The following is a 56,365-nucleotide window of genomic DNA, read 5'->3' on the forward strand; positions in this document are numbered from 1 at the left end:
GCAGTCGCCGGGCAGCTCAACCAGGCCTTTGGCGAGATCCAGGACGCCTTCATTGCCATGTTCCCGCCGCCGCCAGTCGCAGGCCTGGGCACCACGGGGGGCTTCAAGCTGCAGATCGAAGACCGTGGCTCGCTGGGCTACGCAGGCATGGATGCCGCCGTGAAGGCTTTCATGGCCAAGGCATACCAGACGCCGGAGCTGGCGGGCCTTTTCACCAGCTGGCAGGTCAATGTGCCGCAGCTCTATGCCGATATCGACCGAACCAAGGCCCGCCAGTTGGGCGTGCCGGTGACGGATATCTTCGAGACGCTGCAGATCTACCTGGGCAGCCTGTATGCGAACGATTTCAACGAGTTTGGCCGCACCTACAGCGTGCGCGTGCAGGCCGATGCGGCATTCCGTGCGCGACCCGAGGATGTGGGCCAGCTCAAGGTGCGTTCGATGACGGGCGAGATGGTGCCGCTGTCGGCGCTGATGAAGCTGGACGCCAGCTTTGGCCCCGAGCGCACCATGCGCTACAACGGGTTTCTGGCCGCCGATGTGAATGGCGGGCCTGCGCCGGGCTTCTCGTCGGGGCAGGCGCGCGCGGCGGTCGAGCGGGTGGCGGCCGAGACGCTGCCGCCAGGCATCGGCTTTGAGTGGACGGAGCTGACGTACCAGGAAATCCTGGCGGGCAATTCGGCGGTGCTGGTGTTCCCGATTGCCATTTTGCTGGTGTTCCTGGTGCTGGCTGCGCAATACGAAAGCCTGACGCTGCCGATTGCCATCATCCTCATCGTGCCCATGGGCCTGCTGGCGGCGATGACTGGCGTATGGCTCTCGCATGGTGACAACAACGTGTTCACGCAGATCGGGCTCATCGTGCTGGTGGGGCTGTCTGCCAAGAACGCGATCCTGATCGTCGAGTTCGCCCGGGAGCTGGAGTTTTCAGGGCGCACGCCGGTGCAGGCCGCCATTGAGGCGAGCCGCCTGCGTCTGCGGCCGATTCTGATGACGTCGATGGCTTTCATCATGGGCGTGTTGCCTCTGGTGCTGTCCACCGGCGCAGGTTCTGAAATGCGCAGCGCCATGGGCATTGCCGTGTTCAGCGGAATGATCGGTGTGACCGCGTTCGGCCTGTTTCTGACTCCCGTGTTCTACGTGGTGCTGCGTCGCCTGGCGGGCAACCGGCCGTTGCAGCAGCACGGCAGCCATGTGGCGCCGATCAGCGAGCCCGGCCACGGTGGATCGGCGATGCCCGTGCTTGCCGCAGCGCGTGGTCATGACGAATGAACGCAATTGACGAATGGATAACGATATGAAATCAATGCAACGCATCCGATTCCTGGCTGCGCCCCTGAGCGCGTTGATGGCGGCCTTGGTGCTGGCGGGTTGTGCAAGCGCGCCACCCACCGTGGCAGAGCACGCAGGCGTGGCTGTGCCCGCCAGTTTCAGTGAGCAGAAAAGCGCTGCAGCAGCAGGCTGGACGACGGCGGCGCCAGCAGAAGCACAGCCGCGCGGCGCATGGTGGCTGGCGTTTGCCGACCCCGCACTCAGCGCCCTGGTGGAGCGCGCAGGCGAGGCCAACACCGATGTGCAGACTGCTGCAGCGCGTCTTGCGGAGGCCCGTGCACTGCTGCGCTCGGCTGATGCGCAGCGCCAGCCCCAGGTGGGCGCGTCGGGTGGCGCAGTGCGTCAGGCGGGTGCCAACACCGCTAACGGCATGCAGCCTGCCACACTGGTCACTGCCGGGTTGAACTTCTCGTACGAGGCGGATCTGTTTGGCCGCCTCTCGGGGGCGAGCGATGCTGCGCGTGCAGATGCCACCGCGCGCGAGGCGCTGCTGCAGAGCACCCGCCTCATGGTGCAGGCCGATGTGGCGCAGACCTATCTGCAACTGCGTTCGCTGCAGACCGAGCGCCAACTGGTCGAACAGAGCCTGACGGCCTACCGTGAGACGCTGAACCTGATCGAGCGACGCTTTCGGGCAGGCGATGCGGCCGAGCTGGATGTGGCGCGCATGAAGACCGAAGTTTCTGCCACCGAGGCCGAAACGTTGGCCCTGGAGCGCCAGCAGGCCACACTTACGCATGCGCTGGCAGTGCTGGTAGGCGATGTGGCCACGGGCTTCACGCTGGCATCGCAGCAGGGTGAAGCGACGCTTCCGGTGATTCCGGCGGGTGTGCCCGCCACGGTGCTGGCACGCCGCCCTGACGTATCGGCTGCCCAGGCCTCGGTTCTGGCGGCACAGGCGCGGGTGGGGGTGGCGCAGGCAGCATGGTTCCCGGCCATCACGCTCACGGGCAATGGCGGTTACGCATCGCCAGAACTGGGCGATCTGTTCAAGTGGTCGGCACGGTCATGGGGCATTGGCGCCTTGCTTTCGCTGCCCATTTTTGATGGTGGCCAGCGCGCCGCGCAGGAAGAGGGTGCCCGTGCGCGGCTGGAGGCGGCGGTGGCTGCCCAGCGCGGACAGGTGCTTGCCGCTTTCCGGGAGGTGGAGGACCAGCTCAGTGCGTTGCGCCTGCTCGCTGGCCAGTCGCAGGTGCTAGGGCAGGCCGTGCAGTCGTCCGAGCGGGCCACGCATCTGTCGGATGTGCGCTACCGCAATGGCTTGGTGAGCCAGCTGGAGCTGCTGGATGCGCGCCGCAACGAGTTGCGCAACCGGCGCCAGGCGCTGCAGGTGCGCACCGCCCAGTACACCGCCACGGTGGCACTCATCCGCGCGCTGGGCGGGGGGTGGGAGAGCGGCGCGCAGCTTGCTGCCCGCAGCTGACCGCCCGTAGCTAACCGCCCATAGTTCGCCGCCAATTGCTGGCCGCGGAATGTAAAAGCCTGGGAGCGCTCCGCTCCCAGGCTTTGTTTTTTCTTTCTCCAGGCCGGTCGTTAGAGCGCAGTCACGGCAGCCCGCTCGCGCATCACCCGAAACTGGGGTGCGGCTACCGGTGCCGTCCATCGCAGGGGCAGGGCATGCGGGCGCCACAGCCCCTCCAACACCTTGAAGCGGAGCACCCGCAGGGCGCCAGGCCAGGGCGCACAGGCGGCAGCATCCCACAGCAGCTCTGTCTCGGCCGCCACATGCAGCAGGCCACCGCTGTCATAGTCTACAAACAGCAGGCCCGCCAGCGGGTGCTGTGCGAGGTTGCCCAGGGTATTGAAGAACTGGTTGCCGGGGTAGTCCGGCATGCTGAGTGTGATGCCCTGTTCGGTTTGCGCTACCTGCACAAAGCCGGGCTCGCCCCCGCGGTGCGAGATGTCTACGCCGTCGGATCGCGCGAGGCCGGGCCGGGCGGCCGAGGCGCTGGCGATGAACAAGGTGTCGCTGCGTGCCAGCAGTGCCAGGGTGGCAGCGTCAAGCGCGGGGCCCAGGGGCTGTGGTGCGGAAGGGTGCGGTGGCAGTGCTTGCGATGGCGCAAGCGCAAGCGGCTCGCGGGCCTGGATGTACTTGGGGCAGTTGCCAAAGCTTTGCACCACGTCGATGGCGAGCCCTTCGTTGTTGAACGCCGCAACCCGGCCATTCATCCGATTGCGTCTGCGTGTGTGCGGCTCCAGTCCCAGCACGCCCACCGGGCTGCCCGAGGACAGAAGGGCGAGCACCGGATCGGCAGCGCCTGGCTGAACGTTTATCTGCATGCGGCGCATGTCAGGGGTGTGCACAAAGCCGGGCGCACCGGCCACCATCGTGGCCCAGGGCTGGCCTGCAGCGTCGAGCGCAGCCAGCAGCAGCGTGGGCAATCTCTCGAACAGCTCGCGGTGCTGGTCGGGCATGTGGTCGCGCAGTAGCATGGGGCCAGCAGCCGCCATGCGCTCGCGCACGCCCACACGGGCCTGCAAGGCCTGCTCGCCCGCATGAAAGGCATCCGGGGCCATGTCCAGGGGCTGCGTGGCTGCAGTCATGCGGCCTCCACAAGTCGGTCGGACAGCGGCACATAGCCGCGCAAGGCCTGCACGCGGGCCACCCAGGCGGTAATGCGCGGGTAGGTGGCGAGCGGCAGCCCGCCGATCCCGGCCTGCGAGGTGTAACCCACCAGGGCCAGGTCTGCAAGGCTGGGCTCGGCGCCGCCCAGCAGCCAGTCGCGGCCCTGCAATTCGCCTTCCATGAAATCCAGCAGCCGCCGTCCGGTGGCCTGCGCTGCTTCGCTCACCGGCTTGCCGGTGATGGCCGCAAAGCGTGGCCCGGCAATGCCTGGGCCGAGCATGCCCGCTGCCAGACTGAACCAGCGCTGCAACCTGGCCTGGCCTACAGGGTCTTGCGGCATCCAGTGGCTGCCCGGGGCATAGCGCTGCGCCAGGTAAACCAGGATGGCATTGCTGTCGGACAGCACAAGGTCGCCATCCACCAGCACGGGCACCTGTCCGAGTGGATTGAGTGCCAGAAAACCGGCGCTCCGGTTCTCGCGCTGAAGCAGATTCACATCCAGCGTTTCATAGGGCAGGCCCAGCATGGACAGCAGCAGCTCCACGCGGTGGCAATGGCCCGACAAGGCGAGGCGATAGAGTTTGAGGGGCTGTGTGGGTGCCATGGCGAAGCTTCTTTCCTAGGGGATGGACAAGGTCTTCACCTTAGCTATTGCATGAATTGGGGTAAATAGAGATATTGAGAACTTCAAAATTGCAAATGGCGAAATAATGGATCACCTCGATACCCTGCGTTGCTTCGTGGCCGTTGCCGAGGCCGGGGGCTTTGCGCCTGCTGCGCGCAGCCTGGGGCGCTCGCCTGCGGCTATCACGCGGGCCATTGCCGCGCTGGAGGCCCGGCTGGGCGTATTGCTGCTGCGGCGCAGCACGCGGGTGGTACGGCTGACCGAGGCGGGTGAGCGTTTCCTGGGCGATTGCCGCCCGGTTCTGGCCGATCTGCACGAAGCCGAGCAGGCAGCGCGCGGTGCGCAGGCCCAGGTGCAGGGGCAACTGTCCATCACCGCGCCGCAGATGTTTGGTATCTGCCATGTGGCACCCATCGTGCAGGATTTTCTGGCAGCGCATCCGCGTATTCAGGCGCGCACGCTGTTCGTCAACTGGCTGGTGAATCTGCTTGATGAAGGCATGGATGTGGCCGTGCGCATTGCCCATCTGCCCGATTCCGGGCTCACGGCGTTACCCGTCGGGGCGCTGCGCAAGCTGGTGGTGGCGTCGCCCGCCTATCTGGCGCGATACGGGGAGCCACGCGATCCGGGTGAGCTGTCCAGCCACCGGGCCATCGGCATTTCGCGCGATGCGCGGGCCGTGGCGCCGTGGGCGTTCAAGGATGGCGTGAGCGCCCAGCCGCAGATCTGCTGGATCAGCAACAGCAACGAGGTGGACATTGCAGCGGCCGAGGCGGGCCTGGGCCTCACGCGCTGCCTGGCCTACCAGGCGGCGGCCGGTCTGCAGGCGGGCCGCCTGCGCATTGTGCTGGCTGCGCATGAGCCGCCGCCGGTGCCGGTACACATCGTCTACCCCGCCGGGCGCCGGGCCCCGGCCAAGGTGCGGGCCTTCGTGGAGTTTGCGCGCGAGCGGCTGGCCCAGGTGCCCGTGTTGCAGGGCAGGGGGCTGGAGCCGGGATGGGAAAGCCGGAAAACGGACTGATTTTGGTCGCCCGGGGTCATGCCACCATGGATCAGCGCAGGCGCTCTACCACTTCGTCCACGGTGAGCACATCGCCAAAGAAAAGCATCCAGTTGTTGAGCGAGTGCTCGTGCTCATACGGGGTGACGGCGGCCAGCGCATCGTCGACCATGATGGTGGCGTAGTCGAGCATCATGGCATCGCGGGCGGTGGATTCGCAGCACACGTTGGTGACGGTGCCACCGATCAGCACGGTGCGGATGCCATGGGCCTTGAGCACCGCGTCCAGCTCAGAGGCCCCCGGTGCCAGTGCGCTGTAGCAGCGCTTGACGACCGTGAGGTCGTTTTCCTGTACATCCAGCGTGTCGGGCATCTCGAAGCCTTCGTGGCTGGCACTCAGCTCCAGCAGGCGGCGGGCACTGCGCTCGGGGGTGAGCATGTGCCTGTGGTGGTGCGACCAGAACTGGTCGGCGCCATCTGCGTTGGTCTTGATCCATACCACTTTGCCGCCGCGTGCGCGCATGGCTGCGGCCAGTTTGTTGACGTTGTCAAAAATACCGCGTGCCGGCGCGCATTCGCCCTGAAAGCCGGGCTGTGTGTAGTATTTCTGCAGATCGACCACGACAAAGGCGGTGGTGGTGACATCGAGCGTGTCGTAGGGGTGGAGTACGCCCTGGCGTGCCTTTACGCGCTCCACGATCCATGGTTCAAATTGCATAGGTCCTCGCGGTTTCTGTTTCTTTATGCGTAGCGGTGCTGCACGGCCTTTTCCAGGCGGGTGACGGCCAGGTACATGACGGCGGACAGCATGGCCAGCACCACGATGGCGGCCATCACGATGTTGAGCTTGAAGACCTGGCTGCCATTGACGATGAGAAAGCCCAGGCCGGCGCTGGAGGACTGGAATTCGCCCACGATCACACCGATCAGCGACAGGCCGATGTTCATCTTGATCGCCGCAATCACGGCAGGCACGCTGCCGGGGAAGACGACATAGCGCATCACCTGCATCTTGCTGGCGCCCAGGGTGGTGGCCAGTTTGATCTTGTTGGGGTCGATGGCCTGAAAGCCTTCGTACACCACCATGATGGTGATGAAGAGCGAGATGGCGACGGCCATGCCGTACACCGAATACTCGGAGCCCAGCCAGATGTAGAAGATGGGCACGAAGGCGATCTTGGGCATGGCATTGGCAATCACGAGGAAAGGGTCGAGCACCTTTTTCAGAAAGCCGCTCCACCACAGCAGGGCCGCGATCAGAACGCCCAGCACCATGCTGACGGCAAAGCCGATGATGGTGGCCTTGAAGGTGATCCAGGTGTGCCCTGTCAGATCGCCGGTCTTGAACAGTTCGACCAGTGTGGGAAGCACGGCCGAGGGGTAGCTGGTCAGCATGGGGTTGATGACCTGGGTGCGCGCCAGAATCTCCCAGACAGCCAGAAAGACAGCCAGCACGCCGATGCGGCTGGCCGTGATCAGCAGCTTGCGGCGCTGGATCTGTGCGAGCCATTGCACATATTCGGGGCTGCGGGCATCGGGCGGGCTGGTGGCCTGTGTGTTGGTGGTGTTCATCACGGTGCTCATGTTCAGCCTTCCACGTGGGCGTCGATTTCATCCCACAGCACGTTGAAATAGTCGTTGAACTCGGGGCAGCCGCGTGCCTCGAATGGGGTCGGGCGCTTGCCGCCGGTCGATGGAAAATCCATGTGGTGCACCGATTTGATGCGGCCGGGGCGGCGCGAGAGCACGATGACGCGGTCGGTCATCGCAATGGCCTCGCCAATGTCGTGGGTGACCAGAATCACGGACTTGCCCTCGTCGCGCAGCACATCCACCACCTCGTCGGCAATCGACAGGCGGGTCTGAGAGTCGAGTGCGGAAAACGGCTCGTCCAGCAGCACTACATCCGGGTTGGTGACCAGGGTGCGCGCCAGGGCCACGCGCTGGCGCATGCCGCCCGAGAGCTGGCGCGGGTAGTGGTGCAGGTAGTCGCCCATGCCGCACTTTTGCAGCAGGCCGATGGCGCGTTTTTCTGCAGCAGCCATGTCCTTGTTCTGGATCTGCGCGCCCAGCAAGGTGTTTTCCAGGATGGTGCGCCATTCGAACAGGTAATCCTGCTGCAGCATGTAGCCGATGCGCGGGTTGGGGCCGACGATGGCGCTGCCATCGACGAACACGTTGCCGCTGGATGGGGGCAGAATTCCCGCCAGAATGGACAGCAGCGTGCTCTTGCCGCAGCCCGATTGGCCGATCAGGCTGATGAATTCCCCCGGTTTGACCGAGAGGTTGATGTTCTGCAGCGCCTGCGTCTCGCCCTGTTGGGTGAAATAGCGCAGCGACACATTGTCGACATGGATGCGGTAGGGGCTGTTCATGGCACCGTCCTCACTTCTGCACCAGGCTCATGTCCACGAACCGGGCGTAATCGACTTTCTTCGATGCCTCCAGCACGCCGCCCTGCACCAGCATGTCCTGCAGCTTGTCCATGGCTTCCTTTTCAACGAGAGGCGTCTTCTTCCAGAGGTTCAGCGTCTGGTAGCGCTCGATGGCGCTGGTCAGCTCGGGCTTGCTCACGCCGGTGAAGTACTCGCCCACCAGGTCGGCCAGTTCAGCAGCGGGTGCGGCAGCGGTAAATTTCTGCGCCTTGGCCACGGCCTGGGTCCAGGCCTGAACGGCGGCGCGGTTCTTCTTCAGGTAGGCATCGGTGGTGGTGAAGACCGTGTAGTCGACCATGCCGGCTTCCTTGCCGACCGAGCCAAGCGGGAAGGCCTTGCCTTCTTTCTCCAGCGTGCTGGCCTCGGGCTCCAGGAAGGTGGCGTAGTCGTTCTGCCCAGCGAGCCAGGCGCCGGTGCGGGCAGCGGGGCCGATGTTGTTGACGAGCTTCACGTCCTTTTTCGGATCGAGCCCTTTCTTGCGCAGCGCGGCTTCCAGGAATATGTCGGGGTTGGAGCCGGGGCGGAAGGACATGATCTTGCTGCCCTTGAGCTTGTTCCAGTCAAAGGCTGGATCGGGCTTGCGGCCCATCAGCAGGAAGCCGTCGGTGGCTGTGAGCCCCGCAAACACCACAGGCTTGACCGGCGATTCGCTGTTGGCGACATAGATGGAGGCCTCGGGCCCGATCAGCACGATATCGGCGCTGCCCGAGAGCAGGGCCGCCATGCCCTTGTCCGTGCCCTGCGAGGTCTTCATCGTCAGCTCGATCCCCTCGTCCTTGAACATGCCTTTCTTGAGGCCTGCATACATGGGAACATACAGAACGGATCGCACCACTTCCTCGTAGCGCACCTTGTGCACGGTTTGCGCCTGTGCCGCGCTCAGTTGGAGCAGACTGCAGGTGGCCAGCGTGGCCCCAAGCAGGTTTTTGTGAAAGCGGCGGCGTGGGGAACTCAAGCTCATGTCACACTCCTTGTATACAAATATCGGGATGCGGAAGGAATAACTGGCCAGTAATACGCAAATATCGTGCCTGAATCGCTGATGTGTAAACAGATGTTTTGCTATTTATGTATTCAGTATCCAATTTATTGCGACAAACGAAATCGGTGTTAACCAGCAAGAACATGCACCAGGGCAGAGCGATGAAGTGCCGCCGTGCACCATGAAGCCGCGCAGTGCATGCGCTGCGACGGCCGATAGGGTAGGAACGCGGTCTGTATCGGCGCTGCAGAAGGGATTGCAAGGCCGCTGGCGATGCCACAATCACCAGCGTGAAGATGACATCTCTCGTGGCGGGCTGCCGCCAGGCACTGTTCTGGTCGCGCCCCTTGTGCGCGGCGGAATGGGCTTTGCTCGCGCAATATTTTGGCGAGCCGGCTGATCCCCGCTGGCGCCGCATGCGCGTGCATTTGCGGCGGCTGGGCGATACGCGGCGCGCCCTGTCCTTCAATGGCGGCTTTCTGTCGTTTCCGAGGTATTGCTTTGCGGGCGACGATCCACGCCAGCCCTTGCGGCTGAGCCATCCGATGATCACCGGCTGGTTGATGCACGAGGCCTTCCACCATTGGCAGCGGCTGCAGGGTAGGGCGGTGACGCGCGATGCGTTGCGGCTGCAATGGCGCTTTTGGCGCCATGGAAGCAACCCTTACCACTACACCCTGTGCGAATCACCCGGTAGTTTGCTGGTGCAGTTTCAGCAAGCACAGGTAGAGCAGCAGGCGCAGATGTGGCAGGACGCGGTCATGGCAGACCGGGCATACCGCGAGGCGGGCGACAGCCATCCACAATTTGCTGCATTGCAATGTGCGGCGCGCCAATGGCAGGCCGTGCTGCACTGGGTGCGCGCGCAGGCCGGGGCTATCGGGCTCTAGCCCGCTAAAGGCGGCACTCAGTCGTCCCGCACGTGACCCCTGCCGGGCAGGGCGGTTGGCGATACTGGCGCAGATATTGATTGCACCGGATCGCGCCATGACTGTTTCCTTCGCTGCCCTGTCCCCTGCGCATGCTTCGCCGCCGCCCGCGCCTACGCGCTACTGGCCGGGGCGCGTGCCCACGCGGCTGACGGTGCCGCAGACTTCGGTATGGGACAACCTGGCGGTCAATGCGCGGCGCTACCCCGATCATGCGGCCCTGGTGTTCTTCGAGCAGGTCATTACCTACCGGCAGATGGAGCAGATCACCGAGCGGCTGGCGGCGCACCTGCATGCACAGGGCGTGCAGCGGGGCGACCGCGTGATCCTGCTGATGCAGAACTGCCCGCAACTGGTGCTGGCGCACTATGCCATTCTGCGTGCCAATGCGGTGGTGGTGCCCGTCAACCCCATGAACACGGCCGATGAGCTGGCGCACTACATCACCGATGCGGCTGCGCGTGTGGCCATCACCACCACCGATCTGGCTGGCGCATTGGTACAGGCCAATCACCAGGTAAGCCAGATGCCCGGCGCGGAGCCGCTGCGCCACCTGCTCATCACCCGCTTTGCGGATGCCATGCCGCCCCAGGTGCAGCAGCAGGCCGATTTTCCGCAGGCCTGGGCGGCCTGGCTGCTGGGCGAGCATGCATTGCCGGATGCCAGCCTGCTGCCCGGAGCCTCGGTGGCATCGTGGCAGCAGGCGCTGCAGTGCACCAATGCCCCGCCGCCCCTCAGCGTGGGCGCCGCCGACATGGCGATCCTGCCCTATACCAGCGGAACCACGGGCAAGCCCAAGGGGTGCATCCATGCGCACAGCCACATCCAGCACGCGGTGCAGGCGGGCCTGCTGTGGGGACGCCAAAGCACTGAAAGCGTCAATCTGGTGGTGGCGCCCATGTTCCATATCACCGGCATGGTCTCGATCATGCATGTGCTGATTGGCGCGGGGGCAACCCTGGTCATCATGCCGCGCTGGGATCGCAACTTGGCTGCGGGCCTGATGCTGCGCTGGCGTGTGACGCACTGGGCCAATATTCCGACCATGGTGGTGGATCTGCTGGCCAGCCCCCAACTGGCGCAGGTGGATATGCGCAGCCTCGTCTACATTGGTGGCGGGGGCGCCGCCATGCCGCAGCCCGTGGCCCAGCGCATCAAGGATCTGTGGGGACTCGATTACATCGAAGGCTACGGCATGACCGAGACCTGTGGGGCCTCGCATGCCAATCCGTATGAGCATCCCAAGCAGCAATGCCTGGGCGTGCCGCATATCGGCATGCAGTCCAAGGTGATCGACCCTGACACCCTGCAGGAGTTGCCTCCTGGCGAGGTGGGCGAGATTGTGGTGCGTGGCCCGCAGGTGCTGCAAGGCTACTGGAAGCAGCCCGGCGCGACGGAAACCAGCTTTGTGCAGGTGGGCGGTGAGCGCTTTTTTCGCACCGGAGACCTGGGGTACCGCGATGAGGACGGCTACTTCTTCCTGACCGATCGCTTGAAGCGCATGATCAACGCCAGCGGTTACAAGGTATGGCCTGCCGAGGTGGAGAGTCTGATGTACCGCCACCCCGCCATTCTGGAAGCCTGTGTGATCTCTGCCAGAGACCCCTACCGGGGCGAGACGGTGAAGGCCGTGGTGGTGCTGCGCCCTTCACACCAGGGGCAGGTGAGCGAGCAGGACATCATCGCCTGGTGCCACGAGCATATGGCGGTGTACAAGGCGCCGCGCATCGTGCAACTGGTTGATCACCTGCCCAAGAGTGGCAGCGGCAAGGTGATGTGGCGTTTGCTGCAGGAAAAGGAGTAACTGGCGCGCTCTTGGCGCGCTCCAGGGGGAGACGCAAGCGCTACCACCAGCGCAACAGTTCAAGCGCTTTGTACCAGAAGCCATCACCAAAGCGTACGGCAAGCCAGGCACAGATGATGACGCAGACGATGCAAAGCAGGGCCCATGCCGCCCAGCTGGGATAAGTCTGGAAGCCAATCAAGCCCGCGACAAACAGGCCCAGCAAGGTACCGCAACCCATGCGAACATTGCGCTCTTCTGTGTCGCGGGGTGGGTCTTCGTGCATGGCAACTTCATTGCAGTGGGGAAGCCCAGTGTAGTGTGGCGTGGCCAAAGCTGCGTATGTCCGGCGCTACACACTGCCCGCCTTTTCGATCACCAGAATTCGCGCCGCGCCCTGCGGATGCGCCACATGCTCGCAGCCGATGCCGGCATGGAAGATGTCGCCACCGTGCAAGGTGGTGCGTTTTTCAACACCAGCCTCGCGGTAGTGCATGACCACCGTGCCGTCCATGACCGCGAAGACTTCCTCGCCATCGTTGACGTGCCAGATGTAGGGCTGGTCCGTCCAGTGCAGGCGTACGCTGGTGCCGCCCAGGTGGGCGATGTCCAGCGCTCCCCAGGCGCGCTCGGCGGTGAATTCCTTGCTGCGAATCGTGCGTTGCATGCGGTGGTCCTGGGGGCGGGTTGACGCTTGGGGTGGTCGTGCTGTAAATCAGGCCGTCGCGCCCAGCTCCTGGGCAATCGCTTCGATCTGCTCGGACAGCTCCAGCCAGCGCTCTTCCAGTTGCTCGATGCTGTTGTTGACTGTGGCGAGTTGCTTGCCGGCTTCCACCACGTCGGGGCCGGACAGGCCGGGCGTGGCCAGCTTTTCTTCCAGCGCGCTGCGCTCAGTGGCAAGCTGCGGGAGCTTTTTGTCGATCTGTTCCAGCTCTTTCTTGAAGGGCTTGGTCTTGTCGGCCAGTTGCTGGCGCGCGGCTGCGGCCTGGCGACGGGCTTCCTTGGGATCGAATGCTGCTTCTGTTTTAGGCGCGGTAGGTTTGGATGCTATTAATTTTATAGCGTCCGGCGCTTGCTGAGTGGATGCAGAAGGCTGATTTTTCTCCGTATTCTGGCCGCGAGCGTCCTGCTCCGCCTGCCGGGCTTCTTCGCGCAGGCGCTTGGATTCGTCGAGCAGGTAACGCTGGTAGTCGTCCAGGTCGCCATCAAACGGGCCGACCTTGCCGCGGCCCACCAGCCAGAAGTCTTCGCAGACGGCGCGCAGCAGGTGCCGGTCGTGCGAGACGAGCATGACGGTGCCGTCGAAATCGTTGATGGCCATGGCCAGGGCTTCGCGGGTTGCCAGATCCAGGTGGTTGGTCGGCTCGTCGAGCAGCAGCAGGTTGGGGCGTTGCCACACGATCATGGCCAGCACGAGGCGAGCCTTTTCTCCGCCGCTCATGCTGCCCACAGCCTGCTTGACCATGTCGCCGCTGAAATTGAAGGTGCCCAGATAGCTGCGCAGATCCTGCTCGCGCGCACTGTTGCCTTCTGCGCCGATTTCCTTGGCCAGACGGATCATGTGCTCCAGCGGATTTTCCTCGGGGCGCAGCACGTCCAGCTCCTGTTGGGCAAAGTAGCCGATGTTCAGGCCCTTGCCCTCGGTCACCTTGCCGGCGAGCGCCTTCATTTCGCGGGCGATGGTCTTGACCAGTGTGGATTTACCCTGGCCGTTCGCGCCCAGGATGCCAATGCGCTGGCCTGCAAGCACGGAGCGGCTCACGTCCCGCAGAATCACGGTTTCCTGATCCTGCTCGTCGGTATAGCCGAAAGCAGCATCGGTGATGGCCAGCATGGGGTTGGGCAGGTTCGCGGGCTCCTTGAATTCGAAGGTGAACTCTGCGGCGGCCAGCACCGGAGCCACTTTTTCCATGCGCTCGATCTGCTTCATGCGGCTTTGCGCCTGCTTGGCCTTGCTGGCCTTGGCCTTGAAGCGGTCGATGAACTTCTGCAGGTGGGCAATCTTGTCCTGCTGGCGCTCGAACGATGATTGCTGCAGCTCCAGTTGCTGGGCCTGCAGTTCTTCAAACTTGCTGTAGTTGCCGCCGTAACGGGTCAGCCGCGCATTTTCGATATGCAGGGTGACATTGGTGATGGCGTCGAGGAACTCGCGGTCATGGCTAATGGTAATCAGCGTGCCGGGATAGCGCTTGAGCCAGGCCTCCAGCCAGACCAGGGCGTCCAGGTCCAGGTGGTTGGTGGGTTCGTCGAGCAGCAGCAGGTCGCTGGGACACATCAGCGCGCGGGCCAGCTGCAGGCGCATGCGCCATCCGCCCGAGAAGCTGTTGACGGGCTGGTCCAGCTCCGACACCTTGAAGCCCAGGCCCAGGATCAGGGCCTGCGCGCGCGCCGTGGCGTCATGCGCACCGGCATCGTGCAGATCGGCATGGGCCTGGGCGATGGCCATGCCGTCGCCGGTCTCTTCGGCGGCCAGCAGCTGCGCGTTCACCTCTGCCAGGCGCGTATCACCGTCCAGCACGAACTGCGTGGCCGATTCGGTGGTCTCGGGCATGTGCTGGGCCACCTGGGCCATGCGCCATTGCGCAGGAATGTAGAAATCGCCTCCGTCTTCGGACAGCGAGCCGTTCAGCAGCGCAAACAGGGTGGATTTGCCCGCTCCGTTGCGACCCACAAGGCCAACGGACTCTCCGGGGTTGATGGTGGCGTTCACCTGGTCGAGCAGAACCTTGGTGCCGCGGCGCAGCGTAATGTTTTTCAGCGTAATCATGACTGGGGTGAATTATCGCCGCGCGGCCCCTCTCTAGCAGGTTGCGGGGCCTCTATGCGGGCGGCGCCCCATTTGTGGCAAATCGCTACGGCTGCAAGTGCATGTTTGGCTGACTGGGTTTGCGGGCGGCATGCAGGCTGCTGAATTTGTAGGCCATTGCCGCCATCGAGCGGCAGATGGATTGTTGCGTGGAGATGCAATCGTTAAGATGATTCACAGCATTGCCGTCATTCAATGGACACGCACTGGTCATACTGCAGTCACACACGGGCTGTGGCTTGACAGACAGGGACTGCAGCCCTGGGTCAAGACAAGGAAAGCGCCATGACAGCGACAACATCGCAAAACCGGGTTCCGCAAGGCAACACCGGGCACGACACTGCGCAGCCGCGCGGTCACTGGAAGATCGACGACATTCCCTATCACCGCATAGACCGCGCCGCCATCGAAGGCGACGAGGATCTGTTCTATCTGCTGATGAGTGCCTCATTCGTGGAGACGGGCTCGGACACTTATGCCGCCAACCTGGGCGAGCACTACGCACAGTATCCGCAGATCAGCGACTGGCTGGTGCAGGAGTGGGAGCATGAAGAGCTGCAGCATGGCGCATCGCTGCGCCGCTATGTGGAAACCGTGTGGCCCGGCTTTCCGTGGCAGCAGGCCTACGACAGCTTTTTTGCCGAGTATTCGCAGTTGTGCACCGTGGAGGAGCTGTTCAGCGACCGGCGGCTGGAGATGGTGGCGCGCTGCGTGGTGGAAACAGGCACCACAGCCTACTACCATACCCTGCGCGAGCTCAGCCACGAGCCGGTGCTGACGCAGCTGCTGGGCCACATCCGCAACGATGAGGTGGGGCACTTCAAGCACTTTCTGGCCTATTTCAAGACCTTGCAGAAGGAGGCGCCGATTGGCCGCACGCGCATTGCGGGGGCCCTGTACAGCCGCTTGAAGGAATTGCGCGAGAGTGACTCGGATGTGGCGCTGCGCCATGTGTTTGCGCACAAGGGGTCGCTTTTCTGCACGCCGGAACGCAAGTTCGAGGACGTGGCCCAGCGCATCTACCACCTGGTGAGCACCGGCCTGCCAGCCGACATGGCCGTGCGCATGCTGCTCAAGCCCCTGCTGCTGCCGCCCAGGCTGGAAGGCTATCTGCACGGGCCCATCAGCAAGCTGGCCTGCAAGGTGATGGCGTACTAGCCGCCCATCCGTTGCGCCGGATCTGCTGGTGAATTTGGATGAAAAGAACCATTGGCGCTTGATGGATAAGCGCTATATGCTATTTAATATATAGCAAATTGACGGGGCGGCATCCTCAGAACTGTTTCAGAACTGTGTTGGCTGCTCATGCATCCAGTGCACAAGCGCATCGCGCGTCAGCAGCAGCACCTGGTCGTCGCCGGCGCTGGTGTTCATCCAGAACACGGGCAGGCCGCGAAAGGCGGCTTCAAAGTGTTCGCGTTCATTGCCGATCTCCAGCACCAGCACGCCGTCTTCGGTCAGGCGCTGAGGCAGGTCGCGCACCAGCAGGCGCACAAAATCCATGCCGTCCTTGCCGCCAGCCAATGCCATCACGGGCTCGGCGCGGTATTCCAGGGGCAGGCGCGCCATGCTGTCGGCGTTCACGTAGGGTGGATTGCACAGAATCAGGTCCCAGGGGCCGCGCGCCTGTGCCATGCCGTTGGACTGCACGAGCGTGACACGGTCCTGCAGGCCGTGCTTTTCTACATTGATGCGGGCAACTGCCAAGGCATCGGGCGAGAGGTCGGCGCCGGTCACTGCCACATCGGGATAGGCCATGGCCGCCAGGCAGGCCAGGCTGCCATTGCCGGTGCACAGATCGAGCACCTGGTGGGTGGTGGTGCTCAGCCATTCGTCAATGCTGCCGTCGGCCAGCAGCTCGGCAATCAGGCTGCGCGGCACGATGGAGCGCTCGTCAATATAGAAGGGCACGCCTTGCAGCCATGCCTGCTGCGTCAGGTAGGCGGCGGGTTTGCGCGTCGTAATGCGCTGTTCCACCAGGGCTTGCACCTTGGCGCGGTCGGCATCGCTGACGGGCCGTGCGCCCACGGCATCTTCGCCTTCGGTACTGCTGTCCACATCCATCGGCAGGCCCAGAGCCCACAGCACCAGCCAGGCGGCTTCATCCTGCGCATTGGTGGTTCCATGGCCAAAGTGCACCACGGCGGCGGTGAGTGCAGCTGCGCTGTCGTCGATCAGGGAGCGGATGGTGGTCATGGCAGAAACGGGGTGAACAAATGTAAAGGCGATTGTAGGCGCGGCAAGGCCCGCCGACGGCAAGCTGCAGCTATCGGCCGCGACCTGTTCATGCGGCAAAACGATTTACTTGCCCAGATTTTCCAGAATGCGGCGGTAGATGTTCTTGAGGGGCTCGATGTCTGCCAGCGCTACATGCTCATCAATTTTGTGGATGGATGCGTTGGGCGGGCCGATTTCGATGATCTCGGGGCAGATTTCGGCGATGAAGCGGCCATCACTGGTACCGCCGGTGGTCGACAGCTCGGTCTCAATGCCCACTTCGTCACGCACTGCCTGCTGCACGGCTGCCACCAAGGTGCCGGGAGTGGTCAGGAAAGGTTTGCCACCCAGCGTCCACTTCAGGTCGTATTCGAGGGCATGGCGCTCCAGGGTGGATTTGACACGGGCCTTGAGGCTCTCAGCCGTGGATTCGGTGCAGAAGCGGAAATTGAAATCCACCACCATCTGGCCAGGAATGACGTTGCCCGCGCCGGTGCCGGCGTGGATATTGCTCATCTGAAAGCTCGTGGGCGGGAAGAAGGTGTTGCCCTCGTCCCATACCGTTTTGGCCAGCTCGTCGAGCGCGGCCAGTGCCTGGTGGATGGGGTTGCGTGCCAGTTGCGGATAGGCGATATGGCCCTGAACGCCATGCACGGTGAGCTTGCCGGTCAGGCTGCCGCGGCGGCCGTTCTTGATCATGTCGCCCAGCCTGCTGACTGCCGTGGGCTCGCCCACCACACAGTAGTCGAGCTTTTGACCACGTTTCTTGAGCGCTTCCACCACGATGGCGGTGCCGTCCACGCTGGGGCCTTCTTCATCGCTGGTGAGCAAAATGGCAATGTTCAGCGGGGCATCGGGGTATTGTGCGACGAACTCCTCGGCAGCCACCACGAAGGCAGCAACGGAGGTTTTCATGTCGCTGGCGCCTCGGCCATACAGCTTGCCGTCGCGGTGCGAGGGGGTGAAGGGGTGAGAGTTCCACTGCTCCATCGGGCCTGTTGGCACCACATCGGTGTGTCCCACCAATACCACGGTCTTGGCGCCGGCCACGCTGCTGTTGCGCAAGGCCCAGAGGTTGCTCACGCGGAAGTCGGCAGGGCCGCTGTCCAGACGCTCGCACACAAAGCCAAGCGGCGAGAGCAGGTCGGCGATCATTTCCAGGCAGCCTTCGTCTTGGGGCGTCACCGAGGGGCGGGCGATCAGTTGCTCGGTCAATTGCAGGGTACGGGACATATCGGAAAGTGCAATGCAGCAGGGCAGAGAAGGATAAAACAATGCGGCCCGCAGGCCGCATGGTCAGAGATGGGGAGCGGCGCCGGCACGCCCAGGGCTGCCAGCGGTCGCTATCTTACTCTTGGTTCACATCCAGCACGATTTCGGTGAACGAGGCAGAGTCATCCAGCTCCTGCTGCGCCGCTACCTGTGCCTTGGCTGCATTGGCGGCCATCTGGAAGTCGTTTTGCAGGCGCCACATCAGGTTGGTGGGCGAGTCGGAGTTGGCCAGGCCCTCTTCGCGGCTGATCTTGCCGCTGTTGATGAGGGCTGCCAGTGCGCCTTCGAATGTGACCGAGCCTTCGGCCATCGATTTCTCCATGGCTTCGCGCACGCCGGAGAAATCACCTTGCTCGATCATCTCGCTCACCAGCTTGGTGTTGAGCATCACCTCGATGGCTGCAGTGCGCTTGCCAGAGACAGTCTTGACGAGGCGCTGCGAAATGACGGCGCGCAGGGCCGAAGCCAGATCGCCCAGCATGGTGGGGCGCACTTCCACAGGGTAGAAGCTCAGAATCCGGTTGAGTGCATGGTAGCTGTTGTTGCCGTGCAGGGTGGCCAGGCACAGGTGGCCCGACTGTGCGTAGGCAATGGCGGCCGACATGGTTTCACGGTCACGGATTTCGCCAATCATGATCACATCGGGCGCCTGGCGCAGCGCATTCTTGAGCGCGGTCTGCAGCGACGCGGTGTCGCTGCCGACTTCACGCTGGTTGATGATGGAGCGCTGGTTAGTGAACAGGTATTCGACCGGGTCTTCCACGGTCAGGATATGGCCGGTCTGCTTGGCATTGCGATGGTCGATCATGGAGGCGAGCGACGTACTCTTGCCTGAGCCCGTGGCACCTACGAACAGCACCAGGCCGCGCTTGGCCATGATCAGGTCCTGAAAGATGTCCGGCAGCTCCAGCTCTTCGAGCGTGGGAATGTCCTTGGGCACATAGCGGATCACGACGGCACAGGTGCCGCGCTGGTGCATGGCGCTGATACGGAAGCGCCCCACGTCTTCGAGCGGCACACCCATGTTCAGCTCGCCCGTCTCGTCCAGTTCCTCGATGCGCTCGGGCGGCACGATCTCGGCCAGCAGGGTGCGCGGCGCATCAGGCGTGAGGATCTGGTTGTTGAGGGGAATGCAGTCACCCTGGATCTTGACCAGCGCTGGCGCATTGGCAGACAGGTAGACGTCCGATGCCTTGTTTTCGGCCATCAGACGCAAGATTCGCTCCATGGTTCCCATATCTGTTCCCTCCGGTGTTTATCGGCCCGATTGTAGGCGTTGCAGCGGTAACGGCTTGTTCCAAGATGACGCAATGTGGCGCGCATGCCGCATCCCGCCCCTGACTGCGTCTGCGGGGCGGCCCGTGCGCTGGCTGCCGCCATGAAAAAAGCCCTGCAGGGCAGGGCTTTGGATACGGGGGCAGGGGGGCGGTCAGTCGCGCAGCAGGTCGTTGATGCTGGTCTTGGCGCGGGTCTCGGCCGTCACCTGCTTGACGATCACTGCGCAGTACAGGCTGTGGCTGCCGTCCTTCGATGGCATGGAGCCGCTCACCACCACCGAGCCTGAAGGGATGCGGCCGTAGGTGACTTCGCCAGTCATGCGGTTGTAGATCTTGGTGGATTGGCTGATGTACACGCCCATCGACACCACGGAGTTCTCCTCGACGATCACGCCTTCCACGATTTCGGAGCGGGCACCGATGAAGCAGTTGTCTTCAATGATCGTGGGGTTGGCTTGCAGGGGTTCGAGCACGCCGCCCAGGCCTACGCCGCCGGAGAGGTGAACGTTCTTGCCCACTTGTGCGCAGGAGCCCACGGTCGCCCAGGTGTCCACCATGGTGCCTTCGCCCACGTAGGCGCCAATGTTCACATACGAAGGCATCAGGATGGCGCCCTTGGCCACGAAGCTGCCGCGACGCGCCACTGCTGGTGGCACCACGCGCACGCCGGTGGCGGCGATGTCCATGTCGTTCATGTTGGCGAACTTGGTGGGCACCTTGTCGTAGAAGTTCAGGGCGCCTGCCTGCATCAGCACGTTGTCGTTCAGGCGGAAGGACAGCAGCACGGCCTTCTTGATCCACTGGTGCACGGTCCACTGGCCTACGCCTTCGCGGGTGGCCACGCGCAACTCACCCTTGTCGAGGGCGTTGATGACGTACTCGACGGCGTCCACGATTTCCTTGGGGGCCGAGGCGGACGACAAGGTGGTACGGTTTTCCCAGGCGGATTCGATGATGGTTTGCAGTTGTTGCGTCATGGTTTAACGTTGTTTCCAGGATTGAATGAATTGCACGATGCGCTGGGCTGCCTGCAGGCATTCGGCGGTTTCTGCCACCAATGCCATGCGCACACGCCCTGCACCAGGGTTGGTACCGTTGAAGTCGCGGGCCAGATAGCTGCCCGGCAGAACCGTCACATTGTATTGAGCATACAGCTCGCGGGCGAACTCGGTATCCGACAGGCCCATGTGCGCGGGCACGCCAGCCCACAGGTAAAAGCTGGCGTCGGGCAACTGCACATCCATCACGCTGGACAGGAGCGGCGTCACCTCTGCAAACTTTTTGCGGTATTGCTCGCGGTTGTCTCGTACATGGGATTCATCGCCCCAGGCCGCAATGCTGGCTGCCTGCACCGAAGGGCACATGGCGCCGCCCTGGTAGGTGCGGTACAGCGCAAAGGACTTGATCAGATCAGCGTCGCCTGCGACAAAGCCGCTGCGCAGGCCAGGCACATTGCTGCGCTTGGAGAGGCTGGTGAACGACATCAGCCGCTTGAAATCCGTGCGGCCCAGCTTGGCTGCCGCCTCCATGCCGCCCAGCGGTGGTTCGTCACGGAAGTAGATTTCGCTGTAGCACTCGTCCGACGCAATCACGAAACCGTAGCGGTCCGACAGCGCGAACAGCTTCTTCCATTCCTCCAGTGGCATCACCGCACCGGTGGGGTTGCCCGGAGAGCAGACAAAGATCAGCTGCGTGCGCTGCCAGACGGCCTCGGGCACGCTGTCCCAATCCACCGCAAAGTTCCTGGCGGCAATGCTGGGCACATAGTAGGGCGTGGCACCTGCAAGCAGGGTGGCGCCCTCATAGATCTGGTAGAACGGATTGGGGCACAGCACGATGGGGTTGGGCTGGCTTGCGTCCACCACCGTCTGCGTGAACGCAAACAGGGCCTCGCGGCTGCCATTGACCGGCAGGGTGTGCTTCTGGCCATCCACTTGCAGGCCATAGCGGGTGTTCAGCCAGGCCGCGAATGCGTCGCGCAGCGCAGGGGTGCCAGCGGTGGCGGGGTAGCTCGCCAGCCCGGCCAGATTGTCGGCCAGGGCCTGCTTGATAAAGGCTGGCGTGGGATGGCGCGGCTCGCCGATACCCAGGCTGATGGGGGGAATGTCAGCCGGCGGAGTGACACTGGCAAACAGCTGACGCAGCCGCTCAAACGGGTAGGGCTGCAGTTTCTGGAGCAAGGGGTTCATAAGCGAACCATTATCACGCAGCTGCAACGGCTTTGGCGCAGGACGCGGGCAAGCCAGTGTCGCTTTGTGTGCCGTCTGTGCGACGTTCGGCCGGTATGCCTAGTTCGGGCTGCCGCGCTGTTGTCTGGCCTTGGCCAGAATGGCAGCAATCATCGCCTTTTTGTCGGCAGGTGCAGTCGGCGTTGCTGGTGTTGTGTCGCCATTCGTAACCTTGCTCGGCATAGGGGTTGGAGCGGATGGGCTGTCTGCCGTACTGGTGTTGTTCAAGGCCGCGGACGGACTGCTGACGGCCAAGCGGTCTTCGTCTCCAGCAGGTGTGGTTTGAAGGCCTTTTGCGGGTTTGCGCATGCCGGATGTGCGCCGATTACTATGTTTTTGATAGCGATTGCGTGCTTGTTCAGCCTGTTCGTGGCTCCATGCCTCCCAGCCGGTGGCCTCTCCGCTGGCATTGTCCAGTTCGATGCAGTCCACCGGGCACACAGGCAGGCACAACTCGCAGCCCGTACAGGCCTCGGCAATGATGGTGTGCATGCGCTTGTTGGCACCCAGAATGGCATCCGTGGGGCAGACCTTGATGCAGAGGGTGCAGCCGATGCACCAGTTTTCATCGATGCGGGCGAGCACGCGTGGAGCTTCTACGCCATGGTCCGGATTCAATGGCAGCGTGGCGCGGCCTGTGATGGCCGCCAGGCGCGCAATGCCTTCCTCGCCGCCAGGAGGGCATTGGTTGATGGCCGCTGCGCCCGTGGCCACGGCTTCGGCGTAGCCTCGGCAGTCAGGGTAGCCGCAGCGCGTGCACTGGGTCTGAGGCAGGGCCTCATCAATGGCATCAATGAAAACAGCCAGCGCTGAGGCTGGCTGCTGGTCGGGGGGAAGGGGATGGATCACACCGTTTGCAAGTTGCTCTGCTTGGAAACCGTGGATTTTACCGTGCTGGCCTTGGCGGGGAGCTCGCTGTGGGCCAGGATGAAGTCCTTGAGCACGGGGTAGACCATGTTGCGCCAACGCTTGCCGCTGAAGATGCCATAGTGCCCGGCACCCTTGACTTCGAAGTGGCGGTTTCCCGATCCCTTGAGGCCGGTACACAGATCGTGCGCAGCCTGGGTCTGGCCGGAGCCGGAGATATCGTCCAGTTCACCTTCCACCGTCAGCAAGGCGGTGTGCTGGATATCCTGGGGGCGCACCAGTTCCGCCACGCCTTCGGGCGAGCGCACCTGCCAGGTGCCTTTGACGAGGGCAAAGTCCTGGAACACCGTCTTGAGCGTCTCCAAGTAGTAGGCGGCGTCCATGTCCAGCACGGCGTTGTACTCGTCATAGAACTGGCGGTGGTGTTCTGCGCTTTCCTCATCGCCCTTGAGCAGGTCCTTGAAGTAGTCGTAGTGGCTCGTCGCATGGCGGTCCGGGTTCATGCTGACAAAACCCATGTGCTGCAGAAAGCCCGGGTAGACCTTGCGACCGGCGCCAGGGAAGTTGGCCGGCACCGGGTAGATCACATTGTTTTCGAACCACTGGATATCGTGCGTGGTCGCCAGATTGTTGACTGCGGTGGGCGAGCGGCGTGCATCGATCGGGCCGCCCATCATCGTCATCGACAGCGGCGTCTGCTCTCCACGGCTGGCCATCAGAGATACGGCAGCCAGCACCGGTACGGTGGGCTGGCAGACGCTCACCACGTGGCAGGCACCATAGATTTCCTGAATATGGCGAATGAAATCCTGCACATAGTTCACATAGTCATCCAGATGGAAATCTCCGGACGACTGGGGCACCAAGCGGGCATTGGTCCAGTCGGTGATGTAGACCTTGTGGCCTTCGAGCATGGTGCGCACGGTCTCGCGCAGCAGGGTGGCGTAGTGGCCGGACAGCGGTGCCACGATCAGCACGGCGGGTTGCCCCTTCATGGCAGTGAGGGTGGCTGGATCGTCTGAAAAGCGCTTGAAACGGCGCAGCTCGCAAAATGGCTTGGTCAACTCCACACGCTCGTGCACGGCAATGTCGTGGTCGCCAGCGGTGATGGTGTTGATGTTGAATGCGGGTTTCTCGTAATCCTTGCCCAGGCGGTAGAGCAGGTCAAAGCCGGCCGAAGCACGCTGGACAGCGGTGGTCTGACTGACAGGCCACAGGGGATTGCTCAACATCTTGGATGTGGCGTGCGCGTATTCGGCAAATGGCTCCATCAGGGCGCGCTGGGTTTCGTAGAGTTGGTACAGCATCAAAACTCCGTTAATGTTGCATTGCAATATAACAGCACCGTGTTACGCCGAGAATCAAAATTTCTCAGCGTAAACACGGGTGGGGTGGCGCTTCTTGTGTAAACAAATGTTGTTGCCAGCTATGGATTGGCACGAGAGTAGGTACCAACCCTGGGTGCGAGGGAGGCGTTCGACCCCGTGCTTTCAGGCAGCAGTGCGCCGCGTGGGCTGGTGGTTCTCAAGCCATTCCTCAAACGCTTCCCGGGCGGAGTTGCGCAGGCTGCGGCGGAAGCGCTGCCTGTCCTCCAGGTAGAGGCAATGGCGCATCACCGTGAATGGATTGAAGCTGCTGCTGGGGTAGCGGTGCTGAAAATCGGCCTTGTAGTGGCGCGCCGTGGAAATGTGCTTCTGCACCACGGCAAACAGCCAGGACGCCTGGCGCACGCCAAAATCGTTGACCAGTTCGTCAATGAAGAACTCCACCTTTTGCGGATCGAAATCGTAGCCAGGGAAGTGGCGTTGCCCAAAGGCCACAAATCCAAAGGCGTCCAGTGGCTCGCTGTCATCCGCATAGGGCTGAGGGACAGCATCTGCCTCATCGTCCGTGTCGACGCGCGACAGGGCCAGCGCCTGGTTGGTCTCGTTGCGGATCTGCAAAAACTCCCGATCGGCCAGCTCGAACAGGGCCGACAGGATGTTGATGCGCCGCTTGAGGTTGGTGGGGATCGACTTCTTGTATTTGATCTTGTGGTCCAACTCGCTCCATGAATCCTGGATGATGGTGCGAATCTGCAACTCGAATGCCTGCTGGGCATACGCCATGTGCTCTGAGAGCTGCGCCTGCTCCTTGTTGAAGCGCAGATCCATGTGGATGCCCTTGTAGCCGAAGTCGGACTCGGAATCCTCCATGGGGGCCGTCTTGTCGGTGATCTCGATCACATCGAAATACTCGCGCACCTTGGCCATGATGGCCGGTGGCTCGTCCTCGTACAGGCACACCACGCGCACACCGATCAGGTCGGTGATGTAGTCGCCGATGGCATAGCTTTCGGTGCGGTCTTCCAGCGCATTGCGGTATTTGCGCTTGAACTTGCGCACCGCTTCTTCAGGGTTCTTGACGCGGCACTCGATCTTGGCGATGTTGACACCGGGCAGGCCCTGAAGAATCGCCTCGATCAGGGCGTTGAAGGAGGCTGCTGCGGCCTTGAGGGTGGGCAGGCGCTGGGCGTATTCCGCCAGGAACTCTTGTTTGCGAAGTTCAAAATCGTGGAATGGCATGCCAGGCTTTCAGGCGGCGTATCAGTTCTGGTTGTCAGGGGGCAGGCTGTCTGCGGGCACGCCAATCTGTGCCTGTGGCGCAAACAAATCCCATACTGCGATGAACAGGGCTGCAATCAGCGGGCCGATGACAAATCCGGTCAGACCAAAGAGGGACAGGCCTCCCAGCGTCGAGATCAGAATCAGGTAATCGGGCATCTTGGTGTCCTTGCCCACCAGCAGGGGGCGCAGGATATTGTCCACCATGCCCATGACTCCGGCGCCATAGGCGGTCAGCACGATACCTTGCCAGGTGGCACCTGTTGCCAGAAAGTAAATGGCGACCGGTGCCCATACGATGGCCGCACCGACTGCAGGAAGCAGCGACAGGAAGGCCATCACCACACCCCATAGCAGGGCACCGTCAATGCCGAGAATCCAGAAAATGATGCCGCCCAGAGCGCCCTGGGTTGCTGCCACGGCCAGATTGCCTTTGACGGTGGCGCGCACCACGGTGATGAACTTTGCGCCCAGCTTCTGCTTGTGCGAGTCGTCCAGCGGTACAGCAGCATAGATCTTGCGCACCAGCACCTTGCCATCTCGCAGGAAGAAGAACAGCAGATACAACATGATGCAGAAGCTCACCAGGAAACCCATGGTGTTCTGGCCGATGGCTAGCACCTTGGTGGCCACGTACTGGCTGGCCTGCACCGAAATACCCGAAATCTTTTCCTGGATGACCTTGGGGTCATTGAGGTTGAAGCGGGCCAGCAGATCGATCAGCCACTGGGGCAGGGCGCTGTAGATCTGCTGGAAATACTGGCCAAAATTCATCTGGCCGGTGTGCACACGCTCATAGATCGCGGCGGACTCCTTGGCCAGCGAGATGGACAGCAAAATCAATGGCAGGATCACCAGTACCAGACACAGGGACAGCGTAATCAGGGCCGCAACAGTCGGGTATTTGGGGAATTTGCTACCGATCTTTTTGTGTAAAGGTGTAAACACCACGGCAAAGATCACACCCCAGAATACGGCTCCCTGAAACGGGAACAACACTGCAAAAAACGCAATGGTGACGGCAATTAACAGCAAGATAAATGCTTTGTCGTGAAGAGATCGGGTGTTGAGCATTGCCATTCAGCCAAAATTAGATAGCGCAAATGTATCTGACTTGGCGGGTCTGTAGCGTCATCCAAAACAGACGTTTGGCGCGGCAGACCCCTGGCCGGACGATATGAGCCGAAAGTGGCACAATAGCCCCCGTTCGGCCCTTCCCAGCCACAGTCGCATCCGCCAACCGGTTCAGCCGTGTCGCGGAAGGTTGTTTATATGCACCAGCTAATGCTTTCCAGAGGAAAGCGGAGGTCAGCGGAGAAAATGAGCGATACAAATTCTGTGTATCAAGCCTACCAAGGCAATACCTATCTTTTCGGTGGCAATGCCCCCTACGTAGAAGAGATGTACGAAAACTACCTGGCTAATCCAGGCAGCGTACCCGATACGTGGCGTGCATACTTTGATGCACTGCAAAATGTCCCCGCAACGGACGGCAGCAACCACAAAGACGTTCCTCATCTCCCTGTCATCAACGCCTTTGCCGAACGTGCCAAACAAGGCGGCACCAAGGTAGTCGTTGCCTCCGGTGCCGATTCGGAGCTGGGCCGCAAGCGCACTGCCGTGCAGCAGCTGATTGCTGCCTATCGCAATGTGGGCACCCGCTGGGCCGACCTGGATCCGCTCAAGCGCCAGGAGCGCCCGGAGATCCCCGAGCTCGATCCAGCGTTCTATGGCTTCACCGACGCCGACCAGGAAACCGTGTTCAATACGAGCAACACGTTCTTCGGCAAAGAGTCGATGACCCTGCGCGATCTGCTCAATGCACTGCGCGAAACCTATTGCGGCACCCTGGGCGCCGAATACATGTATGCCACCGACCAGAACCAGAAACGCTGGTGGCAGCAACGTCTGGAAGCCATTCGCAGCAAGCCTGCATTCAATGCCGACCAGAAAAAGCGCATTCTTGACCGCCTGACGGCAGCCGAAGGTCTGGAGCGTTTCTTGCACACCAAGTATGTGGGCCAGAAGCGCTTCTCGCTGGAAGGCGGCGAATCCTTCATCGTGGCGATGGATCAGCTGATCAACGCCGCTGGTGTCAAGGGCGTGCAGGAAATCGTGATCGGCATGGCTCACCGTGGCCGCCTGAACGTGCTGGTGAACACCCTGGGCAAGATGCCCAAGGACCTGTTTGCCGAGTTCGACCACACCGCGCCTGAAGATCTGCCTGCCGGCGACGTGAAGTACCACCAGGGTTTCAGCTCGGACGTGACCACCGCAGGCGGCCCCGTGCACCTGTCGCTGGCCTTCAACCCATCGCACCTGGAAATCGTGAACCCCGTGGTCGAAGGCTCGGTGCGCTCGCGCATGGACCGTCGCAACGACCCTCAGGGCAAGCAAGTGCTGCCCGTGCTGGTGCACGGTGATGCGGCCTTTGCCGGCCAGGGCGTGAACCAGGAAACCCTGGCACTGTCTGAAACCCGTGGCTACACCACGGGCGGCACGGTGCACATCATCATCAACAACCAGATCGGTTTCACCACCTCCGATCCGCGCGACCTGCGTTCGACCACGTATTGCACCGACATCGTCAAGATGATCGAGTCGCCTGTGCTGCACGTCAACGGTGATGATCCGGAAGAAGTAGCGCTGGCCATGCAGATGGCTTTGGATTTCCGCATGGAGTTCTCCAAGGACGTCGTGGTGGACATCATCTGCTACCGCAAACTGGGCCACAACGAGCAGGACACGCCAGCGCTGACCCAGCCGCTGATGTACAAGAAGATTGCCCAGCACCCTGGCACGCGCAAGCTGTACGCCGACAAGCTGGGCACGCAAGGCCTGGGCGAGACCCTGGGCGACGACATGGTCAAGGCCTACCGCGCTGCCATGGACGCGGGCAAGCACACGGTCGATCCGGTGCTGACCAACTTCAAGAGCCAGTACGCCGTGGATTGGAGCCCCTTCCTGCACAAGAAGTGGACCGACGCTGCAGACACCGCTATTCCTCTGGCTGAGTGGAAGCGCCTGGCCGAGCGCGTGACGACTCTGCCTGAGTCGGTCAACCCGCACCAACTGGTCAAGAAGGTGTATGACGACCGAGCCGCCATGGGCCGTGGCGACATCAATGTGGACTGGGGCATGGGTGAAACCATGGCCTACGCTTCGCTGGTGGCCTCTGGTTATCCGATCCGCCTGTCCGGTGAGGACAGCGGCCGTGGCACCTTCACCCATCGCCACTCGGTCGTGCACGACCAAAAGCGCGAGAAGTGGGACGAAGGCACCTACATCCCTCTGCAGAACGTGGCCGACAGCCAGGCTCCGTTCACGGTCATCGACTCCATCCTGTCGGAAGAGGCAGTGCTGGGCTTCGAATACGGCTACGCTTCGAACGACCCCAACACCCTGGTGATCTGGGAAGCGCAGTTCGGCGACTTTGCCAACGGCGCTCAAGTGGTGATCGACCAGTTCATCGCCTCTGGTGAAGTGAAGTGGGGCCGCGTCAACGGCATCACGCTGATGCTGCCACACGGCTACGAAGGCCAGGGCCCCGAGCACAGCTCGGCCCGCCTGGAGCGCTTCATGCAGCTGGCGGCAGATCAGAACATGCAGATCACGCAGCCCACCACGGCCAGCCAGATCTTCCACCTGCTGCGTCGCCAGATGGTGCGTCCGCTGCGCAAGCCGCTGATCATCATGACGCCCAAGTCGCTGCTGCGTAACAAGGATGCGACTTCGCCCGTGTCCGAGTTCACCTCCGGTGGCTTCCAGACCGTCATCGGTGAGCGCGACGAGGCCATCGTTGCCAAGGCCGACAAGGTCAAGCGCGTGATCGCCTGCTCGGGCAAGGTGTACTATGACCTGGTCAAGAAGCGTGCCGAAGACGGTACGACTGACGTGGCCATCATCCGCGTGGAGCAGCTGTATCCATTCCCGCACAAGGCCTTCGCTGCGGAACTCAAGAAGTTCGGCAACGCCAAGGAAATCGTGTGGTGCCAGGACGAGCCGCAAAACCAGGGCGCATGGTTCTTCGTGCAGCACTACATCCACGAAAACATGCTCGACGGCCAGAAGCTGGGCTACTCCGGCCGTGCCGCTTCGGCATCGCCTGCCGTCGGTTATTCGCACCTGCACCAGGAGCAGCAAAAGGCTCTGGTGGAAGGCGCATTTGCCAAACTCAAGGGTTTCGTGCTGACCAAGTAAGCACTCAGACAGCTCTTATCAACGAACACAGAAAGAATTCTTATGGCAATCGTAGAAGTCAAAGTTCCTCAGCTGTCCGAGTCGGTCGCTGAAGCCACCATGTTGAACTGGAAGAAGAAGGCTGGCGAAGCTGTTGCAGTCGACGAAATCCTGATCGAGATCGAGACCGACAAGGTCGTTCTGGAAGTGCCTGCCCCGGCTGCTGGCGTTCTGACCGAGATCGTGCAAGGTGATGGCGCCACCGTGGTGGCCGACCAGCTGATCGCCAAGATCGACACCGAAGCCGTGGCCGGTGCTGCAGCGGCTCCTGCTGCCGCGCCTGCACAGGCCGCTGCCGCGCCGGCGCCGGCTGCAGCAGCTTCGGCTGCCGCAGCTCCTGCTGCCACGGGTGGCAGCAAGGGTGATGTGGCCATGCCTGCAGCTGCCAAGCTGCTGGCCGACAACAATCTGCCCGTGGGCGCCGTTGCTGGTTCCGGCAAGGACGGCCGCGTCACCAAGGGTGATGTGCTGGCCGCCGTGGCCGGTGGCGTCAAGTCCACCGCCGCCGTGATTCCTACCGGCGTGCCTGCCAAGTCGCTGCCCCAGGTGGCATCGCCTGCAGGTTCTCAGGACCTGGGCGAGCGCCCAGAGCAGCGCGTGCCGATGAGCCGCCTGCGTGCCCGTATTGCCGAGCGTCTGCTGCAATCGCAGTCGACCAACGCGATCCTGACCACGTTCAACGAAGTGAACATGGCGCCCGTGATGGCGCTGCGCAAGAAGTTCCAGGACGACTTCACCAAGGAACATGGCGTCAAGCTGGGCTTCATGTCCTTCTTCGTGAAGGCTGCAGTGCATGCGCTCAAGAAGTACCCTGTGCTGAATGCATCGGTCGATGGCACCGACATCATTTACCACGGCTACTTCGACATCGGTATCGCCGTGGGCTCGCCACGCGGCCTGGTGGTGCCCATCCTGCGCAATGCCGACCAGATGAGCTTTGCCGACATCGAAAAGAAGATTGCCGAATTCGGCAAGAAGGCGCAAGACGGCAAGCTGGGCATTGAAGACATGACCGGCGGTACCTTCTCCATCTCCAACGGTGGCACCTTCGGCTCGATGATGTCTACCCCCATCATCAACCCGCCTCAATCGGCCATCCTGGGCGTGCACGCCACCAAGGACCGCGCCGTGGTGGAAAACGGCCAGGTCGTGGTTCGTCCGATGAACTACTTCGCCATGTCGTATGACCACCGCATCATCGACGGCCGTGAAGCCGTGCTGGGCCTGGTGGCAATGAAGGATGCGCTGGAAGATCCATCGCGTCTGCTGTTCGACCTGTAATCAGGTCGTCGGGTCGTCATGGCACGTATCTTGGTGATAGCGGCCTCTGCGCTGGTGCTTGCTGCATGCGGCACCACACGTCCTGCCAAGGACGTGACTGCGCAGAGCTGGAGTGGGGATTACCGCTTCCAGTGGCAGGCCAATACCCAGGCCATGCGCCGTGGCGTGCCCGTGCCCGAGAAGGTAGAGATACGCCCGGTGACCACCGTGTCCGTCAAGGATGTGCCGGGCGCCAGGCTGGACAATGGCCCGCAATGGGCCATTTCGTTTGTGGGCGAAGCGGGCAGGCCGCTGCCGCTCAGGCCTTTCAAGGCAGACGGCTACCGGGATTTCGGCTGGGAGCAGCAACGTGCCAGCGGGCAGATCGCCTGCCTCGAATCGGGCGCGTTCATGTTTCTGTGCCGCGTGCCTGCAGGGGCCACGATTTCATTCGGCCGTTCGGGCGATGAGCAACTGACAAGCAAGACGGGCCTGTTTGGTGTGATCCTGCACCAGGGCAGTTTTGAACTAACACCATTGGAATAATCATGAGCAAGCAATTTGATGTCGTCGTGATCGGCGGTGGCCCTGGCGGCTACGTAGCAGCCATCCGTGCAGCGCAACTGGGCATGGCTGTGGCCTGTATCGACGAGTGGAAGAACGCCGCAGGCGGCCCCGCTCTGGGCGGCACCTGCACCAACGTGGGCTGCATTCCTTCGAAGGCGCTGCTGCAGTCGTCCGAGTACTTCGAGCACGCGACGCACAGCTTTGCCGACCACGGCATCTCCACCGGCAAGGTGGCGATGGACGTGGCCAAGATGATCGCCCGCAAGGACGGCGTGGTCAAGCAGAACAACGATGGCATCCTGTACCTGTTCAAGAAGAACAAGGTCACCTTCTTCCACGGCCGTGGCTCCTTTGTGAAGGCGGTCGATGGTGGCTACGAGATCAAGGTGGCTGGCAAGGAAGAAGAATCCATCACTGGCAAGCAGATCATCGTGGCCACGGGCTCCAATGCCCGCGCGCTGCCCGGCGTGCCATTTGACGAAGACAAGATCCTGTCGAACGACGGCGCGCTGCGCCTGGGCGCCACGCCCAAGAAGCTGGGCCTGATCGGCGCTGGCGTGATCGGTCTGGAAATGGGCTCGGTCTGGCGCCGCCTGGGCACCGAAGTGACGGTACTCGAAGGCATGGACAAGTTCCTGCCTGTGGTGGACGAGCAGATCGCCAAGGAAGCAAAGAAGGCGTTCGACAAGCAGGGCCTCAAGATCGAGCTGGGCGTGAAGGTTGGCGAGATCAAGACCGACAAGAAGGGCGTGCACATCAGCTACACCAACGCCAAGGGCGAGGCCCAGCAGCTGGAAGTGGACAAGCTGATCGTGTCGATCGGCCGTGTGGCCAACACCATTGGCCTCAACCCCGAAGCCGTGGGCCTCAAGCTCGACGAGCGCGGTGCGATTGTGGTTGACGACGACTGCAAGACCAACCTGCCAGGCGTGTGGGCGGTGGGCGACGTGGTGCGCGGCCCGATGCTGGCGCACAAGGCCGAGGAAGAGGGCGTTGCCGTGGCCGAGCGTATCGCCGGCCAGCACGGGCACGTGAACTTCGCCACCCTGCCTTCGGTGATCTACACCAGCCCCGAAGTGGCTTGGGTGGGCCGCACCGAGCAGCAGCTCAAGGCCGACGGCGTGGCATATAAGGCAGGCACCTTCCCATTCCTGGCCAATGGCCGCGCCCGCGCTCTGGGCGACACGACTGGTATGGTCAAGTTCCTGGCCGATGCCACGACGGACGAAATCCTGGGCGTGCATATGGTGGGCCCGATGGTGTCGGAGCTGATCTCCGAAGCCGTGGTAGCGATGGAGTTCAAGGCATCGAGCGAAGACATCGCCCGCATCTGCCACGCTCACCCATCGCTGTCGGAGTCGACCAAGGAAGCGGCTCTGGCTGTGGACAAGCGCACCTTGAACTTCTGATCCAGACTTTCGACTTGGCGATGGCTTTTCGAGCATCGCCCGGCGAAAGTATGGAAACACCAGAAGTTTGAAGAAAAATAGCCTCTACCGCTTGCTCAATGCGCGGTAGGGGCTATGTAATTTATAGCAATAGAGACTGAGACACCCATGGGCACCGCGGTAAGAGATGCATACGAGGCCGAGATTGCGGCCAAAGGTTTTCACAGCGATCCGGCGCAGTTGCGCGCGGTCGATGCCTTGCAGCGCTGTGCCGACGAGTGGGAGCAGTACAAGGGCAAGCGCTCCAACGCACTCAAGAAGCTGATCAACCACCCCGATATTCCCAAGGGCGTCTATATGTACGGCGGCGTGGGTCGGGGCAAGAGCTTTCTGATGGATTGCTTCTTCAACGCCGTGCCCATCCGGCGCAAGGTGCGGCTGCACTTTCATGAGTTCATGCGCGAAGTGCAGCGTGAACTCACCCTGCTCAAGGGCACGCAGGACCCGCTGGATGTTCTGGGCGCGCAGATTGCCAAGAAATACAAGCTGATCTGCTTCGACGAGTTTCATGTGGCGGACATCACCGATGCGATGATCCTCTATCGCCTGCTGCTGGCCCTGTTCGACAATGGCGTGGGCTTTGTCACCACCTCCAATTTCAAGCCTGACGAGCTGTATCCCGACGGCCTGCACCGAGATCGTATCCTTCCCGCCATCGATCTGCTCAACGCACGCATGGAAGTCGTCAACGTGGACAACGGCACCGACTACCGTCGTCGTACCCTGGAGAAGGTCACCCTCTACCACTGCCCGCTGGGCCCGGAGGCTGACCAGGCCATGCAGGAGGCCTTCAACCAGCTGGCCGAAGTGCCGGACGAGAAGCCGGTGTTCAAGATCGAATCCCGCGAGCTGCGCCCGCTCCGCCGTGCCGGGGGGGTGATCTGGTTCGATTTTCATGAGCTGTGCGTGAACCCGCGCTCGCAAAACGACTATCTGGAGCTGGCAAGCCAGTTCCACACGGTTTTGCTGTCCAATGTGCCCTATATGCCAGTCAACATGGCTTCGCCTGCGCGGCGCTTTACCTGGCTGGTGGATGTGCTGTATGACCGCCGCGTCAAGCTCATCCTGTCGGCTGCGGTGCCGCCCGAACAGTTGTATACCGAAGGGCCGCTGGTGCATGAGTTTCCGCGCACGGTCTCGCGCCTCAATGAAATGCAGTCGCAGGAGTACCTGTCGCTGGAGCGGCGCGTGGTGGACACGGCCCTGACCTGAAAGTGCAAACGATGAACGCAAGCTCGAAACTGCTCGGTGCTGTATTGCTGGTTGCCTGCTCTGTGGGGCATGCCCAGGCCGCAGAAATGGATGCGGCCGAGCGCCAGGCGGCGCGTGCGGAAATATCCAGGGAGCGCGCAGCCAACGACAAACAGCTCGCAGACAACGAAAAGATCTGCTACCAGCACTTTGCAGTCACCGATTGCCTGAAAAAGGTGCGGGCCGAGGCCAATCACCGCGACCGCGAACTGCGCCAGCGTGAGCTGGCCATCAACGCCGATGAGCGGGCCGAGCGCACCGCCAAACAGCGCGGAGCCCGTGAAAAGAAGCAGGCTGAGTTCGATGCCAAGCACCGCAACGACGGTGCCGACAGCGGCGCCTTGAACAAGGAAGACCTGGAGCAACGCCAGCGCGAACATGAAGCCCAGGCGGCGGGCCGCAGCAAGAAGCCGGCACGCAGTCCGCAGGAAATTGAAGCGGAGCAGCAACGCCGCCAGCATGATGCCGCACAGCGCGCCACGCAGCATGAGCAAAAGCTTGGCAGCAAGCAGCGGACCCAGCAGCGCCGGGCCGCTGAGGAGGGCGACAATGTGGAACAGGCCCGCGAAGACTACGACGCCAAGCAGCAGGACGCTGCCAAGCGCCAGGCAGAGCATGCCCGGCGCATGCAGGAACAAGGCAAATCGCGCAAAGCGGCTCCGCTGCCAGTACCGGAGTGATCCGCTTTGGGGCCCCGGTAATGTTGGCCCCACGCTGAAGGCGTGCTTGCACCGTGAGGCCGCTTGCGGCAAAAAACACCGCTGTTTCCGCTCTGCCGGGCTCCATGATGTGGAATAGCCCCAAACCCTATAATGAAAGATTCGCGCCCGCAGCGCGGCCAGTGTGGCTGCAAGGCGGGTGCCACCACCGCTGCAAAACATGAGTACACCCACTTTTTCCGTCGCGGAAATCCGCAAGACCTTCCTGGACTTCTTCGCATCCAAGGGGCACACCATTGTTCCGTCGAGCCCGCTGGTGCCGGGCAACGATCCCACGCTGATGTTCACCAACTCCGGCATGGTGCAGTTCAAGGATGTGTTTCTGGGCACGGACAAGCGCCCCTACAACCGCGCCACCAGCGTGCAGACCTGCCTGCGTGCAGGCGGCAAGCACAATGACCTGGAAAACGTGGGCTACACCGCGCGCCACCATACCTTCTTCGAGATGCTGGGCAACTGGTCGTTTGGTGACTACTTCAAGCGCGAATCGCTCAAATGGGCGTGGGAATTGCTGACCACCGTTTACAAGCTGCCTCCGGAAAAATTGCTGGCCACCGTCTACGAAGAAGACGATGAGGCCTACGACATCTGGACCAAGGAAATTGGCCTGCCGCCTGAGCGCGTGATCCGCATTGGCGACAACAAGGGTGGCCGCTACAAGAGCGACAACTTCTGGATGATGGCCGACACCGGCCCGTGCGGCCCTTGCTCTGAAATCTTCTATGACCATGGCCCGCACATTGCAGGCGGCCCTCCAGGCTCGCCCGATGAAGACGGCGACCGCTTCATCGAGATCTGGAACAACGTGTTCATGCAGTTCGACATGGCAGAAGACGGCTCGGTCAAACCGCTGCCTGCGCCTTGCGTCGACACCGGCATGGGCCTGGAGCGTCTGGCGGCCATCCTGCAGCATGTGCACAGCAACTATGAGATCGACCTGTTCCAGGCGCTCATCAAGGCTGCTGCCCGCGAAACGCACACTGCCGATCTGGACAATCCTTCGCTGAAGGTGATTGCCGACCACATCCGCGCCACGGCGTTCCTGGTGGCCGATGGCGTGATTCCGTCGAATGAAGGCCGCGGCTATGTGCAGCGTCGCATCGTGCGCCGCGCCATCCGCCATGGCTACAAGCTGGGCCAGAAGACGCCGTTCTTCCACAAGCTGGTCAAGGATCTGGTGGCCGTGATGGGCGATGCCTATCCCAAGATCCGCGAGCAGGAAGCGCGTATCACCGATGTTCTGAAGGTGGAAGAAGAGCGCTTTTTCGAGACGCTCGCCAACGGCATGGAGATCCTGGACAGCGCGCTGGCCGGTGGCGCCAAGGTGCTGCCCGGTGATGTGGCCTTCAAGCTGCACGACACCTATGGCTTCCCGCTGGACCTGTCCAACGACGTGGCGCGCGAGCGCGGTGTGACAGTGGACGAAGCGGGTTTCAACGCCGCCATGGAGCAGCAGAAGAACCAGGCCCGCGCTGCGGGCAAGTTCAAGATGGACCGCGCGCTGGAGTACACCGGTGCAGCCAACACCTTCACCGGCTACGACAAGCTCGCAGAAGCTGCAAAAATCGTAGCACTGTACGTAGACGGTACGAGCGTTGATGAGTTGAAGGCGGGCCAGAGTGGCGTGGTGGTTCTGGACACGACGCCGTTCTATGCCGAATCCGGTGGCCAGGTCGGAGACCAGGGCGTGATCGCCGCAGGTGGCAACCGTTTTGCCGTGGAAGACACGCTCAAGATCAAGGCCGATGTATTCGGCCACCATGGCGTGCTCGAATCCGGCAGCCTCAAGGTGGGCGATGCGGTCGAGGCGCAGGTGAATACCGCCGTGCGCGCTGCCACCATGCGCAACCACTCGGTCACCCACATCATGCACAAGGCCTTGCGCGAAGTGCTGGGCGACCACGTGCAGCAAAAGGGCAGCCTGGTGAATGCCGAGCGTACCCGCTTTGACTTTGCCCACAACAGCCCGGTGACCGATGCTCAGAAGCGCGAGATCGAAAAGCGCGTGAATGCCGAAATCCTGGCCAACACGGCTACCGATGCGCGTGTGATGGACATCGAGAGTGCGCAGAAGACCGGCGCCATGATGCTGTTTGGTGAAAAGTATGGCGAAACCGTGCGCGTGCTCGACATCGGAACCAGCCGTGAACTGTGCGGCGGCACTCACGTGCACCGCACCGGCGATATCGGCCTCTTCAAGGTCGTGGCCGAAGGCGGTGTGGCTGCCGGCGTGCGTCGTATCGAAGCCGTGACCGGCGAGAACGCACTGGCCTATCTGCAGTCGCTCGAATCGACTGTGGACGAAGCGGCCGCGACCCTGAAGGCGCCTGTGGCGGAACTGAACCACCGCATTGGCGGCGCGCTTGACCAGATCAAGGCGCTGGAGAAGGAACTGGCCCAGCTCAAGGGCAAGCTCGCTTCCAGCCAGGGCGATGAACTTGCTGGCCAGGCGGTGGACGTCAAGGGCATCAAGGTGCTCGCTGCCACGCTGGAAGGCGCGGATGCCAAGACCCTGCGCGACACCATGGACAAGCTCAAGGACAAGCTGGGCACCGCTGCCATCGTGCTGGCCGCCGTGGACGGTGACAAGGTGCAGTTGGCTGCGGGTGTGACCAAGGACAGCATCGGCAAGATCAAGGCTGGCGAACTGGTGAACTTTGTGGCCCAGCAAGTGGGTGGCAAGGGTGGCGGTAAGCCCGACATGGCGATGGCCGGGGGCACCGATGCATCGGCCTTGCCCAAGGCGCTGGCTGGCGTGCAAGCCTGGGTGGCAGAACGCGCCTGAGTCTGCGGTTTTTCCGCCTGAAAACCTCCTGCCTTGCAGGAGGTTTTTTTATGCCTGAGAAGAGGGCGGGCCCCCCAGGCATGGGCTCTGCACGCGTTCTGGATGGCATGGCGGCCATCGCGGAACCCGCCAAGGATAGGGCTGAACGTCCTCACCCAAGCAATCCTCTCCAGCTGCGGGCAAGCGATGTGGATGGAGCCTGCCTCGACCTGTACCGGCGCATGGCTGAAGGTTTTGGGTCTAAAGAGAAGACGCAGATTTCAAATTGGTAATACCAATATAAACGCAAATCAAAGGGTAAACCCCTGTTAATTTGCATTTTGTGGGTTCATATAATCCATTTCTCTCTCAATTCATTTAAATTGGTAATACCAATTTGACAGCATACCTGAGGCCCGGCAGTGGCTGGCCGCAGGGCTTGCTGCATACAAAACCTTTAGAAAATTGCGCGGGCTCCTGCTTAGTGAAGGAGATGGCAGCGCACATCAGGAGATCGAGCAATGCAGGAAATCTGGTCGCAGAACTACGACCCGGCGGGCAATATCTGGGTGTCTGCGCTGGTGGCGTTGATACCCATCATCTTTTTCTTCATCGCGCTGACGAAGCTGCGCCTCAAGGGCTATGTGGCGGGGACTGTCACGGTGGTGCTGGCGCTCGCGGTGGCCCTGCTGTTCTACAGGATGCCTGTGGCCAACGCCCTGGCGTCGGGGGTCTATGGCTTCTTCTACGGCCTGTGGCCCATTGCCTGGATCATTGTGGCAGCCGTGTTTCTCTACAAGGTGTCGGTCAAGACCGGGCAGTTCGACATCATCCGTGCCTCGATCCTGTCGGTGACCGAAGACCAGCGCCTGCAGCTCATTCTGGTGGGTTTCTGCTTTGGGGCCTTTCTGGAGGGCGCTGCGGGCTTTGGCGCTCCTGTGGCGATCACGGCGGCGCTGTTGGTGGGCCTGGGCTTCAAGCCGCTGTATGCCGCTGGCCTGTGCCTGATCGGCAATACCGCTCCGGTTGCCTTTGGCGCCATGGGCATTCCCATCATCGTGGCCGGGCAGGTGTCGGGTGTGGACGCCATGGCCATCAGCCAGATGGCCGGGCGCCAGTTGCCATTCATGACCATCATCGTGCTGTTCTGGCTGATGGCCATCATGGACGGCTGGCGCGGCATCAAGGAAACCTGGCCCGCCGTGCTGGTTGGGGGTGGCAGCTTCGCACTGGGTCAGTTTCTCACCGCCAACTACATCGGGCCGGAACTGCCGGACATCACCTCGGCCATTCTGGCGCTGGTGGTGCTCACCGCCTTCCTCCGGTTCTGGCAACCCAAGCGCATCTTCCGCTTTGCGCCGGAACCAGGCGCAGCCGCCGAGGCTGGCGTGAAGCCGGCAGTATCCGTACCGGCCACGTTGACTGCAGGTGTGGTGCTCAAGGCCTGGTCGCCTTTCATCATCCTCACGGCAATGGTGACCGTCTGGAGCATCAAGCCCTTCAAGGCCTTGTTTGCCCAAGGCGCCGCATTGGCAGGCACGGTGCTGAACGTACCTGTGCCGCTCCTGCACAACGTCGTGCAGAAGGTGCCGCCCGTGGTTGCTGCATCCAGCCCCTATGGCGCGGTGTATTCCTTCAACTGGCTGTCGGCCACCGGTACGGCCATTCTGATTGCAGCCGTACTGAGCATTCTGTTCCTGCGCCTCAAGCCCTCCGTAGCCGCCAAAACCCTGGCAGAGACCTTCAAGGAACTGGCCCTGCCCATCTACTCCATCGGCATGGTGTTGGCCTTTGCTTTCATCGCCAACTATTCGGGCCTGTCCACCACCCTGGCCCTGGCGCTGGCGCATACCGGCAAGGCCTTTGCGTTCTTCTCGCCCTTCCTGGGGTGGCTGGGTGTTTTCCTCACTGGATCGGACACCTCAGCCAATGCCTTGTTCGGCGCGCTGCAGGCCACCACGGCTGCGCAGCTGGGTTTGCCGGAGGTACTGGCGGTCACTGCCAATACCACCGGCGGCGTGACAGGCAAGATGATCTCGCCCCAGTCCATCGCCATTGCCTGCGCTGCGGTGGGTCTGGCGGGCAGGGAATCGGATCTGTTTCGCTTCACGGTCAAGCACAGCCTGGCGTTTCTGGTCATCATCGGAATCATCTGCACGTTGCAGGCATATGTATTCCCTGGGATGATTCCCCACCCTTAACTTTTCCGAAAGCCGATGCCAGCCTTGCGCCTGTCCGACCGTGTTGCCCAGCAGGTGCTGGATCTGATCCAGTCCACCTCGCTGCAGCCGGGCTCCAAGCTGCCGACTGAACGTGTGCTGGCCGAGCAGCTGGGTGTTTCGCGCACGGCGCTGCGCGAGGCGATCCAGAAGCTCGGCAGCCGGGGCGTGCTGGAGAGCCGGGTGGGGGCGGGCACCTTTGTCTGCGCACCAGTGCAGCAATGGCACGAGCAGGCGATTGCACCGCTGGTGCCATTGCTGCGCGATGACCCGCAGTACCGCTACGACGTGCTCGAAGCGCGGCAGATGATTGAAATCGGCAGCGCATGGCACGCCGCGCAGCGCGCGACGGAGAAGGACAAGGACCACATCCGCCGCTGTTTTGACGAGATGCTGCGCCACCAGCAAAGCCAGGATGCCGCCAACTCGGCACGGGCCGATGCACAGTTCCATCTGGCGATTGCAGAGGCTTCGCACAATGTGGTGGTGGTGCAGGTGATGCGCAGCCTGTTCGAGATGGTGCTGGGCACCGTGGCCCAGAACCGCCGCGTGATGTTCGTGCACGACGACCCCAAGGTGCTGGAGCGCCTGACCCTGCAGCACCACGATCTGATGCAGGCGGTGATCAGCGGAGAGCCCGAGCAGGCCAGAGCCATCATCGGTGAGCACCTCGCCTACGTTCACGAAAAACTAACCCAGGCCGATGCCGATGCCGCGCGCGTGCAGCGGCAAGGCCGGCTCACCACGACAGGATTGACATTCTCATGATCATCTCCTCCACCACGGATTACCGCGCAGCGGCGCAAAAGCGCCTGCCACCCTTTCTGTTCCATTACCTCGACGGCGGCGCCTATGCCGAGAAGACGCTCGCCCGCAACGTCAGCGATCTGGCCGATGTGGCGCTGCGCCAGCGTGTGCTCAAGGACATGAGCCAGCTCGACACCAGCATCGAGCTGTTTGGCGAGAAATTCTCCATCCCGGTGGCGCTGGCGCCCGTGGGCCTGACCGGCATGTTTGCCCGGCGCGGTGAGGTGCAGGCCGCCCAGGCTGCCGACAAGAAGGGAATTCCCTTCACCATGTCGAGCGTCTCCGTCTGCCCGATCGAGGAGGTGGCCCCGAAGCTGGGCCGTCCGATGTGGTTTCAGCTCTATGTGCTCAAGGACCGGGGCTTCATGAAGAACGCCCTGGAGCGCGCGCAGGCGGCTGGCGTCTCCACCTTGGTGTTCACGGTGGACATGCCGGTGCCCGGCGCGCGTTACCGCGATGCGCATTCGGGCATGAGCGGCCCCAACGCCGCCATGCGACGCTACCTGCAGGCGGTCACGCACCCGCAGTGGGCGCTGGATGTGGGCCTGCTGGGTCGCCCGCATACGCTGGGAAATATCTCCACGTACAAGGGCCAGAACGTCAGCCTGGAAGACTACATGGGCTACCTGGGGGCGAATTTCGACCCCTCGATTTCCTGGAGTGACCTGGAGTGGATCCGCAATTTCTGGAAAGGACCGATGCTCATCAAAGGCATCCTCGACCCTGAGGACGCCAAGGATGCAGTGCGTTTTGGGGCCGACGGCATCATTGTCTCCAACCATGGGGGCCGCCAGCTCGATGGGGTGCTCTCGTCGGCCCGCGCGCTGCCAGCCATTGCTGACGCCGTCAAAGGGCAGATCAAGATCCTGGCCGATTCGGGAATCCGCAACGGGCTCGATATCGTGCGTCTGCTGGCCTTGGGTGCCGACTGCACCATGATCGGCCGCGCCTTCGTTTATGCACTGGCTGCCGACGGCGAGGCAGGTGTGACCCATTTGCTCAATCTGCTCGAGAAGGAAATGCGCGTGGCCATGACGCTCACCAGCGTCAAGAATGTGGCCGAGATCACCGGCGATCTGCTGGTGCGCGACGCTTGAACACAGCCTGCGGCGCAATACTGCGGCAGTCGTTGAAGTGCCAAATCATGGGTGAAGGCTCTTGTAACAAGCGCTAACAGCTCCTGAAAAAGGAGTGAGTTTGCTTGATTACACTGGCGACGTCTGAAAGCCGAGCGAGGTACTATCGGTCCGTTCTGACAAAACCGGTGCTGTGCCTGCGCTAGCCTGTACATCGCCGGGATACACGGTACATACAAAGAGAGGAGAGTCCATGATTCATCAACGCATTCTGGCGGGCATTGCCCTGGCGCTGCTGGCGCTGGCGCCTGCCGCACAAGCCCAATACGGACGCAATGACGAGGTGACCTGCGAAAGCCAGGATGGTCGCACCCGTGAGTGTCGCACGCCATTTCGCAATCCGGTGGTGAGCGAGACCATTTCGAGCGCGCCTTGCATCGAAGGACGTACCTGGGGCAATGCAGGCGGGGGCAGGATCTGGGTGACCGATGGCTGCCGTGCACGCTTTGTTGACGGGCGCGGCGGCTGGCAGCCTCAGCCGCCCATGGGGGGCCAGGGAACGGTGCGGTGCGAAAGCCAGGATGGCCGCACGCGTGAATGCGCGGTACCCCGTGGCGCGCGCATGGAAATTGCCCGCCAGCTGTCAGACACGCGCTGCGTCGAGGGTCGCAATTGGGGCGTGCGCGGTGGCAGCCTGTGGGTGACGGATGGCTGTCGAGCGGAATTCGTCGTGGCTGGCGGCTATGGACAGGGCGGTTACGGGCAGGGCGGCGGCTACGGCTCTGGCCGCGATATCACCTGTGAAAGCAATGACCGCCGCGACAACAGCTGTAGCTGGAATGCCCGCTGGGGCCGCCCGCAGCTGCTGGAGCAGCTCTCCGACGATTCCTGCCGCGAAGGCTATACCTGGGGCTACGACAGCCGTGCCGGCCGTATCTGGGTGACGCGCGGCTGTCGGGGGCGCTTCGGCAGTTGAGCGCGACAACATGAAGGGCGGCTTTCGGGCCGCCTTTTTTGTGGCCATTTGCTACAAAATAAGGAGTTGTTGCGCATATTGGGAGCGCGCTACTGGCTGATTTTTACCAATTCCGCATCTCTCTCTGTCCTTACCAGAGCGCAAGGTGGTGAAGGCTGCGAGGTGCAGGCGCACTCGACAGCAAAAAATCCGATGAGTGACCAGAAGCGGCTTGTCCCCTTCCTGTGCCCCGGCATCGCGGCTGCAGGGATAATGGCGGCCTATGTCATCCCCCAAAGTCTTGTTCGGCTTCCATGCCGTGGGCGTGCGCATGAAGACGGCGCCCAAATCCATCATTGAAGTCTATTTCGAGTCCACGCGCCGCGATGCACGCATGCGCCAGTTCATCGAACGCGCCAAGGAGGCGGGGGTGCGCCTGATCGAGGCCGATGCCACGCGCATCGCCAAGCTGGCGGGCAGCCACGGGCACCAGGGGGTGGCCGCGCGGGTGGAGGAAATCAAGGACACCCGCTCGCTCGACGAGCTGCTGGACGATCTGGAAGAGGCTGGCGTGGCATCGCCCCTGCTGCTGGTGCTCGATGGCGTGACCGATCCGCACAACCTGGGCGCCTGCCTGCGTGTGGCGGACGGCGCTGGCGCGCACGCCGTGATCGCCCCCAAGGACCATGCGGTCGGCATCAACGCCACCGTGGCCAAGGTGGCCAGCGGAGCGGCAGAGACGGTGCCATATTTCATGGTGACCAACCTGGCGCGCACCCTCAAGGAGCTGAAGGAGCGCAACGTCTGGATCATCGGCACCAGCGACGATGCACCCAAGACCCTGTACCAGGTCGATCTGAAGGGCCCTGTGGCCCTGGTGCTGGGCGCCGAGGGCGATGGCATGCGCCAGTTGACGCGCAAGACCTGCGACGAACTGATCGGCATCCCGATGATGGGCGCAGTATCGAGCCTGAACGTATCGGTGGCCAGCGGCGTGTGTCTGTATGAAGCGCTGCGCCAGCGTGGCGGCCAGTAACTCCAGCCGCTTGCCCGCCAGCCCGCTTTTCAGCGAGGTGCATCCATTTGCACGATGGGTGCAAAACCGCCAAAGAACATGCGCTTGGCATCAAACGGCATGTTCTCGGGCGTCACCTCGGCCAGCCGCGGATCGGCCATCACGGCGGCGTTGATCCGGTCGCGTTCTGCACGCGATGTGTAGACAATCCACGAGAAGCAGGCCACTTCGTCGTCCTTGAGCAGAACAGCTTTGGCAAACGAAGTGATTTCGCCGGGCGGCACATCGTCGCCCACGCATTCCCAGTATTGCAGCGCACCATGCTCCAGCCAGACGTGGCCTGCCTTTTCGGCAAGGGCCCGGTAAGCATCCAGGTTGGCGCGGGGCACGGGCAGAACAAATCCATCAACGTAGGGCATGGCGGTCTCCTATCTGTTTGCTGCGCTTGAAACTACAGCGTGGCAGCCAGTGCGGCCAGCTGGTCGGCGCAGATGCCCCAGCCGGTGTGAAAGCCCATGGCTTCGTGCTGCTTGCGGGTCTCTTCGGTCCAGTGGCGGGCAATGGCGGTATAGCGGGTCTGGCGCCCGCCTTCGCCCTCGGGCTCGAAGGTGACGATGGCGGTCATGAATGGCTTTTCGGTGGGCACCCAGCCGGTGGTGTAGGCATCGGTGAACACCAGCTTGCGCTCGGGAACGACTTCCAGATACACCCCGGCGTTGGGGTATTCCTTGCCTTCCGGGTCGCGCATGACCACCAGGCTGCCGCCGCCCGGGCGCAGGTCAAGCTCGACCCGTGCAATGGTCCAGGGTTTGGGGACAAACCACTGTTTCATCAATTCCGGGTCGGTCCAGCAGCGGTAGAGCGTGGCAGCAGGGGCGTCGATCAGACGCGTCAGCACCAGGTCCTGGGCATGTGTGGTGTTGGTAGACATCAGAGATTTCCTTGTTGCAGAGTGATGGAGTGATGGGGGTGTCATTCAATGGTGGGCGATGGCCGGGGCATCGGCGTCGGCGTGCAGATCTGCACGCAGCATAGCGCCGCCCAGCACCGCCGCCAACAGGGCAAAAAAGGCACCAACCGCAAACGCGAGCTGGTAGCCGCCATTCAACGCAGCGATGGCATCGTGCCCGGTGGTGAGCAGCGACTGGCTGTGCGCCGCAGCAATACTGGCCAGCACTGCCAGGCCCAGTGCCCCGCCCAGCATGAAGGCTGTATTGACGAGGCCCGAGGCGAGGCCTGCGTCGTCCGGCTCGACATCGTGCATGGCCGCCATCAGCATGGGGTTGAACGCAATGCCTGCACCCACGCCCAGCAGCACCATGCCGGGAAACACATGCACCCAGAAGTTGCCCGCCACGGGCGCGCGGACAAACAGCAGCAGACCCAGAGCCGCCAGTGCAAGGCCTGCCACCAGAGGCATGCGGATGCCAAAGCGCATCACCAGCTTGGCCGACCAGCCCAGTGACAGCACCGCCATCACCAGATTGGCGGGCAGAAAGGCCAGGCCCACCTGCATGGGGGTGTAGCCCAGCACCTGCTGCAGATACAGCGCCGACATGAAGAACCAGGCAAACATGCCTGCCGACCAGAGAACGGCGCAGACATTGGAGACCACGATATTGCGCCGTCTGAACAAGCTCAGCGGCACCAGCGGGTGCGCCGTGCGCGATTCAATGGCCAAAAACGCAAGCATCAGCACGACCGACAGACCCAGGGTGACCAAGGTCTGCGGCGACGACCAGCCAGCCTCGTTGCCACCGACCACGCCGTAGACGGCCAGCATGAGGGAGAGCGTGACGGTCACCGCCCCCGCCACATCGAGCCGCTGGCGGGTGGTCGAGGCGGGTGATGGTGCCAGCAGGCGCAGGCTGGCCACATACACGGCTACGCCAATGGGGAGGTTGACCAGAAAGATCCAGTGCCAGCTCACGCTGGTCAGCAGGCCGCCCAGCAGCACGCCAATGCTGCCGCCGCCCGCACAGACAAAGCCATACACCCCCATGGCGCGGGCGCGCTCATTGGTTTCGCTGAACAGGTTCATGATGAGCGACAGCGCCACGGCAGAAACCACGGCGCCGCCCAGCCCCTGGATGGCGCGGGCTGCTACCAGCACGCCTTTGCTCTGCGCGAGGCCACATACCAGCGAGGCCAGGGTGAAAAAGGCCAAACCGGCCAGAAAAACGCGCCGGTGGCCGTACAGATCGCCCAGGCGCCCGCCCAGCAGCAGGCAACCGCCGAAAGTGAGCATGTAGGCGTTGACCACCCAGACCAGTTCGGTCTCGCCAAAGCCCAGGTCGGTGCGGATGGAGGGCAGGGCCACATTCACGATGGTGGAGTCCAGCACGATCATCAGCTCGCCCAGGCACAGTACGACGAGGGCCAGCCAACGGTGGCGTGAGGAGGGAGGGTGGGCGTCAGTCATGGGTCGGGTTCAGATGCGCCATCAGAGCGCCATGACTTCGGCCGTCAGGCGATCCAGGTTTTGTTCATTGGCTGGTTCTACGATAGGCGCCAACTGCTGCGCCATTTCGGCGCTGTCCAACACCTGCACGAAATCCACCTGGGTGCCAGCACCGTCGGCCTGCACCCGCAGCGTCAGTCGAAACAGGGGTTGCGCGATATGGCGCAGCACAAAGAGCCCGGGTTGACTGCCTTGAGGCGGATCAATGGTCTCGAAGATGTTTTCGTTCGGATAGGTCTTGCCATCCGGGCTGTGCATGTCAAACACCCAGTGCCCACCGGGCCGCATGTCGCAGCGCTGCACGGTGTTGGTAAAGCCCGCAGGGCCCCACCACCGTGCCAGCCGCTCGGGCGACTGGATGGCGGCGAACACCTTCTCCGGCGTGGCTGCGATGTGGCGTGTACTGATGAAGGTATTGCCGTTGCGCTGAGTCATGGTTGTTTCCTGGTAGTTACATGGCCCGGCCATCGTGGTGGTGCACGGGAATGGCGTTCAGATCGATGTTCTCGACACAGCGCAGATTGATGGCGGCCATGGCCGTGCCATCGGGCGCTGTGCCTTCGCCAAAGGTGTGGATCCCGCAGGTCGGGCAGAAATGGTGCGTGATTTTGTGCTTGTGGAACTGGTAGGTGGCATCCTGCAAGGGCTTGAGCAAGCGCAGAGATGTGCGAGGCGTGAACCACAGCAGCGAGCCGCGCCGCTGGCAGATGGAGCAATTGCAGGCCAGGGCCTGCTGGATGTCACCCTCGAATTCAAACGCGGTCTGGCCGCAGTGGCAACTGGCGGTATAGGGCATGGGAGAGCCGATACAAAGGGGTTGAAGAGGGGCGAGGCGTAATCGGAAGGCCGCCTGTGGTCGTGATGGCCATGAGGCAGCCAAGCGATCGTCTACTTCATGGAATGCAGGCCAATCATGTTGCCCTCGGTATCGAGGATGATGGCGCAGTGGCCGTATTCGCCAATCGCAAACTTGCCCTGGTGCACCTTTCCGCCAGCCTTCTCGACCCGGGCTTGCTCCACGGCGCAATCGTCACACCCAAAGTACACCATGGTGCCGCCGCCTCCGGGTGAAACGCCATCCATCTTGACCAGCGTTCCACCAGCGCCGCCGGTGTTCATGTCATTGGGAAACGCCAGCATCTGCATGCCACTGGCGCCACCCGAGGGGGCTGGCAGCGGCTCCAGCCGGGTCTGGAATACTGCTTCGTAGAAGGTCTTGGCACGCGCCATGTCACTGACGTATATCTCGAACCAGACAACGGGATTGGGTTTCATCGTGAACTCCTGAATCAATGAAGGAACTGGCACGGTAAAGCAGTACTAACGCTGTATGAAGGCCGTACCGTGCCGTCTGAATGAGAGCCTCAGCCTTTCGCGCAGGAGCAGCATGCTGCAGCCGGCTGGGCGTCATAGTCGTCATGGCGGCGCCACCAGTATTCCTGCTCGTTGCGCCCCAGGGGGGCGCGGTCGAGCCAGGTGTAGACGCTCCAGAGCGCATCCAGCCCCCGGGAATAGGCCGAATAGGTGTGGAACACCTCGCCATCCTGCATGGCAAAGGCGCTCATGCCCGGGCGCTCGCGCGCATAGGAGGCAACGTCCGTGCTGGCCGATGAGGCACCGCGAGAGGCGCCATCGGGCGTGGCGCGGCTGGGAATGGATGCATCGTCAATCGCTGCACGCGGCACCGGTGGCTCAGCCTGGTAGTTGTAGACGATGCCCGACTCCTGCTGCTCGGGCGTGAACGAAGCGCCAAAGTCGAAATTGAAATCGCTGCCCGACGACGAAGCCCACGGAAAATGCCAGCCCATGCGCTCACGGTAGCCCAGCAAAGCAGCCAGCGGCGCGCGCGACACAGCCCAGAACGCCACATCATGGTTCTGCAGATGCGTCTGGGTGCCGTTGAAGCCATCGGCAATGGCCGAGCAGGAGGGGCACCCGGCCTGGTAGCTGGGTCCGAACATGAAGTGGTAGACCAGAAGCTGCGAGCGTCCGCCAAACAGATCGATCAGCGATGCAGAACCTTGCTCGGTGTCAAAGCGGTAGTCCTTGTCGATGCGAACCCAGGGCAGCGCAGCGCGCTTGCGGGCCAGTTCATCCGATTGGCGTGTCAGTGCCTTTTCTTCTGCGAGCAAGGCCAGTCTTTCGCTCAGCCATTGCTCACGCGATGCAGTGCGGTGCGGGGTCATGTCGGGCCTCCAGGCGGAAAGGGCAGTGCCGCTCAGGCCGCCACGTTCACCATCCAGGGGGTGCCGAAGCGATCGGTCACCATGCCAAAGCCGGGCGACCAGAAGGTCGCTTCAAAAGGCATGGCGACCTGGCCGCCCTGGGTCAGGCCATCGAACACGCGCTTGCCTTCGGCCACCGACTCGACGCTGATCGAAACCCAAAGGCCCTGGGGCTTCTGGTAGCCGCCGCCACAGCCTTCGGCACCTTGGCCGGGCATGGCCGGCATGGTGTCCGAAGCCATGATGGACTGCGCGCCCACCTGCAGCATGGCATGCATCACGCGGTTCTTGGCAGACTCGGGCAGTGGGGGCATGCCTTCATGGGCCGGCATTTCGCCAAAGGTGGACTGGTGCACGATCTGGCCGCCAAACAGCTTGGCGTAGAAGGCCATGGCTTCTGCACAGTTACCATCGAAATTGAGATAGGGAATGAATTGCACGGTCTCTCTCCTGGGTGGAAATTTTGCTCGCAAAGACTGCAAACAAAGGTTGATGTGGACGCTGTACACACATTTTGCAGCTTAAAATGAACAGTGTCCACATTTATTTCCAAACAGGCGGTTTCGGGGTGTAAGCAGTCGTTTTTTCGACATTCCCCGTTGTACAACCGCTTGATGACCGATTGACTGCGAATGAGTCCGAGAGAGAGATACCACCACGGAGATTTACGCCAGGCGATGGTGGCGGCGGGGTTGGCGCTGGCGCGCGAAGGCGGCCCCCAGGCCGTTGTCTTGCGTGAAGTCAGCAGGCTGACGGGCGTGGCGCCCAATGCGGCCTACCGTCACTTTGCCAACCACCTGGCCTTGTTTGAGGCGGTGCGCGCCGCTGCCCTGGGGGCGCTGGCCCAGGCGATAGAGCAGGAGATGAAGGTTGCCGAGCAGATGCCTGACGCGGTTGTGCGTGCGCGCGGTCTGCTGGCAGCCGTAGGGCGGGGCTATCTGCGCTTTGCAGAAGCCGAGACAGGCTGGTTCCGTACCGCGTTTGCCGCCGGTGCCTTTGATGTGGAAGTACCGCCAGACCCTAGCCGCACGGCAGACAAGGGCCTCAACCCGTATGAGTTGCTGAGCTATGCACTCGATGCCATGGCAGCCGCTGGCGTACTGCCGCCAGAGCGCAGGCCGGGGGCAGAGTTTCTCGCCTGGTCCACGGTGCACGGCATGGCGATGCTCAGCATCGATGGGCCATTGCGCGGTGCCACGCCAGAGCAGCGCAAGGCTTTGGGGATCCGGCTTCTGGCCATGGTGGAAAAGGGCATCTAAGAACGTGTTTATGATCTCTATGCAGCCGCGTTGGAGTGCAATCCTCGATGCCGCAGCGTCGCCGTCGTGCATTGCACATGCCGTATGCTGGCTCCCCGTTTTTCACGCTTTCCAGCATGCCAGCTGCTCCTAGCCATACCTCCTTGCCACCTGCCGCCACCGACATCGCTCAGGTGGCCCAATGGATTGCGGATGCACGCCACCTGCTGGTACTGACGGGCGCGGGCGTGAGCGCCGAGTCGGGGGTACCCACTTTTCGCGATGCGCAGACGGGTTTCTGGGCACAGTTCAGCCCCGAAGAGATGGCGAGTGAAGCGGGCTATCTGGCCCATCCGCAACGGGTGTGGGATTGGTACCAGTACCGCCGCCGGCTGGTGGCCGAAGTGGCGCCCAATGCGGGCCACTTCGCACTGGCGCAGTGGCAGGCGCAGCACTCCGAGCGCATCACCCTGGTGACGCAGAATGTAGACGGCCTGCACCAGCGCGCGGGCAGCAGTGCGGTTCTGTGCCTGCACGGCAACCTGATGGACAGCCGCTGGCTGCTTCCAGCCCGGCCCTGCTGCGACATGCGCTTTACCGAAGATGACGGCCCGCCCCAATGCCCTGGCTGCGGCAACTACCTGCGTCCTGCCGTGGTTTGGTTTGGCGAGAGCCTGCCGCATGCCGAACTGCAGCAGGCGCAGGATGCCGCCAAGGGCTGTGATGTGATGCTGGTGGTCGGCACCTCCGGCAATGTGTACCCAGCCGCCGGGCTGGCGCATATCGCCGCGCGCGGCGGTGCCCGTGTGGTCATCATCAACCCTCAGGCTACCGGGCTGGATCAGGTGGCCGATGTGCGGTTGCAAGGCACATCGGCGGAGCTACTGCCGCAACTGCTGAAGATTTAGAGAAAACCGGTCGCCAGCGCACAGCTGGTGCGCGCTATCAATCCTTTTTTGATAGCAATCAGGCTTCGGCGCTGGCGGCGTCCAGGCGGGCCATGGCGTCATTGTCGAGCTGCAGCTGGCTTGCCTTGATGAGCGATTGCATCTGCTGCATGTTGGAGGCACTGGCAATGGGCGATGCAATGCCGGGCTGGCGCATCACCCAGGCGACTGCAATTTCTCCAAGTTCGGCTCCCGTGCGTGCGCCCACCTCTTCCATGGCAGCCAGAATGCGCAGGCCGCGTTCATTGAGGTACAGGCTGGTGGTCTTGGCGCCGCGGGGGCTCTTGCTGGCATCTGCTGCCGTGCGGTACTTGCCTGTCAGAAAGCCCGCAGCCAGAGAATAGAAATTGATCACGCCCACGCCGTTTTGCACACACAGCGGCTGCAACTCTTTCTCGAACACGGCGCGGTCATACAGGTTGAAGAGGGGCTGCAGGCTTTCGTAGCGCGGCAGGCGATGCTTCTCGCTGGTCTGCAAGGCGTGGGCCAGGCGTGCGGCGCTGTAGTTGCTGGCACCGATTGCGCGAATCTTGCCTTGCTGAATGAGCTCGCAAAAGGTTCCCATCACATCTTCGATCGGCACATTGGGGTCATCGTCATGCGTCTGGTATAGATCGATGTAATCGGTCTGCAGGCGCTTGAGCGAAGCATCAACGGCCTGGCGGATGTAGTCGGGGTGCAGACCAACCTTGCCTTCGCCCATTTCCTTGCCTACCTTGGTGGCCAGCACGAGCTGGTGGCGCTTGCCCGATTTGCGCAGCCATTTGCCAATGACCGTCTCGGACTCACCGCCCTGGTGGCCAGGGGCCCAGCGCGAATACACATCGGCGGTATCGACAAAGTTCATGCCCGCGTCGAGCCAGGCATCCAGCAGGCTGAAGCTGGTGGATTCATCGGCTGTCCAGCCAAACACATTGCCGCCAAAACACAGGGGCGAAACTTGAAGGGGAGAGCGGCCCAGGGGGCGCAGGGTGGTGGACATGAACGGCCTTTTTGTATGAAGGAGGGGTGGGTGCCATTGCAGCATCGGAACCCGGTGTGCTGACATTATGGAGAGGCGCCTTGCATTGGCAATCAAGTGCATGACAGCGAGCACGCCAGGACTGTCGAGCGCCACGATGTTCTACATCGCTGCACCGTGAGTGCGCGCGATGGGCAGGCTTCGGTCATTGTGAATCGCTTACTTTTGACGCAGCGCAGACAGCTGCAATCACCGTACGTCCGTCCATTGTTTCCTGCGTTCCAAGTTTGCCCTGCCCTCTGAATTGCGGTACAACCGATAACAAGCGCAACAACTAGAAGGAGTAGATGCCATGTTCAAACACATTCTGGTTCCGGTCGATGGCTCACCCACATCGATGCTGGCAGTCAACAAGGCTGCAGGGCTTGCCAAGGTGTTCGGCAGCCAGGTCACTGCTGTCTATGTGATCGACCCCTACCCATTCACCGGCGTGGGCGCCGATTTCGCCTATGGCCAGGCGCAATATCTGTCCGCTGCAACGGCCGATGCGCATGCAGCGCTCGACAGCGTCAAATCTGCCATGGAGCAAGCGGGTATCCCGGTCGATACCGTCATGGGCGAAGGCCACTCGGTGCATGACGGCATCATGGAAGCCGCCAAGACAACCGGTGCCGATCTGATCGTGATGGGCTCCCACGGCCGCCGGGGTCTGGAAAAGCTGGTGCTGGGCAGCGTGACGCAACGTGTGCTCGGTGACAGTCTTATCCCGGTGCTGGTGGTGCGCCAGTAAGCGCTTGCGGCGCATCGCCCTGCGCATGGATGCTGCGGCGAGGCTAGCGCGCTCTATACCAGAAAGGCCCCCTTGAGGGGCCTTTTTTACGTCCAAGCCGTTGCATTATTGATTTCAGTTAATAAAAAACCGTGTCAATTATTAATAATTGTTAACCCATCCCTTGAATTTCCATAAAATCAATACCGTTGGGGGCAAAGAGGCAGAAGCGCATGGATCTTGGGCTTCTGCAAGCCTGTATTCGAAGCAGCAGGGTCTGCAAAGATGAAATGCAAGCAGGGTGTCTTGCCGGGCTGCCAAACACTTCAGCGGAGGGAGGGCTCCGCGTGGGGCTGCGTGTGTGCGCAGCCCCACATTTTTATGTGAAGGCCGGAAAACACCATCGTGGTGCAATGCCATTGTGTGAAGCCTAAGCTCCTCGCATTCTGAAGAAGAACCAACATGCAAGCCTTTCCTCCTCCTTATTGCGACGCGCAAAGCGTAGACAGCACCTTGCGTGCATACGGTTATGCAGTGCTCAGCCCTGCCACCGTTGCGCAATGGGCGCAGTGTGATGGCGAGTTGCTGCCCCAGCTGGCTGACAGCTGGAATGGCATGCCGGACGACGCCTACCTGAAGGATGGTGGGCGCTATCGCAAGCGCCGCCATTCCTGCTATGTGGTGCAATCGGGCGCCGTGCACACCGTGGCGCACCGGGCGCACTGGCAGCCAGTGCAGTACAACGCCTTGCATGGCGGCATGCAGCGCTGGTTCGAGCCGGTGTTGCCTGCCACCAATGACAACCCCGCCTGGACACAGTTGCTGCTGGCGCTGGGACGCACTTCCAATGCACTGTTTGGTACCGGGGCAGAGGAAGCCTGGTACACCGAGGCGCACCAGTTCCGCATTGACACCACTGACGGCATTGGCCGTCCGACGCCGGAGGGTGCGCATCGCGATGGCGTCGATCTGGTGGCAGTGTTCCTGGTGGGGCGCACCAATATCAAGGGCGGCGAAACCCGTGTGTTCGATGCCACCGGCCCGCAAGGCCTGCGCTTTACCCTGACCGAGCCCTGGTCGCTGATGCTGCTCGATGACGCCCGCATGATCCACGAGAGCACGCCCATTCAGCCGTTGGATGAATCGGGAGGCCACCGCGACACGCTGGTGGTGACCTTGCGGCGCCGGGCCTTTCAGGGCGATGACGCCTGAGCCTGCCTGCGCTTTTTTTGCAATCTAGAAAAAAGGCTGCCCGCGCTTGTGTACCAAGCGCGGGCAGCTATCTATTGGGAAGCAATCGGTTTTACTGGATCGCTGCGCCCGACGATTCGACGATGGCCTTGGAATCCTTGAAATCCTGGTGGAAGAACTTGTCGAAATCAGCCACCGACATGGCCTGAGGCTCGGCACCCTGAGCCTGGATGGCTTCCTGCACGCTCTTGTCGGCCAGGAGCTTGTTCACCTCGGTGTTCAGCTTGGTGACGATGGGCGCGGGCAGGTTCCTGGGGCCGAACAGGCCGTACCAGGTGCTCACGTCAAAGCCCTTCATACCCAGCTCGGCCACGGTAGGCACATCGGGCAGCGACGAGCTGCGCTTGGCAGAGGTGACGGCGAGCGGGCGCAGTTTGCCAGCCTTGATCTGGCCGATGGCGGATGGCACCGATGACACCAGCAGATCGACATTGCCCGACAGGGTGTCGACCAGGGCCGGGTTGGAGCCCTTGTACGGCACGTGGGTCAGCTTCACGCCCGCAGCCTTTTCAAACAACACGCCCGCAATGTGGATGCTGGTGCCATTGCCGGGCGAGCCGTAGGTGATCTTGCCCGGGTCAGCCTTGGCTGCAGCGATCACGTCGTTCAAGGTCTTGAACTTGCTGGTTTCCGCCGTGGCGATGATGACAGGCGAGTAGGCCACGTGGGCAATCGGCGTCAGATCCTTGGAAGGGTTCCAGGGCAGGCCCTTGTACAGGTAGTAGCCCAGCACCACGTTGTCCTTCTGGCCCATCACGATGTCATAGCCGGTAGGCTGGGCCTTGGTGGCTTCGGTGATGCCGATGGTGCCGCCCGCGCCTGCGCGGTTGTCGGCCACCACGGTCCAGTGGTTGTGCTCGGTCAGCTTCTGCGCAATGATGCGCGAGAGGATGTCGGTGCCGCCGCCCGGTGGGAAGGGCACGATCATGCGCACCGGCTTGCTGCCGGGGTAGTCACTGGCGGGGGCTTGGGCATGGGCCACGGCAGCGGCACTCAGGGCCACGGCCACAGCGCCACAACGCAGAACTTGTTGGATCATCGGGTTTGTCTCCTGTAAAAATCACACCATCGCATGCCGCAGGCGAGTTGCAAGGTGTGGGAGGGTATATATGCGGTCAATGCGGTGATGATGCATGCCATCACGCCAAGTTGCGTATTCTATGGGTTTGTGACCGTTGGGTGACTTCGCTGCGGCGAACCTGTGATGCAATGGCTACGGAGGGTGCGCGAAAAGCGCGCTGACCGTGCTGCCTAAATACGAAGGCCGCATCAAAGGCTGCGGCTTGGTGCAAACAGTACGGAAAGGATGGACGATGGCTTTCAAGATGATTTCAGCAGTGCTTGCCACAACCGGCATGCTGTGGCTGGCTGCACCGGCACATGCCGCGTTGGCGGTGGGGGCCACGGCGCCTGTCTTTACTACGCAGTCGGCCCTGGCGGGCAAGGCGCAACCGTTTGACATGGCCGCTGCGCTCAAGGGTGGGCCGGTGGTGCTGTACTTCTTTCCCAAGGCGTTCACGCAGGGCTGCACCGTGGAGGCCCATGCCTTTGCCGAGGCGACGCCGCAATTTGCCGCCTCGGGTGCGCGGGTGGTGGGTATATCGCATGACGATATCGCCACCTTGCAGAAATTCTCGACCGAGGCCTGCCGCGATCAGTTTGTCGTGGCGTCTGATCCGGACGCAAAGACCATCCAGGCCTACGATGCAGGATCGGCCGCACGCCCAGGCACGGCATCGCGCATCTCGTATGTGATTGCGCCCAATGGCAAGGTGTTGTTCATGCACGAAGGCAGCGATCCGATCGAGCATGTACAGCAGACCCTCAAAGCCGTGCAGCAGTGGAAGGCTGCGCACAGGCAGCCTTGAGACGCCGACCGGCGCTCTTGCCGATTGTTCAGTTATGCATGTGGCGGTGATAACGCCAAAAACAAAGCGCGGATACTTCCGCGCTTTTTCTTAAGGTGCTCCCGAGGGATGCCTTACTGGGCAAAGCCCTTCCACAACCGCAGGCGCAGGCCATTGGCCACGACCAGAAGGCTCACGCCCATGTCGGCCACCACGGCCATCCACATGCTGGCATTGCCCGTCAGTGCCAGTACAAAGAACACCACCTTCACTCCCAGCGCCAGGGTGATGTTCTGCCACAGCACGCCGTGGGCATGGCGCGACAGCGCAACGGTCTGCGGAATGCGGCGCAGGTCGTCGTTCATCAGCACCACATCGGCGGTTTCCATCGCCATGTCGGTGGCGTGGGTGCCACCCATGGCAAAAGCCAGGTCTGCCTTGGCAAGGGCCGGGGCATCGTTGATGCCGTCGCCCACCATGGCGGTCGGGCCGGTGCTGGTTTGCATCTCGCCGAGGATGCGCAATTTGTCTTCTGGCAGCAGATTGCCCTGCGCCTGCGAGATACCGGCCTGCGATGCGATGGTGGCCACGGTGGTGCCGTTGTCGCCGCTGAGCACCACGGGCTGCACGCCCACCGTCTGCAGCTGGCGCACGGCCTCGGGCGCCTGTGCACGCAGCGGGTCGGCGACGGCGAAGATGGCGTGTACCGAGCGCTCATCGGCGAGCAGTGTGACGGTATGGCCTTGCTGCTCGTGGCGTTGCAGCGCTTCTTCCAGGGTTTCGCTGGCAATGCCCATTTCGCGCATCAGGCGGAGATTGCCCAGCACATAGCGCGAACCGTCAACGGTACCAGCCATTCCCCGGCCCGGTAGCGCCTCTACATCCTGCGTATTGTGGCTGGAGGTGTGGGCGAAGGATGATTCCAGCCCATTTGTAATGGCGCGCGAGACCGGGTGGTCGGAGCGGCTTGCCAGTTGCCAGGCGATGCGCTCCTCTTCACCCGAGGGCAGGTTGCCCCACACCTGAACCCCCATCAATTGGGGTTGTCCTGTGGTCAGGGTGCCGGTCTTGTCCATGGCAATGGCGCGCAGGTTGCGGGCACCTTCCAGTGCGCTGCCGCCCTTGATCAGCACGCCATTCTTGGCTGCAACGGTGAGGGCGCTCACCACCGTAACCGGCGTGGAGATAACCAGCGCGCAAGGGCAGGCAATCACCAGGAGCGCCAGAGCCTGGTAGATGGACTGTGTCCAGGTCCAGCCCATGGCGAACGGGGCGATCACGGCCAGCGCAATGCCCAGCAGCAGCACGATAGGCGTGTAGATGGCGGCAAAGCGGTCCACAAAGCGCTGCGTGGGCGCCTTGGAGGCCTGGGCTTCCTCCACCGCGCGCACGATGCGGCTGATCAGGCTTTGCTCGGGGGCAGC

The 56,365-nt window shown here is 62.3% G+C and carries 52 protein-coding genes (2 of these 52 cut by a window edge); 23 read left to right on the forward strand and 29 right to left on the reverse strand.

From position 1 onward, the window contains the following. Together ABIE32_RS04990 and ABIE32_RS04995 are read left to right on the forward strand one after the other, a co-directional pair. Positions 1-1,272: the 3' end of an efflux RND transporter permease subunit gene (locus tag ABIE32_RS04990; protein WP_429014463.1), read on the forward strand. Its footprint begins 1,959 nt before the window's first position; the window shows 1,272 of its 3,231 coding nt (coding positions 1,960-3,231); the start codon falls outside the window, past its left edge; the stop codon is at positions 1,270-1,272. A gap of 13 nt (positions 1,273-1,285) precedes the next feature. Further along, on the forward strand, positions 1,286-2,755 hold the full coding sequence (locus tag ABIE32_RS04995) for an efflux transporter outer membrane subunit (protein WP_377779395.1): 1,470 nt from the start codon (positions 1,286-1,288) through the stop codon (positions 2,753-2,755). Positions 2,756-2,865: 110 nt separating this feature from the next. On the opposite strand, the gene ABIE32_RS05000 is transcribed toward ABIE32_RS04995, so the two are convergent. Both ABIE32_RS05000 and ABIE32_RS05005 read right to left on the reverse strand, forming a co-directional pair. Then, positions 2,866-3,876 (reverse strand): pyridoxamine 5'-phosphate oxidase family protein, encoded by a 1,011-nt coding sequence (locus ABIE32_RS05000; RefSeq protein WP_429014464.1) that lies wholly within the window; start codon positions 3,874-3,876, stop codon positions 2,866-2,868. Continuing rightward, positions 3,873-4,502, reverse strand: coding sequence for a glutathione S-transferase family protein (locus ABIE32_RS05005; RefSeq protein WP_429014466.1), 630 nt, complete (start codon positions 4,500-4,502; stop codon positions 3,873-3,875). The genes ABIE32_RS05000 and ABIE32_RS05005 overlap by 4 nt, the downstream gene beginning before the upstream one ends. Before the next feature lie 106 nt (positions 4,503-4,608). On the opposite strand from ABIE32_RS05005, the gene ABIE32_RS05010 reads away from it, so the two are divergent. Then, positions 4,609-5,544 carry a LysR family transcriptional regulator gene (locus tag ABIE32_RS05010; RefSeq protein ID WP_429014468.1) on the forward strand — a complete coding sequence of 312 codons (936 nt, stop codon included), beginning with the start codon at positions 4,609-4,611 and terminating at the stop codon, positions 5,542-5,544. Between the two features lie 31 nt (positions 5,545-5,575). Here the strand turns inward: ABIE32_RS05010 and ABIE32_RS05015 are convergent, their stop codons facing one another. The 4 genes from ABIE32_RS05015 to ABIE32_RS05030 are packed head-to-tail and all read right to left on the reverse strand — an operon-like array spanning position 5,576 to position 8,919. Next, positions 5,576-6,241, reverse strand: a complete 666-nt coding sequence (locus ABIE32_RS05015) for an isochorismatase family protein (protein ID WP_429014469.1) — start codon at positions 6,239-6,241, stop codon at positions 5,576-5,578. Positions 6,242-6,264: 23 nt separating this feature from the next. Further along, positions 6,265-7,095: an ABC transporter permease gene (locus tag ABIE32_RS05020; RefSeq protein ID WP_429014471.1), complete on the reverse strand. Its 831-nt coding sequence runs from the start codon at positions 7,093-7,095 to the stop codon at positions 6,265-6,267. 14 nt (positions 7,096-7,109) lie between these two features. After that, positions 7,110-7,898 carry an ABC transporter ATP-binding protein gene (locus tag ABIE32_RS05025; RefSeq protein WP_429014473.1) on the reverse strand — a complete coding sequence of 263 codons (789 nt, stop codon included), beginning with the start codon at positions 7,896-7,898 and terminating at the stop codon, positions 7,110-7,112. 10 nt (positions 7,899-7,908) lie between these two features. Further along, positions 7,909-8,919, reverse strand: coding sequence for an ABC transporter substrate-binding protein (locus tag ABIE32_RS05030; protein WP_429014474.1), 1,011 nt, complete (start codon positions 8,917-8,919; stop codon positions 7,909-7,911). 311 nt (positions 8,920-9,230) lie between these two features. On the opposite strand from ABIE32_RS05030, the gene ABIE32_RS05035 reads away from it, so the two are divergent. Together ABIE32_RS05035 and ABIE32_RS05040 are read left to right on the forward strand one after the other, a co-directional pair. Beyond that, positions 9,231-9,830: a hypothetical protein gene (locus tag ABIE32_RS05035; protein WP_429014476.1), complete on the forward strand. Its 600-nt coding sequence runs from the start codon at positions 9,231-9,233 to the stop codon at positions 9,828-9,830. Positions 9,831-9,927: 97 nt separating this feature from the next. Continuing rightward, on the forward strand, positions 9,928-11,673 hold the full coding sequence (locus tag ABIE32_RS05040) for a long-chain fatty acid--CoA ligase (protein WP_429014478.1): 1,746 nt from the start codon (positions 9,928-9,930) through the stop codon (positions 11,671-11,673). A gap of 40 nt (positions 11,674-11,713) precedes the next feature. Here the strand turns inward: ABIE32_RS05040 and ABIE32_RS05045 are convergent, their stop codons facing one another. The 3 genes from ABIE32_RS05045 to ABIE32_RS05055 form a co-directional block, all read right to left on the reverse strand. Continuing rightward, entirely contained in the window at positions 11,714-11,938 is a 225-nt protein-coding gene (locus ABIE32_RS05045) for a hypothetical protein (RefSeq protein ID WP_429014480.1), read from the reverse strand. A 66-nt stretch (positions 11,939-12,004) separates the two neighbouring features. Continuing rightward, complete coding sequence (locus ABIE32_RS05050; RefSeq protein WP_224152091.1) at positions 12,005-12,319, reverse strand: cupin; 315 nt, start codon at positions 12,317-12,319, stop codon at positions 12,005-12,007. A gap of 48 nt (positions 12,320-12,367) precedes the next feature. After that, positions 12,368-14,419: an ABC-F family ATP-binding cassette domain-containing protein gene (locus tag ABIE32_RS05055; protein ID WP_429014481.1), complete on the reverse strand. Its 2,052-nt coding sequence runs from the start codon at positions 14,417-14,419 to the stop codon at positions 12,368-12,370. Positions 14,420-14,743: 324 nt separating this feature from the next. Between ABIE32_RS05055 and ABIE32_RS05060 the strand changes: the two genes are divergently transcribed. Further along, complete coding sequence (locus ABIE32_RS05060; RefSeq protein ID WP_429014482.1) at positions 14,744-15,616, forward strand: ferritin-like domain-containing protein; 873 nt, start codon at positions 14,744-14,746, stop codon at positions 15,614-15,616. Between the two features lie 126 nt (positions 15,617-15,742). Here the strand turns inward: ABIE32_RS05060 and prmB are convergent, their stop codons facing one another. From prmB to ABIE32_RS05105, 9 genes are all read right to left on the reverse strand, one after another. After that, positions 15,743-16,654: a 50S ribosomal protein L3 N(5)-glutamine methyltransferase gene (gene prmB, locus ABIE32_RS05065; RefSeq protein ID WP_429014484.1), complete on the reverse strand. Its 912-nt coding sequence runs from the start codon at positions 16,652-16,654 to the stop codon at positions 15,743-15,745. Positions 16,655-16,759: 105 nt separating this feature from the next. Continuing rightward, a complete protein-coding gene (dapE, locus tag ABIE32_RS05070; protein WP_429014485.1) occupies positions 16,760-17,908 on the reverse strand; it encodes a succinyl-diaminopimelate desuccinylase in 1,149 nt (382 codons plus the stop codon). A 115-nt stretch (positions 17,909-18,023) separates the two neighbouring features. Then, the gene (locus ABIE32_RS05075) at positions 18,024-19,184 is read right to left on the reverse strand and encodes a PilT/PilU family type 4a pilus ATPase (protein ID WP_224152096.1); all 1,161 of its coding nucleotides are present in this window, start codon (positions 19,182-19,184) and stop codon (positions 18,024-18,026) included. A gap of 192 nt (positions 19,185-19,376) precedes the next feature. Continuing rightward, a complete protein-coding gene (gene dapD / locus ABIE32_RS05080; protein WP_224152097.1) occupies positions 19,377-20,201 on the reverse strand; it encodes a 2,3,4,5-tetrahydropyridine-2,6-dicarboxylate N-succinyltransferase in 825 nt (274 codons plus the stop codon). A gap of 3 nt (positions 20,202-20,204) precedes the next feature. Continuing rightward, entirely contained in the window at positions 20,205-21,413 is a 1,209-nt protein-coding gene (gene dapC / locus ABIE32_RS05085) for a succinyldiaminopimelate transaminase (protein WP_429014488.1), read from the reverse strand. A 99-nt stretch (positions 21,414-21,512) separates the two neighbouring features. After that, positions 21,513-22,298, reverse strand: a complete 786-nt coding sequence (rsxB, locus tag ABIE32_RS05090; RefSeq protein ID WP_429014619.1) for an electron transport complex subunit RsxB — start codon at positions 22,296-22,298, stop codon at positions 21,513-21,515. After that, positions 22,298-23,626 carry a polyhydroxyalkanoate depolymerase gene (locus tag ABIE32_RS05095; protein ID WP_224152099.1) on the reverse strand — a complete coding sequence of 443 codons (1,329 nt, stop codon included), beginning with the start codon at positions 23,624-23,626 and terminating at the stop codon, positions 22,298-22,300. Before ABIE32_RS05095 ends, rsxB begins: the two co-directional genes overlap by 1 nt. 183 nt (positions 23,627-23,809) lie before the next feature. Then, the gene (locus tag ABIE32_RS05100) at positions 23,810-24,883 is read right to left on the reverse strand and encodes a GTP pyrophosphokinase (RefSeq protein WP_429014489.1); all 1,074 of its coding nucleotides are present in this window, start codon (positions 24,881-24,883) and stop codon (positions 23,810-23,812) included. Positions 24,884-24,904: 21 nt separating this feature from the next. Then, positions 24,905-25,996, reverse strand: a complete 1,092-nt coding sequence (locus ABIE32_RS05105; RefSeq protein WP_224152101.1) for an AI-2E family transporter — start codon at positions 25,994-25,996, stop codon at positions 24,905-24,907. A 246-nt stretch (positions 25,997-26,242) separates the two neighbouring features. Between ABIE32_RS05105 and ABIE32_RS05110 the strand changes: the two genes are divergently transcribed. From ABIE32_RS05110 to rlmB, 12 genes are all read left to right on the forward strand, one after another. Continuing rightward, entirely contained in the window at positions 26,243-29,122 is a 2,880-nt protein-coding gene (locus tag ABIE32_RS05110; protein ID WP_224152102.1) for a 2-oxoglutarate dehydrogenase E1 component, read from the forward strand. A 42-nt stretch (positions 29,123-29,164) separates the two neighbouring features. After that, the gene (gene odhB, locus ABIE32_RS05115) at positions 29,165-30,442 is read left to right on the forward strand and encodes a 2-oxoglutarate dehydrogenase complex dihydrolipoyllysine-residue succinyltransferase (RefSeq protein ID WP_429014490.1); all 1,278 of its coding nucleotides are present in this window, start codon (positions 29,165-29,167) and stop codon (positions 30,440-30,442) included. 18 nt (positions 30,443-30,460) lie between these two features. Continuing rightward, positions 30,461-30,967, forward strand: coding sequence for a hypothetical protein (locus tag ABIE32_RS05120; RefSeq protein ID WP_429014491.1), 507 nt, complete (start codon positions 30,461-30,463; stop codon positions 30,965-30,967). A gap of 2 nt (positions 30,968-30,969) precedes the next feature. Further along, entirely contained in the window at positions 30,970-32,397 is a 1,428-nt protein-coding gene (gene lpdA, locus ABIE32_RS05125) for a dihydrolipoyl dehydrogenase (RefSeq protein WP_429014493.1), read from the forward strand. Between the two features lie 147 nt (positions 32,398-32,544). Continuing rightward, on the forward strand, positions 32,545-33,648 hold the full coding sequence (gene zapE, locus ABIE32_RS05130) for a cell division protein ZapE (protein ID WP_429014495.1): 1,104 nt from the start codon (positions 32,545-32,547) through the stop codon (positions 33,646-33,648). 11 nt (positions 33,649-33,659) lie between these two features. After that, entirely contained in the window at positions 33,660-34,367 is a 708-nt protein-coding gene (locus ABIE32_RS05135; protein ID WP_429014496.1) for a hypothetical protein, read from the forward strand. Between the two features lie 199 nt (positions 34,368-34,566). Next, positions 34,567-37,191, forward strand: a complete 2,625-nt coding sequence (gene alaS / locus ABIE32_RS05140) for an alanine--tRNA ligase (protein ID WP_429014498.1) — start codon at positions 34,567-34,569, stop codon at positions 37,189-37,191. Between the two features lie 500 nt (positions 37,192-37,691). After that, positions 37,692-39,371 carry an L-lactate permease gene (lldP, locus tag ABIE32_RS05145; protein WP_429014500.1) on the forward strand — a complete coding sequence of 560 codons (1,680 nt, stop codon included), beginning with the start codon at positions 37,692-37,694 and terminating at the stop codon, positions 39,369-39,371. 15 nt (positions 39,372-39,386) lie between these two features. Next, positions 39,387-40,157: a transcriptional regulator LldR gene (gene lldR, locus ABIE32_RS05150; RefSeq protein WP_395027152.1), complete on the forward strand. Its 771-nt coding sequence runs from the start codon at positions 39,387-39,389 to the stop codon at positions 40,155-40,157. After that, positions 40,154-41,293 carry an FMN-dependent L-lactate dehydrogenase LldD gene (gene lldD, locus ABIE32_RS05155; protein ID WP_429014502.1) on the forward strand — a complete coding sequence of 380 codons (1,140 nt, stop codon included), beginning with the start codon at positions 40,154-40,156 and terminating at the stop codon, positions 41,291-41,293. Before lldR ends, lldD begins: the two co-directional genes overlap by 4 nt. A 232-nt stretch (positions 41,294-41,525) precedes the next feature. Then, a complete protein-coding gene (locus ABIE32_RS05160; protein ID WP_395027154.1) occupies positions 41,526-42,248 on the forward strand; it encodes a DUF3011 domain-containing protein in 723 nt (240 codons plus the stop codon). A 262-nt stretch (positions 42,249-42,510) separates the two neighbouring features. Then, positions 42,511-43,263, forward strand: coding sequence for a 23S rRNA (guanosine(2251)-2'-O)-methyltransferase RlmB (rlmB, locus tag ABIE32_RS05165; protein WP_429014503.1), 753 nt, complete (start codon positions 42,511-42,513; stop codon positions 43,261-43,263). A 29-nt stretch (positions 43,264-43,292) separates the two neighbouring features. On the opposite strand, the gene ABIE32_RS05170 is transcribed toward rlmB, so the two are convergent. The 8 genes from ABIE32_RS05170 to ABIE32_RS05205 form a co-directional block, all read right to left on the reverse strand. Next, positions 43,293-43,661 (reverse strand): DUF1428 domain-containing protein, encoded by a 369-nt coding sequence (locus tag ABIE32_RS05170; protein ID WP_224152113.1) that lies wholly within the window; start codon positions 43,659-43,661, stop codon positions 43,293-43,295. Between the two features lie 32 nt (positions 43,662-43,693). Beyond that, a complete protein-coding gene (locus ABIE32_RS05175; protein ID WP_429014505.1) occupies positions 43,694-44,173 on the reverse strand; it encodes an SRPBCC family protein in 480 nt (159 codons plus the stop codon). Between the two features lie 45 nt (positions 44,174-44,218). Continuing rightward, a complete protein-coding gene (locus tag ABIE32_RS05180) occupies positions 44,219-45,664 on the reverse strand; it encodes a DHA2 family efflux MFS transporter permease subunit (protein ID WP_429014506.1) in 1,446 nt (481 codons plus the stop codon). Positions 45,665-45,685: 21 nt separating this feature from the next. After that, a complete protein-coding gene (locus ABIE32_RS05185; RefSeq protein WP_429014508.1) occupies positions 45,686-46,138 on the reverse strand; it encodes an SRPBCC domain-containing protein in 453 nt (150 codons plus the stop codon). A 16-nt stretch (positions 46,139-46,154) separates the two neighbouring features. Then, positions 46,155-46,499, reverse strand: a complete 345-nt coding sequence (locus ABIE32_RS05190; protein ID WP_429014510.1) for a GFA family protein — start codon at positions 46,497-46,499, stop codon at positions 46,155-46,157. A gap of 92 nt (positions 46,500-46,591) precedes the next feature. Further along, complete coding sequence (locus ABIE32_RS05195) at positions 46,592-46,978, reverse strand: VOC family protein (protein WP_224152118.1); 387 nt, start codon at positions 46,976-46,978, stop codon at positions 46,592-46,594. A gap of 89 nt (positions 46,979-47,067) precedes the next feature. Next, positions 47,068-47,889: a DUF899 domain-containing protein gene (locus ABIE32_RS05200; protein ID WP_429014512.1), complete on the reverse strand. Its 822-nt coding sequence runs from the start codon at positions 47,887-47,889 to the stop codon at positions 47,068-47,070. Between the two features lie 32 nt (positions 47,890-47,921). Then, positions 47,922-48,368 (reverse strand): VOC family protein, encoded by a 447-nt coding sequence (locus tag ABIE32_RS05205; protein ID WP_429014514.1) that lies wholly within the window; start codon positions 48,366-48,368, stop codon positions 47,922-47,924. 192 nt (positions 48,369-48,560) lie between these two features. On the opposite strand from ABIE32_RS05205, the gene ABIE32_RS05210 reads away from it, so the two are divergent. Then, complete coding sequence (locus tag ABIE32_RS05210) at positions 48,561-49,187, forward strand: TetR/AcrR family transcriptional regulator (protein WP_224152121.1); 627 nt, start codon at positions 48,561-48,563, stop codon at positions 49,185-49,187. A 116-nt stretch (positions 49,188-49,303) separates the two neighbouring features. Next, on the forward strand, positions 49,304-50,074 hold the full coding sequence (locus ABIE32_RS05215) for an SIR2 family NAD-dependent protein deacylase (protein WP_429014517.1): 771 nt from the start codon (positions 49,304-49,306) through the stop codon (positions 50,072-50,074). A gap of 58 nt (positions 50,075-50,132) precedes the next feature. Here ABIE32_RS05215 and ABIE32_RS05220 read toward each other — a convergent pair whose 3' ends face one another. Beyond that, positions 50,133-51,095: an aldo/keto reductase gene (locus ABIE32_RS05220; RefSeq protein WP_224152123.1), complete on the reverse strand. Its 963-nt coding sequence runs from the start codon at positions 51,093-51,095 to the stop codon at positions 50,133-50,135. Positions 51,096-51,426: 331 nt separating this feature from the next. On the opposite strand from ABIE32_RS05220, the gene ABIE32_RS05225 reads away from it, so the two are divergent. Together ABIE32_RS05225 and ABIE32_RS05230 are read left to right on the forward strand one after the other, a co-directional pair. After that, the gene (locus tag ABIE32_RS05225; RefSeq protein WP_429014519.1) at positions 51,427-51,864 is read left to right on the forward strand and encodes a universal stress protein; all 438 of its coding nucleotides are present in this window, start codon (positions 51,427-51,429) and stop codon (positions 51,862-51,864) included. A gap of 441 nt (positions 51,865-52,305) precedes the next feature. After that, a complete protein-coding gene (locus tag ABIE32_RS05230) occupies positions 52,306-53,055 on the forward strand; it encodes a 2OG-Fe dioxygenase family protein (RefSeq protein WP_377779391.1) in 750 nt (249 codons plus the stop codon). Between the two features lie 91 nt (positions 53,056-53,146). On the opposite strand, the gene ABIE32_RS05235 is transcribed toward ABIE32_RS05230, so the two are convergent. Continuing rightward, entirely contained in the window at positions 53,147-54,133 is a 987-nt protein-coding gene (locus ABIE32_RS05235; protein WP_224152126.1) for a Bug family tripartite tricarboxylate transporter substrate binding protein, read from the reverse strand. Positions 54,134-54,407: 274 nt separating this feature from the next. On the opposite strand from ABIE32_RS05235, the gene ABIE32_RS05240 reads away from it, so the two are divergent. Then, positions 54,408-54,962 carry a peroxiredoxin gene (locus ABIE32_RS05240; RefSeq protein ID WP_429014521.1) on the forward strand — a complete coding sequence of 185 codons (555 nt, stop codon included), beginning with the start codon at positions 54,408-54,410 and terminating at the stop codon, positions 54,960-54,962. Positions 54,963-55,075: 113 nt separating this feature from the next. Here the strand turns inward: ABIE32_RS05240 and ABIE32_RS05245 are convergent, their stop codons facing one another. After that, positions 55,076-56,365, reverse strand: the 3' portion of a protein-coding gene (locus ABIE32_RS05245; RefSeq protein ID WP_429014522.1) for a heavy metal translocating P-type ATPase. Its footprint extends 957 nt past the window's final position; only the last 1,290 of its 2,247 coding nucleotides appear in the window; the start codon falls outside the window, past its right edge; it ends in the stop codon at positions 55,076-55,078.

It is taken from the genome of Comamonas sp. 4034 (assembly GCF_050434545.1).
In the GTDB taxonomy this organism is placed as follows: domain Bacteria; phylum Pseudomonadota; class Gammaproteobacteria; order Burkholderiales; family Burkholderiaceae_C; genus Comamonas; species Comamonas odontotermitis.

What these genes read in the sequence shown, in the direction of transcription:
- odhB (WP_429014490.1), top strand. Translation starts at nt 29,165, where the DNA reads ATGGCAATCGTAGAAGTCAAAGTTCCTCAGCTGTCCGAGTCGGTCGCT.
- ABIE32_RS05010 (WP_429014468.1), top strand. Translation starts at nt 4,609, where the DNA reads ATGGATCACCTCGATACCCTGCGTTGCTTCGTGGCCGTTGCCGAGGCC.
- ABIE32_RS05030 (WP_429014474.1), bottom strand. Translation starts at nt 8,919, where the DNA reads ATGAGCTTGAGTTCCCCACGCCGCCGCTTTCACAAAAACCTGCTTGGG.
- dapC (WP_429014488.1), bottom strand. Translation starts at nt 21,413, where the DNA reads ATGAACCCCTTGCTCCAGAAACTGCAGCCCTACCCGTTTGAGCGGCTG.
- rlmB (WP_429014503.1), top strand. Translation starts at nt 42,511, where the DNA reads ATGTCATCCCCCAAAGTCTTGTTCGGCTTCCATGCCGTGGGCGTGCGC.
- ABIE32_RS05105 (WP_224152101.1), bottom strand. Translation starts at nt 25,996, where the DNA reads ATGCTCAACACCCGATCTCTTCACGACAAAGCATTTATCTTGCTGTTA.
- ABIE32_RS05040 (WP_429014478.1), top strand. Translation starts at nt 9,928, where the DNA reads ATGACTGTTTCCTTCGCTGCCCTGTCCCCTGCGCATGCTTCGCCGCCG.
- lldD (WP_429014502.1), top strand. Translation starts at nt 40,154, where the DNA reads ATGATCATCTCCTCCACCACGGATTACCGCGCAGCGGCGCAAAAGCGC.
- ABIE32_RS05075 (WP_224152096.1), bottom strand. Translation starts at nt 19,184, where the DNA reads ATGGGAACCATGGAGCGAATCTTGCGTCTGATGGCCGAAAACAAGGCA.
- ABIE32_RS05170 (WP_224152113.1), bottom strand. Translation starts at nt 43,661, where the DNA reads ATGCCCTACGTTGATGGATTTGTTCTGCCCGTGCCCCGCGCCAACCTG.
- ABIE32_RS05230 (WP_377779391.1), top strand. Translation starts at nt 52,306, where the DNA reads ATGCAAGCCTTTCCTCCTCCTTATTGCGACGCGCAAAGCGTAGACAGC.
- ABIE32_RS05160 (WP_395027154.1), top strand. Translation starts at nt 41,526, where the DNA reads ATGATTCATCAACGCATTCTGGCGGGCATTGCCCTGGCGCTGCTGGCG.
- ABIE32_RS05060 (WP_429014482.1), top strand. Translation starts at nt 14,744, where the DNA reads ATGACAGCGACAACATCGCAAAACCGGGTTCCGCAAGGCAACACCGGG.
- ABIE32_RS05015 (WP_429014469.1), bottom strand. Translation starts at nt 6,241, where the DNA reads ATGCAATTTGAACCATGGATCGTGGAGCGCGTAAAGGCACGCCAGGGC.
- dapD (WP_224152097.1), bottom strand. Translation starts at nt 20,201, where the DNA reads ATGACGCAACAACTGCAAACCATCATCGAATCCGCCTGGGAAAACCGT.
- ABIE32_RS05175 (WP_429014505.1), bottom strand. Translation starts at nt 44,173, where the DNA reads ATGTCTACCAACACCACACATGCCCAGGACCTGGTGCTGACGCGTCTG.
- ABIE32_RS05110 (WP_224152102.1), top strand. Translation starts at nt 26,243, where the DNA reads ATGAGCGATACAAATTCTGTGTATCAAGCCTACCAAGGCAATACCTAT.
- ABIE32_RS05210 (WP_224152121.1), top strand. Translation starts at nt 48,561, where the DNA reads ATGAGTCCGAGAGAGAGATACCACCACGGAGATTTACGCCAGGCGATG.
- ABIE32_RS05190 (WP_429014510.1), bottom strand. Translation starts at nt 46,499, where the DNA reads ATGCCCTATACCGCCAGTTGCCACTGCGGCCAGACCGCGTTTGAATTC.
- prmB (WP_429014484.1), bottom strand. Translation starts at nt 16,654, where the DNA reads ATGACCACCATCCGCTCCCTGATCGACGACAGCGCAGCTGCACTCACC.
- dapE (WP_429014485.1), bottom strand. Translation starts at nt 17,908, where the DNA reads ATGTCCCGTACCCTGCAATTGACCGAGCAACTGATCGCCCGCCCCTCG.
- ABIE32_RS05180 (WP_429014506.1), bottom strand. Translation starts at nt 45,664, where the DNA reads ATGACTGACGCCCACCCTCCCTCCTCACGCCACCGTTGGCTGGCCCTC.
- ABIE32_RS05235 (WP_224152126.1), bottom strand. Translation starts at nt 54,133, where the DNA reads ATGATCCAACAAGTTCTGCGTTGTGGCGCTGTGGCCGTGGCCCTGAGT.
- lldR (WP_395027152.1), top strand. Translation starts at nt 39,387, where the DNA reads ATGCCAGCCTTGCGCCTGTCCGACCGTGTTGCCCAGCAGGTGCTGGAT.
- ABIE32_RS05135 (WP_429014496.1), top strand. Translation starts at nt 33,660, where the DNA reads ATGAACGCAAGCTCGAAACTGCTCGGTGCTGTATTGCTGGTTGCCTGC.
- ABIE32_RS05025 (WP_429014473.1), bottom strand. Translation starts at nt 7,898, where the DNA reads ATGAACAGCCCCTACCGCATCCATGTCGACAATGTGTCGCTGCGCTAT.
- ABIE32_RS05220 (WP_224152123.1), bottom strand. Translation starts at nt 51,095, where the DNA reads ATGTCCACCACCCTGCGCCCCCTGGGCCGCTCTCCCCTTCAAGTTTCG.
- ABIE32_RS05195 (WP_224152118.1), bottom strand. Translation starts at nt 46,978, where the DNA reads ATGAAACCCAATCCCGTTGTCTGGTTCGAGATATACGTCAGTGACATG.
- lldP (WP_429014500.1), top strand. Translation starts at nt 37,692, where the DNA reads ATGCAGGAAATCTGGTCGCAGAACTACGACCCGGCGGGCAATATCTGG.
- alaS (WP_429014498.1), top strand. Translation starts at nt 34,567, where the DNA reads ATGAGTACACCCACTTTTTCCGTCGCGGAAATCCGCAAGACCTTCCTG.
- ABIE32_RS05000 (WP_429014464.1), bottom strand. Translation starts at nt 3,876, where the DNA reads ATGACTGCAGCCACGCAGCCCCTGGACATGGCCCCGGATGCCTTTCAT.
- ABIE32_RS05185 (WP_429014508.1), bottom strand. Translation starts at nt 46,138, where the DNA reads ATGACTCAGCGCAACGGCAATACCTTCATCAGTACACGCCACATCGCA.
- ABIE32_RS05240 (WP_429014521.1), top strand. Translation starts at nt 54,408, where the DNA reads ATGGCTTTCAAGATGATTTCAGCAGTGCTTGCCACAACCGGCATGCTG.
- ABIE32_RS05055 (WP_429014481.1), bottom strand. Translation starts at nt 14,419, where the DNA reads ATGATTACGCTGAAAAACATTACGCTGCGCCGCGGCACCAAGGTTCTG.
- lpdA (WP_429014493.1), top strand. Translation starts at nt 30,970, where the DNA reads ATGAGCAAGCAATTTGATGTCGTCGTGATCGGCGGTGGCCCTGGCGGC.
- ABIE32_RS05215 (WP_429014517.1), top strand. Translation starts at nt 49,304, where the DNA reads ATGCCAGCTGCTCCTAGCCATACCTCCTTGCCACCTGCCGCCACCGAC.
- ABIE32_RS05050 (WP_224152091.1), bottom strand. Translation starts at nt 12,319, where the DNA reads ATGCAACGCACGATTCGCAGCAAGGAATTCACCGCCGAGCGCGCCTGG.
- ABIE32_RS05200 (WP_429014512.1), bottom strand. Translation starts at nt 47,889, where the DNA reads ATGACCCCGCACCGCACTGCATCGCGTGAGCAATGGCTGAGCGAAAGA.
- ABIE32_RS04995 (WP_377779395.1), top strand. Translation starts at nt 1,286, where the DNA reads ATGGATAACGATATGAAATCAATGCAACGCATCCGATTCCTGGCTGCG.
- ABIE32_RS05095 (WP_224152099.1), bottom strand. Translation starts at nt 23,626, where the DNA reads ATGCTGTACCAACTCTACGAAACCCAGCGCGCCCTGATGGAGCCATTT.
- ABIE32_RS05120 (WP_429014491.1), top strand. Translation starts at nt 30,461, where the DNA reads ATGGCACGTATCTTGGTGATAGCGGCCTCTGCGCTGGTGCTTGCTGCA.
- ABIE32_RS05100 (WP_429014489.1), bottom strand. Translation starts at nt 24,883, where the DNA reads ATGCCATTCCACGATTTTGAACTTCGCAAACAAGAGTTCCTGGCGGAA.
- ABIE32_RS05225 (WP_429014519.1), top strand. Translation starts at nt 51,427, where the DNA reads ATGTTCAAACACATTCTGGTTCCGGTCGATGGCTCACCCACATCGATG.
- ABIE32_RS05020 (WP_429014471.1), bottom strand. Translation starts at nt 7,095, where the DNA reads ATGAACACCACCAACACACAGGCCACCAGCCCGCCCGATGCCCGCAGC.
- zapE (WP_429014495.1), top strand. Translation starts at nt 32,545, where the DNA reads ATGGGCACCGCGGTAAGAGATGCATACGAGGCCGAGATTGCGGCCAAA.
- ABIE32_RS05005 (WP_429014466.1), bottom strand. Translation starts at nt 4,502, where the DNA reads ATGGCACCCACACAGCCCCTCAAACTCTATCGCCTCGCCTTGTCGGGC.
- ABIE32_RS05045 (WP_429014480.1), bottom strand. Translation starts at nt 11,938, where the DNA reads ATGCACGAAGACCCACCCCGCGACACAGAAGAGCGCAATGTTCGCATG.